We start from the raw sequence: 57,671 nt of genomic DNA on the forward strand, positions 1-57,671 counted from the left end.
ACCAGCTAAATATAGTTCACCATTTGCTCTATAATCCAATCGTAAATAACCGTAAGTCCCAACAGTGGCCACCAGAAACTCAATCGGATTTTTTATCTTTGGTAATCCTGATGCGATGATCGTATTAAACGTAGACTTAAATCCCCCATTAAGCTGAATTTCATCTCCTCCATTTTTAGTTCGGTACCGCAACGGGGATGCAGCGTCAGTTATTGCACCGTTTATTAAAGGAATTGCCGTCCACACACTCGCGATCTGCCCCACTTTTGTGTCTGTATATGCCTTCGCCTCTGTCAACGATTTATCCACCTTCGCCTGTGATCCTTCTACAGATTCAATTTCCCGCCAAGATGTCCATAAATCAGAACTAGCTACTTTATTTCTCATAAATTTCCTTCGACCAGATGATGTTGTGTCACTGCTACTATAGGACGTGTATTCTTGATACGCATACGTGCTGTAGTTATAGACCATTAAGTAACCATTGTTATTTACCGGCGCATTTAATGCTGTTGTTGCACCACTCATGTAATAGAATCCGGTATCTGTAACCGCATTAAAATCGATGCCTACCATATACTGTGCTGCACCGTTGTCCTGAGTCAATTTAAAAAGCTGTCCTGCATTCCATCTATCCTTATCAGCTTTTGATGTATGTCTTTCTCCGTTGTTATCGTGTTGTCGAAAAGCATAATAATCAGCTTGTTTTACATTATCAACTTTATCAAGTCCGAGCTGTGCAGCAGTTACCTTGTGGGGATTAGAGGTATCTGAGGTGTGTTTGTCAAAATCCGTTTTCTTTGCTTGAACGTCATTAGTGACGGCTGATAACCCTATTTGTGCTTTTGTTACACCATGTGGGTTTTTCTTGTCATTCAGATGATTATCAAGATTCGCTTGAACAGCATCTACCTTTTCTTGAGCACCCTGTTTTGTTTCGATGTTCTCCAAGTCTTCAAACTTTTTCTTTAAATCGTCAAGCGTTTGAATGGTTGAATCATAAATCTCAATAACCTTTGCTTTCAATGTCTCAAAATCATCAATGTAGTATTCACCTACTGGTGCAATATCTTGATCCATTAAGCTTTGTGTAACTTCAAAGCCAAACTTATGAGCAGACATAGCTTGTTTGTTGCTATAAACCAGGACTAACTCACATTGAAACAATCCATACATCTTGATTTCATCTTCATCAAGAACATATTCAGCAATTCCATTTACTTTATCAACTAATGTAACGTCCCGTACTCTTTTCTTACCATTGGCAGGAACAAGGATTACTTTCCCTGTCACCGCTGATAATGGTAATGGCGCATCGTCTTTACGCAAATTAAAAATCAGCTTTGCTGTTCCAACATCTTGAGTTGAAAACTTGAAAGCTGATCTGTATGTACCTTGTGAAACTGTATTAATGTCAAACGTATATGCTGATTTCTTATAAATCGTTACTACCTCCTTATCTAATAAATGCTATTGCTACACCATATCCCTTATTAGAATCATATGGCTGCTTAATTTTCATGACTGTTAATCCCGTGTTGTCATCTGATTTGGATCCTTTACCATTCTTAGCTATAATCTTATCACCTGCTTGAACAGTATCATCAATACGTACATGTATCTGTCCAATAAGACCAACAATATGCCACTCATCACGTTCCTGTCGTGAAGTGTAGTCTAATTCAGGATCATAGTCCGGATTGGGCTTAGGAAGGCTTTTCTTTTCAGTTTTTATGTTCCCATCCTTATCTGTGTATTCAACTTCAGTTTCTTCATAGATCAATCCACCGAAATCATTTCTAAGGTATCTGTCATTCCAATAAAACTCAGCACTACCTAATACAACACCTGCTGTCTCAGAAATAACTCCAAGAATCTCATCACCTTTTAAAGCCTTGCGAATCTTATCTCCTTCAAGGGTTACAAGGTATCCACTTTCAATCTTTTTGCCATCTGCAGATTCAAAATACTCAGCATAGTCTTTGAAGTTTGAAGCACTTTCAACACGACCAACGCCTAAGATATTGCCGTTTTGTGAGTCTATTTCCCATTTAGTATTAGCTGTAGATGCTTTACCTGTTCCATATCCTCCCCTAATGCTATAACTATTGTCATTAATAACACCTTGAGAAGCTAAAACAGCTCTTGATGAGCCGTCACCTTTAGTATGAGAGTCATTTGAGGCAATAACAGCTTGTCTTGAAGCTTCAGTTGAAGATCCACCAGAGGAAGCAATAACTGCATTACGTGGCCCTTTTGTTTTACAACCACCTGTTGTAGCAATGATAGCGCTCGTACTGTCTAACGGGTGTCCTGAAGTGGATGCAGCTCTAAAGCCACCTTTAACATTATTTGGTACAACAGAATACTTTTCACCACCTAAAATTGCAGCATCAGTGTATCCGTAAGCTCTGACAAATAACAAATTGGCTTGCGTATTCGGGGAAGTGATACCGGCTGTACCACCTTTTGTGTGTAGGAGAGCATTTGATAAGTTAATATTGTACACACCACCACCAAGAACCACGCCAACTGGAGCTGAATCATGAATCGTCAGATTACTAATCATTACATCATCAGTTCTTTGATCTCCACCTACTACATGTAAATCACAGTCTGCTTTCGCAAACCCTGTTATAGTCATACCATTGACTGTAATCTTACGGCTTTTAAATTGGAAGGACACAATAGGATTGTCTTTATAGTCATAATCAGGGTCTCCTTCTGCCCTGAATCCATGAATATCTACCCGTTGATATGCGGACACGTCCAATGCCCTTGGGGTAATTCCCTCATACAAACTATTGAATACAGGCTGAATTGCTGTACAGTCTATCAGCGCTACATCTCTTGCTGTATCACTCCACGGATCCTCTGCTTTGTGATGTCCAATATGTCTCAAATCATATGAACGCACGTCACGAACAGAAACATGACTGATAATATGGATGTTTCTTGATGCTGGCCATTCTGTATGAGCCTTAACTTCTACACCTCTAATGTTTCCAGATGTAAAGTTACCCGTTAACCATACGTTTTTAGAACCATCATCAACTTCAATCCCATTTGAGTTAGACGATCCCTTATCATGTGCTTCACCTGATGGATTGGTGCAGTGACAGTTATTAATGAAAATGTATTCGCTGTAGTGAGTCGTAATCCCATCGTCACCATAGTTAGAAGCTCTACAATTATCTATCCAGACGTATTTACATCCCTGTGCTGTGTAATCAGGCTCTTTGGCTGCGTCATGATTATAAGACGGAGCTGTAATATCAAAGCCATGTAAGCCCGCATTGATTGAATTACAATTCTTGATCCATAAGTATTTAGTATTGGCGAATGTTACACAGCTTGATTGTATTCCGCCTTGTGCTCTTAATCCGCCTTGTCGGTCTTTATTCCAGTCAAACGTAATCCCCTTTACATAAATACCCTCGTTCCCAGCTTGATGATCTCTATTTGTAAGCAATATTGCTCCTGCTGGAGCGTCATCAGGCATTTTGAGATATGTGATATCTTCTCCTTCGCCAATCAAACGACAGTTAGAAGGAACTTCAATTTGACCAACATATGTACCAGGAGAAAAATGGACTTCAACATTTCCCTCACCAATTGCATCTTTAAATGCTTGCGTACAGTCTGTAACACCATCAGGAACAGCCCCAAAATCATCAACATGGACAATTCTATCCAACTTTTTTTTATAATAATTGGCATCATAAACAAATCGTCCTGAAGCTGTAGCAAAAGTCTTTCCATCAATAGCCGAAACTCTCAAATCAATAAGCTCATTTATGTTATGGTTGTCACTATTTAGAATGAGGTTGTCAATTCTTGAAGTGTCATATTTTAGTTTATCAGCTAAAGTGAATGCACCGTATGTAATTTGGTCGGCTGCGTGGGCTCCCCTCGCCTTTGCGTGGACTTTTAAAGCGTTCAAGCTTTGATTAATTCCACTCTCAGTCAATCTTGCATTGCTATCTAAGATATTAAACAAATTCCCATTCGGGGTTACTTCGTGTTTTTTATTTAAGTAAACCAATAATTACTTCACCTCTATTTTGTTCCTATAATTAGGATTTTCACTCTCGCTCCATCCGGAACGGCTGTTGGGACAATTGTTTTTCCATCCTGGGTAAATGAAATCAAAACTTTATCTGTGTCTTGATAATCTGAAAATAAGCTAATCCCTTTATCTCTGAGAATTGCCGATGATTCACATGTCACATAAGAAAAATCAAAGTCATCATCAGTATTCAATACCAACGTACTGTTGTTTATAGTTGTAAACCCATCACCACTTACTACATTCCACTGTCCACCAGTGTATTCAATGGAATATGTGTATGTATTTGTTGTTTGATATGTTTCTGTGCTGCTTTGTTGCTTCATAATGTTTATCTCGGTTAACCCTGCTTTCAACTGTGCTTCATAGTTCTTTATTGCTTGCTCTTGATTCTTGGCACGTTTCTTTTCCTCAACCTCTAAATCTATTCGACTTTTAATATATCCACCATTTACGGTTAAGCTTTGCGGCTGACTTAAGTCTAATGGGTTGTAGGCATTACCGGTTATCCGGATTTTGTCTTCATATGTAATCCCATTTAATTTAGTTTTCGCTCTGACCTTTATTGTATCTCCTGCTTGGATAACGTCTTCTACACCTGCCATTACAGCATCCAATAATTCATTGTAATCAACGTCAAACGTTACTTCTGGATACGGATTCACCTTGGTTTTCAAGAGCTTCTCCATATCCTCTTTCGTTTTAATCGAATCGTCTGTTACAGTCTCAGCCCATGAAGGCTGACCATTAATCAAGAACTTACTTTCATCGGGATGCTTGTAGACAACCGGAGGGAAAACATACTTTTCATCTTCATTCTTGTATGTCCTGTAAACAGTAATGATATTTCCCCTCACTAGATACATTACTGGGTCAGTCTTCTTCGCTGTCTTTGTATTAGGGTTGTTAGAATCCCTGTTTTTAAATGTGGCTGTTACACTGTATTCTTTGCTTTCAAGCCCACGAATGATTTCGAATTCCTTTTCAGTTGGATTGGCATCCTTTTCATAGACTGAAATAGTTTTCTTCTTATCACCAATCTTGAACTCCCATTTGCCACCAAGCTTTGAAACTAACGTCTTAAACTTAAAGCCTGTACCCGTAAACGAAAATGTAAATGATGAGCCGATTTTCTTTGTGAAATCTGCTTTCAATGAATCATCATAAGACCATGAGCCGGATTTTGATTTATAGGATAATGTTTCGTCTCCTAACGTGTCTTTCTCTTCCTTTGCCTTCCCATATCCTTTAACACGAGTCGTTGTGTTGTCTTCCGTAATCGTAATTGTCAGCGACTTTAAATTAACAGTGCTATCCAGGGTCTTAACAATCTCTTTACCGGCCTTTTTATAAACATAAATCGTCGTATTATCAACAATGAATTCAACACCATAGTTCGTTATTATCTCATCCATGAGCTCTAGGGATTTCTTCGCTCCAAAGTTCTCTAATTTAACTGACTTTATGTTCTTTGCATCGTTCATGATTACATATTTAAATTCACTGCCTTTTAGAGCATGTGATAGGGCTTCATCTAACGTTTTATAGCCTTCGATAGTATCGTGAACCAGGTGTTTTGAAGCTCTGAATGCGTAAATGTGAGTGGCTGTAATGTCTTTTGAGAGCACGTCACCCTCTTGTTTTATTGTCGGGGTATTAATAAAGTATTGCTGTTCCTTAAATCTCACTTCATCTATTAAAATAAAGTTCCTACCTACCAAGGCATTAAATTCAAGTTGATTGGCTTCGTTTAAAATAATTGAAAACGACAAGTCCTTCTTACCATTTACATTGTCATTTACTTTTGGCTCAACAAATGGCAACCCATATTTTGTTTTTGTATTCCTATCCAACACGTACATCTGATTCAACTGAAATCACCACCTTACTTATAATAAAAATGGGTTATAAACTTAATATCACTATAGGTGGCACCTGTGATTTTAAACTTATTTTGACCTTTTTCTAATGTTGGAAAGCGTCCATTTCTTGTTTCAATTACTTTCGTTCCATTAACAATGTGATGGGAAAACAAGCTTAATTTGTTTGACTTAGATTGAGTACCTACTAGTGTTACAGTGTCGTTGTTAGTTAGGTTTGTAATTGTAATGTCTTTTCCTTCAAGGTACATTTCAACATTGTAATTGTGTCTGTAAGGATCTATTGTCACATTGCCTATATTCTCAACTGTGAACGTGGATCGGTTCTTGAAATGGTACACAGGATTAGAGTCTCTTCCAATATTCATCCCCAAGTGAAACATATTGTCTGCAAGGTTCATTGAAGCTGTACTATCATATACACTTTCCGCAGCACCCTGAATGGCTGTGAGAGTGACATCAAACTCTTTCCACTTCTTGCCGTTCTCTCGAAATACTGAATAGCTGTCATCACAGGTAACAAGCCATCTTTTTAAAGGTTGTGGTGAATATATGACGTAATAAGGATCCGGACGAGATAGATAATCGTATATCTCATCTCTTTTCATATCAAATTGCTGTGAATTACTGGCTATAATAGTAAAGGTTGCCGTAATCTTTTTGTCGTTGAGTCTCCCCTTATTTCCTTTTCGATAGGTCATTGTTCCATCCACTAACGAGTGAGTAAATGTTGTTTGCCTTTCATATGATGGTGACTCAGGACGAAATGAAGAAAGCGAGACACCTTTAAGATGCTCGCTTAAAAACATTCCATCAATAATCAAATCACTCTTTTTCAATTAATCACTCCCTATGTTAAAGATAAATTATTAATCATGTACTTTTGTCCTCGTTCTCTTTGATAAGCTTTATCTTGGGCTCTGTTTAGATCATGGATATTGAGAGAAACTTGAGGGTCTTTGGCTACTAGTTGCGTCAACAATGCGATCATTTGGTTGTTCTGATTTGACTGAGTTTGAAGAATGTCAATTTGCTGTTGCTGCTTTGCAACCATTTGTAAGAGAGCGTTATTGTCTGTGGCTTGTTGGGATTCTGGTTTATAACCAACCATGTTCCCAGCCTGACTAAGCACCTTGTGAGCTTGTTTCCTTCTAAACTTACGCAAAGGAAGAATTAACTCACCTCTGTGAACTTCAGCCGTATGGTCACGAGTAATTAGACCGCCTTTATCGTAGCCAATGTACCTGCCTCCTTTGGCCATTGCCTTTAAGCCAGGATGATTAAGAATGCCTCCATATCTGCTATTCAGATAATTAATGGAAGCTAGGACTTGGTGAACAGGATTCTTAATATTTCCATATCCAGGCTCCTTATGAGCATTAAAAGTACTTGGGATGAACTGCATTAACCCCTGTGACGGATGACCAGCTTTCCAGTTTGAATCCCATCTATTAACGACATTAGGATTACCACCAGATTCTCGCATTGCAATGGTTTCCAATGCACTTGAAAACTGTGAGCCCAATCCTTTAATTTTTAATGCTTCAGCTACCCATTTCTTAACTGCAGCTGTGCCACCTTCACCAAAGTTACTGGCTTCACCAAACATCTTCTTAATGAAACCAACAGATTTGTCTTTAACAAAGTTAAATGAACCTTTGACAAAATCTCCAGCAAAGCCTGCAAAATTAGGCATCTTCAAACCAATCTTTTCAATAACCTTGTTAATGAGCTTTGATGGATTACTGATGTAGCTAAACACATCTAAAGCAAAGTCTTTAACTTTCCCTGCCGCAGCTTTCGCCCCATTCCATACCCTGGAGATGATTCCTTCTTTCTTTTTAGTTCCATTTGAATATGCCGGGATACCAGATAAGAAGGCTTTAGTTTCTCTAGCTGAAAGGACTTCTGTTCCTCTTGGAAGGTTCATGAGCGTGTCTTTAGCAGGGCTTAAGCCCATGTGTCCTGAAGGTGTTATGAAGGCTTCTGAGCCCGCATTTGAACCTTTACCATCACCAAGGATTGCAAGTCCACCTGGATGAGCTCCAGTACCATTTGCATATTGAGGAACATCCCATTTTGGTATTCGCTTGTCTTCTGAGACGCCGATCTTTCCAAGGATCCAGTTAATACCGCCTTGAGTAAAACCATTGATGATTTTTCCGAAGCCACGGAGTGTTCTATTTCCAAACGCCTTGATACCGTCCCAGGCTTTACCGCCCATAGTCTTGATTCCATCACCCATTTTTTTAGGCAATGCTTTAGCAGCGTCAACAATATCCCAAAACTTTTTAGTGATACCTGATTTCATATCACTGACAATCTTAAATGCCTTGTCTTTCATAGAAATGAAGAACTTCCCGACGCTTGAAGCACCATCCTTGAACACACCTTTAATCCAACCCCACATTTTAGGGAAAATACCTTTAAGTCCAGCACCTAATGCTTTAGCACCGCCAAGTATCTTACCGAAGAATGTTAATTGGATACCATTCCAAATCATTTTAATTGCACCTGAGAAGATTTGTTTAATACCTTCCCACATCTTACCGAAGTCGCCCGTTAATAACCCTGAGAATACTTTGATAACACCCTGAATAACTGAGATAGCCCCAGTTATAACGCCTTTAATATTCCCCCAAACTGACTGTATGATTGCAAGAATAACAGGCATTACGAATTGAACGACTTTCCAAACATTTTGAAGTGCTTGAGAAATAACCGTTCCGTTCTCTTTCCAGAATGTCCCCCATTGTGCTGATAGCTGTCCTACAAACGACATGATACCGCCTAATGCTTGTTTAATTAATGGCCCAAGTGTGGCAAATACACTGGATGCAATTGTCCCTATTGTTGAAAAGACGGGTTGCATTGCAGCAAAGCCACTTTTCATACTGTCTATGATCGGTTGAGCCTGTGTTTTCAACCCATTAAACGAGTTCTTTATGCTATTAATGCCGTCAATTATGGACTGTACCGTTAAAACAGGAAAGAAATCCATGAGCTTGTCCGAACCTTTGTTAGAATCACCATTGAAAATATCAAAGATACCAGAGAACACCTTTTTAATGTTGTTCCCTGCGCTTGAAATACTTTTGAATACAGGATCAAGCCCCTTCATTCCTGATTCTAAGCCATTCATAGCAGGTTCTAATACATTCAGTAACCCATTTCCTAAAGGCATTAGTGCTGTCAAACCTGTTCGACCAATCTTCTTTAAACGAGCACCAAAATTATCTTGTAAAGCCTGTCCTGCTGCTTTAGTTTTGCCATCAATCTGACCAATTTTCCCATCAATGCCACCCAATGAATACATCGCTTTTGATTCTAAGTCTTCCCACTTAGTACCATACAAAGCGACACCAATGTTATTGGCATTGACCTGGTTTTTCATGCCTTTCAATTCACCTAGGACTTTATTTGAAACATCTTTAACCGTACTCTTCCCTTTTAAAAAGCTTTTCCATACCTTCTGAGTGCTTCCTGACAGTTGTCCCATAGCTCCTGATGTTGAATCAGAACCATCTTTTACCCTGATCTGGAATTCTTTCATTACATCGTTTATGTAATCAAGGTTATAAACGCCAGAGTCTGTTCCTTTCTTTAACAATTGGAAGTATTCTTGCGCTGAGAAACCCATTTTCGAAAATAACGGTGCATACTCAGAAAGGTTGTCAAACATTTCATTTGAGAAGTTCAGGCCATTTTGTGCTCCATAGGTCATTAAATCAAACGCTTTTTTGCTCGATTCTCCGAAGCCCTTCATAATGTTATTGCCAGCTCGTGTAACTTCGTTCACATCAGCATCGAAGGTGTCAGCTAATACAATAGAATCCTTTGCGACCTGTTTCAATTCATTTTCACTAAGACCCTTTATGTTCTGCCTGACTTGTCCAATAGAATTTTTAACAGATTCCATGTTTTCTCCGAAGCCGTCTCTCCATACTGCTGTTGCTGTAGTGGTTAATTTCTTAGCTTCAACCTCTGTCAGTCCTAGTTGCGCTCTAAATTCCCCTTGGGTTTTCTGTGTATCAAGCACCATTTTAGCGCCCATTCCACTTACTGCTGCTGTCAAAGCACCTACAGCTAACGTACCTTTAGCAAGCGCTCCTACAAGCCCACTTTTAACAAATGAAGAAAACTTGGATACATCTCCATGTGCCTCTTTTGAAGAGTCGCCGGTCTTTTTCAGATCAACCGAAAGTTTTTCTGTGCTATTACTTGCTTTTTCTTCGGCTTGTTCAAGTCGTTTAATTGTTGTTTCAGTACGCATAATCGAACCCTGTAAGGATTGATAAGTCTGTATTTGAGTGTTTAAACGTTGTGCATACTTTTGTGCTTGTTCTGAGCCTTTTCCATAAAGCTTAACTTGCTCTTGATATGACTTATTGTATTCTTCAACAATACTCTCTTGGATCTTTAACTGATTTGAATAACCTTCAAGCTGCTTCTTGTTTGCGCCAAGTTCATCACCAACCGACTTAAGTTCCTGAACCATAGCGTTTGTTGCTGTTTTAGCTGTTTTAAGGTTATTCTTTAGCCCCGTTATACCTCGGTTTACCCCAGCATCATTCATTGTGGCATTAATAACTAAACTGCCTATGGGTTTTCCTTCAGTAGCCATTGGTTTACCTCCTTTCCTCAAGAATTAAAATCAAAAAAGAGAGTCCAAAATCGGACTCCCTGTTTATCACCTCACGTTTACACCGAAAATTTTGTATGCTGGAACTATCTTGTTTTCTTCCTTATGCTCGTACTCCATGAGAGAGAAGAATCCATTGATATCCATTTGATCTATCTCATGATATTTATAACCCTCTTTCATCAGGTCTTTGTACAGCTGGTTAATCTTACCCACATAGTCCGCATACGTCATTTCTTCGCCTTCTATCCCTGAGCTTTCAACGCCTTCTCCTTCAGTTGTTTCTTTTTTTTCTCAGCACCAGTGATTTGATCCATTACATTTTGAATGACTTCATCGAGTTCATCAGAAGCTACACCGTCTAAAACATCATCTGCTGTAAATTGATTTTCGAAAACCTCAACAATATAGTCAATCATTTCATCATTAGCTTCTAAATTAGTCATTTCTTCAACATGAGAAGAGATTTCCAGAGCTCTTCGAAGCTTTCTTGCTGTAACAATTCCAACGACATATGTTTTCTCAGGTACTTCAATAATTTCTCCTACTTCATTTACTTTCGCTTGTGAGTAATCTTTCAATGTAATACGTGCCATATTATAAATTCCACCTTTATCTACTAGTTTTGTTTTTTATTCGAATAAAAAATAGACAGCTTATTAGGCTGTCTAACGTTCATTAATTTACTTGTCCAGTGCTACTGTAGTATCTTGTGTTGGATCTGTAACTGTGATTCCATAAGCCTTTTTATAAAATTTCTCTACTGTAAAATCAGCGTGTTGATCATCACCAATCAGGAATACCAACTCATCTTTTTGACGTGGCATGAATTGACCCTCAATGGAATCTGTTTGTGCACTAACCTTGTCTTCTTTTGTTTTACCTTCAGATGATGGGATTGCGAATTTCCCTTTCAAAAGAGCATAGTAAATGTACCCTTTGTTATGGTGCTTCTCTTTCCAAGTAACGCAAACGTATGGAGGATCAGTATCTTTGTGATACTCTTCAATTCCATCTACAACTTTAATTCCTAGAATTTTCGTTCTGTCTTCTTGTTTCAAATCTGCCAAACCTAACTCAAGTTTTGCATCACTAATACCTGAGCCAATTACAGCATATACACCATCATCGGCGTAAATTTTTTCGTTTTCGTTTGAGACATCAAGCTTTGCACTCTGAGCCCCTCTAATTCTTGTTACTGTTGTTACTTGCTCCGTTTCGCTGTCTACAACAGCATACCGAAGATCTGTTAAACCGATTTTAGCCATATGTTTATCATTCCATTCTTATAATTTTATAGTTAGAGATTTATGTATTTCGTTGCTCTATAACGTCTTGCATAGCGATATAGTTCAATATCAGGATCACGATCAAACGCTGATGCATATTGCTGATAATCGTTGTCCGCCATTATGTCATCAATAATTGATTGAATAACTCTTGCTTCCTCAATTTTCTTAGTCCATAAATCAATTTGGATATCTACACTAATCGTTTGTACTTCATCATCTGCATAGTCTTTACGATAGCTTTCTAATTCATTTATTCGTATCATTGGTGCATTCTCGACAACTTGATGCTCTTCCGGTACATAGACCATGTAGATGCGCTCATCAGGCACAAGGGAGGTAAGCTCGACATTATTACTCAATGATTGTTCAACTTCTTGAATTGGAAGCTTCATAGTCCCATCTCCCTTGAATAAATTTGAGCAATTACATTTAACACTTCTTGTGCATATTCATTTTCAGTACGCTCCATGAAATGCTGCGGAGGTTGTTTAATTGTTCCGAAGTTTGAAAAGTGTATACGTGAGGCAGTTTCTTTCCCATAGCCCACACTTACGAATAACTCACCGTCTTCCTTTGGCTTTGAGTAAACAACATTGTCTTTCATATGGGTTTTATGTTTACTATCTCTAGCCTTTGGTGTGTTCTTTTCTAACCCCTTGGCAAAAATCTTTCCCCCTTCAGCAAGAGCAATTTTCCCCGCCTTAGTGGATTTCCTAGCCATCTTATCTAAAGCCTTTTGTGTATCTTCATATCCTTGTAAGTCTTCTGCCATTAACTCACCTTCTTAACAACTATGTCTTTCATGTCTTTTTTCCGTGAGTTTGGTAACACGTCTTTGATTTCATAGAGTTCTTCATCATATAGAACCTTCATGTCATTTGTTATTTTCATTGGCTGATCATAGCGCACAATAAAAGTAATGGTGTCCTCAAGGACTGTGCCAAGAGTGGCAACCTTATCCCGCAGTTTCTGATCCTTAATTTCAGCAAAACACCAGAAAAGAGTTTCTTTCACTTCTGTGTTCTCACCGTTCTTGTCTTTACCATTCTTGATTTCGATAAATGAAATAGGTGTATCAAGCCTACTGAAGTCCATCAACATAAGCTCCTCTCATTTGTTGAATGAGATTAATAACACCAAATGGAACTTCATTTAGCTGTTTCTCTGCGGTTGCACTACCATTTTCATACCAATGACCAATTAACATGTAAGTTGCTAAATCAAATTTAGGGTTATCAATAAAGTAGGATTCACGATTTTTAGAAAGGGTTACAGCGTCTTTCACATAACTTTCTGCAGCTGCTTGAAGGAGCATTATTTGACTGTCGTGGAAATTGTGGTTAACCCTGAGATAGAGCTTCAAGTCTTCAAGTGTCATTGCATCACTCCTTTTTAAATAAGAAAAGAGAGCCTTAAACGACTCTCTAATCAATTACAATTAAGCACCTGTTGTGCCTTCTGTTGCTGGTGGCGCTGGTTTGATAGTTACATAGTATCCAGCCTTAGCATCAGCCTGTTGCACATCAAAACGAGTAGCTACTGAAAGAACTTGTCCATAAATTGAGTTCTCAACCCATTTAGCTGTAACATTGACACGATCCGCAAAGAATACAGCAGCTTTCAAATCACCGATAAACATTACCATGTCGCCAGCTTTAGCGCCCAATAAATCATCATCCACAACAGTAAATGAGTTGCTGAATAGAACACTTCCAGAAGGAGAAGTAATATTCGGTTGCAGAATATATTGACCGTTTTTGTCTTTCAATGTATCTAAATATTGAAAAGCAGAAGATGTCATAACAATATTTCGCTTATAAGCTTGTTTTAAATCGACATTAAGAATTTGTTTAATCCCATCAGTATCTGCAACTGTCTTCTTAGAGAAGGTTTTTAGGACATTAGCTACTGCTCTATTTGTAGTGATCCGTTTTGTTTGCTGTAAGAATTCTGCTACAAGAGATGTTAAATCTACTCCAGCGTCATCAATTGCCTCTTGTGAAATTGCTAGTTCGCCACGATATGTCTCAACATCGTATCGCACTTTGATGAACTCAGGTTTACCTAGTTCTGGGTTCTTTTCAAGCTCGGCTGTTGAAGCAAGACCAACTTTTGCGTTTGAAATGACTGGATATGTACCAGCAGCTGTTTTTACAGTTTTCTTGTTTACCATTGTTGCAAGATCTACCACATCTTCTGGTTCACGTTGTGGCGTTGTTAACACTTCAACTGGAATTACAGCTTCAGCACCTTCAGTTTTCAAACCATCACGAGTGAGTCCATAAGAACGGATATAATCGTTTACGCTCCGTTTCATTTCTTCAATCGGGTTATCAATAATTTCATATTGTTTCATTGACCGTTTTTCCTCATTTCCACCATTAGATTTTTGTTCTTCTGTTACAGGCTCTTCTTTTGCTAACCCAGCGATTTCTTCTAAATCAGCAAGCTTTGCTGTAAGATCAGCGAGCTCTTTTTGTAGGGCTTGAACCTGGTCTTTGATGTCTTTAGCTTCATCCAGATTACCTTCATCAGCTTTGGCTTTTGCTTCATCAATCTTCGCATTTACTTCATCACGCTTTGCAGCAACCATGGATCTTGTTTCTTCTAATTTTTCTTTTAACATATGTATTAGCTCCTTTTCCCAAATAAAATAAGCCTTTAAAGGCTTTGGGTTCTTAGTTTTAATAATTCAAGTTGGAATTTCAGTTTTTCAATTTCATTTACATTTGATTCTTTAATAGCCTCATCCAGATTGCGTGCAAACACGTCTGTATCATTGTAGGCTGGATATGTAACCACTGATATGTCAGTTAGCTTTGATATTTTTCTAATTCGTTGAAAATCTACACCGGTAGTTGGATTCTTTTGTCTCACAGCACCTTGTGGAGCTAAATGAAATCCAAAAGAACAATTCGTAATATTACCCAAACGAATATTCTCATAAAGATCATTGGCGTATTGTGTACTTGGTAATGTAACTTCAAAACGCAAACCAACATCATCAACGTTTAATTTCAGTGTTCCTGATGTTGTTCTTCCAATGATCTGACTAGGTACATGGTCAACAAGCGCTCTTACGTCACTCATATCCGTAGCATCTAAAGCCCCAGGTTCAATTGTTTCAACAAAATCACCTAACACATTTGATTTCGTGTTAAACTTCAAGGCGTATCCAGTAATAACCTTGGCTTTCTCCCCTTCTGACCGGGTTTCCAGACCGTCTTCATTAAATAATCTGATTTCAGTTTTACTCACTTCCCTCACCTCCTTCTGATGCTGAAGGTATAGGTAAACTCTTTGCTTTTGCTTTTTGAATCTCGTCCATGATTTCAATATCAACGTAATTCAGGCTCATGAATCGCTTATCTCCATTTGGAACTGATGCTACGCCGTATTGAGCCAGGGCATCATTAAGGGAGAATATGCCGTTCTGAAGTAAGGCAATAGTGTTTTCTCGCTTTGTTTTTGCATCTGTTTCCCTAAATCTTCTTGTATCAAATTCAAATGTATATTGGTTATACAGAGGGTAAAATAAAAGCTTATAGTTCAACTCAGCAGAGATTGCAGTAAAGTAATTTGAAAGGGTGTTGGTTAAGTAATCAAGGTTAGCTTGTTCAATTGAAGTGTTGGTTTGTTCAATTCCAAGTTTATGAGGGGGTAATCCAAACGCTTTAGCAATTTGTTTTGTTCCATGATTATAATTATTGACAATTTCAAGCACCTTTGTGTTAACTTCTAACTGCTTAAAATCCATCGTATCATCAAGTACTAAAATGCCTTGTTGATTTTGATCACCAGAATATGTGCTTTCAAAATTCTTCTTCATGTTTTTCCTTGCAGCTTCATCTAAATTGGCTTTGTTAACATTTAAAATCCCACTCAGATTAGCTCCACGTTTAAAGAAATCAACATAAAGTCGCTTACCAGCTTCTTGACCTTCTATCTCCCTTTTAAGGCTGCTCAACGGTGAAATACCTGTAATCCCATTTAATGAAAAGAACTTAATGTGTAACATGTTCTCTCTCTTAATGATCCGTTGTTTCCCATTACCAGGGGTATATGTGTAAATGATTTCATTCGTTCCATTTGGTTGATCATAAGATATCTCACTGTTACGCAAATGAACTAGGTCAAGAGGACTACCGTCTGAATCTCTAATGATTTCTGCATACGATTGACCGTTCAACAAAGCATTAGCCACGAGAATGAACTTCAGAAAATACCCTGAATAAAACTCATTCGGTCTTTCATTCAATAATTTATAGAGTATGTTCATTTCATCAGCAATGCCGTTATTCTTAACCATAATTGGAGAGGATGCTATATCTGAAGCAAGAGTATGAATTGCTGTAAAAATATCGCTATTCTTGATTGCATTGATTGTGGTGTATGTTTCACCATCTGCACCCATAATGATATCTATAAAAGCTTGATCATTTGCACTTACAGCATTTGATTCCCCTCCTGTATTCATTGATCTAAAGAATGCCAATTAATCACTTCCTTTCTTCTTTAGGATTAATGATCATTGCAATCAACACTAAGAGGACTCCCGTTGATAACAAACCCAGTAATTCTGAAAATTTATAGGCTGTGATATTAACGAATACTAACCCAGCTAAAAATAAAAGAGTGTGTAAGTTCATAAAGATAAACTTGAGCACACTCATTAATGTTGCGGTAACTTTTTCAAGCTTCATGTCTTCCTCCTTTATAAAGCAAAGTTGTAATTTGCATAGTAATCTTGATCCACATTGTCCGTGTAGTGATGCATTGCTTCGTAATGCGCCGTAATAGCAGCAGCTATTGGGTCAATCTTTTCTCTATTTTTATCCTTGTCAATCCTGATTAAATCGTTGATATGAACCGTTAAAGCGTTGTTTACAGCGATTGTTAATAATGGGTTATTAGCATGAAGCATTTTCTTATCATATACCAAGTATTGAAAGTTCTTTGTTGGTCTAGAAAGCTGAGTTGCTTTTTGTCCAACCTCAATCTGTGTAAAGTCTTCTAACTCGTTCAATAAGAGTTGGATGTTATGGGGATCAAATAGAATCGCCTTAACAATTAGATCATTTTCGTTAACATGATTCTGAATATATTCAATGATCTGTTTCTGGTTGATTGTCCCTGACTTCTTATCAGTAATCGTACAGAAACCTTCTTCTGCTAATTTACGATAATCAATTTTGTCTCGTTGAATTTTATTATCCAATCCATATTTTGTTCCCACAAATGAATGACTGTCTATGAAATACCTTTCTTCTTTATCATTTAAAGGGTAAATCCAACTAACAGCTGTTAAGTCATCAACTCTTGACATATCAATCCCAACATAAACCTCTTTCCCCCTTATATCTGGAGGTTCTTCAACAGCACACCTTTTCCAGTCCTCCCCATTGATTAGACTCTCAGATGATGCAGATTTCCAAATGTTAAAGTTCTTTACTAAAGTAGGATTGATGTCATTCTTATCTTGAGCTTCTTTTAATTTTCTCCGTAAATACTTATAGAACTTCCTACTTATTGAGTCCACTCCAAGTAATGGATTGCTCTTAATCCATAAGCTTTCGTCACTTACTTCTTCTTCATCGTCCATTTCATAAACAATGGCAAAGTAATTGTCGTTTTCCTTTCTCCCACTAAGAATATCTGTAACATACGGATACTCTACCGAATACATTGGGCCATTTAACTGAAATCCAGCTGTTGATATGATAATAATCAACCCTTGATCCTGCTGTCCCTGTGAAGATTCCAAGACCTCCATCATTTGAGTGTTTGAAGCTGTATGATACTCATCTAGAATTCCAATTAAAACGTTTAATGAATCGTGGTTCTTTGTATCTCTAGATAATGCTTTGATTAAACTATTAGAGCTTGTGTGAAGGATTTCATTATTCTTAACTTTAGTTATTTTTCTTATAGATGGTGAATGCTCTCTAATCTTATTCAATTGAGCTTTAATCATCTTTTCAAATACTGTACCAGCTTGCTCTCTTGAGTTAGCTGTGGCATAAATCTGTCTGTCAAACTTAGGAGCTTCACCAAATAACAATTCATAGAGCGCAATACCAGCGACAAGAATAGATTTACCGCCTTTTCTAGCCATACTTATGTACGCTTTAGTGAACCTTCTATAACCAGTTTCTTTATCTCGCCATCCATACAGAGAACCAACAATAAATTTCTGAAATAGCGCAAGCTTTGTTGGCTTACCTGTTGATACATCAGGGAGCATTTCTAGAAATTTAATAACCTTTTCTGTCTTCTGTGGTATATATTCATAAGGAAACTCATCACTTTTAGACCTTTGAAGATCATTTAAATGTCTTTCACATGCTTGTCTAACCTTTTTGCATGCAATTATTTCTCCATCTGTAACCTGTTTAGCATAAAGTGTTGCATAATCAATCATTCATCCACCAGCTCGGCAAATGCATCCTTTTTCTTAGAATCAGCACCATCTTTATAACCCATTAATCTCATCCTTGAATCTAGGGATAATCCTAACTGTCCAGCAATACCACGTATTTCCTTAGACGTACTGTTCATGATTTCTACAGATGGGTTCTTTTTCTTCACTTCGTTACCTTGACTGTTCAACTCAAACATAATCTGACCATTCTGTGCGACATCTTTTGCTGCTTCTCGGAATTGTGCAATGTAATTACAAAATATAGTGAATAGTGGTCTATCTAACTCACTTATAGGCAATGTTTTCAAATGCGGATATAGTCTAGTCCATTCATTCTTACCCATTGTAGACAGCCAGTGTGGTGGCTTTGCATGCAACGGTTCAAATTCATATAGACTTTCTTCTTGATCTTTTCGCTCTGCTCTTTCCTCGTTTGTGATTTGTCCTTTTAGTGCTTTCTCCAATTTCTTTCTTGGTGCCATTAAGCCACCACCTTTCATCTATAATGCTTTAGTTAATTAAAGAGTTGATTCCATAAAAAATAAGCTGCCGATAAATCCAAGTGTAATAATGGATTGACAACTTTTGTATGCGGATAATATTTGTGCTCATTTTAGCTCAAAAAGCAAAAATTCAAATTTTGATATCAACAAAAATCGTAAAGTTGAGGGGCATCCGATGTACAAATTTATTCAATACTACCCCATTATAAGTCGGGGGGACTTAATAAACCAAAGTTGTTATAATTTTTCCTTGTTTTTTAGTCTCAATGGTTTCAACAGTTGGTTGTCCAAGACTATCTTTAACCCCACGTTTAATTAAAATACTTGCTTTGCTCTCATCATAATATGTGGCAGTTTCCCAATTAAATGAAACCTTCACTCTTTCTGTAATCTTTTCACCTTTATAATAAACTTCTGGAATAGATGTCATATCATCTAATTTAATTTGCAATAGAGGTTGTGATTGTTCTTCTTCGCTAACCTTCTCCAATATCTCTTCACGAACATGTTCATCTTTAACTCTATCCCTCAGCATCTCTTCAAATGGAACGCTCTCCAAATAACGCTTGCTGTACTCTCTAAATTTCACATCATTATTATGAGGATTAAGGAACGATAGTCCATAGTATTCAACACCATCCCATCCCCACGGTATATATCCAAGATCCGATTTAGCATCTAAGTTAAACTTGATACGTAACCGTTTAAATAATTCAGCCTTCTCTTTACTTACCATTAAACCTTGATACTCAACTAACATTTATTGTTCCTCCCATTAAACAATACTGAATCTCCACCATCAATTGATGAAAGACCATGATACCCTCTAACTTCGTTTACTGTAAGTAGTCCTCTTTGCATAAGATTAACAAATTCATTTGGATTCACAGGTTCTTTTTTAGGAACCTTCGGAGCTTTAACAGTCGGCCTTGTAGCATATCCCATTACTTATTCCCTTTCACTACATCATAAGTTTTCTTGAAGATATCAGGCTCACATGAATACACTTCACCTTCAATTCCTTTAATAACATACTCACCTCTATATATCTTCACACTATTTTTTGGATAATGTATCAAAAGAGTATCAATGTATTGCTCATCAGAATACGTGGTATATCCAAATAATTCACATGTATCCTTAAACCATTTTGGAATAGGCTCATATCCAAACTGAAACGCCTCAACCTCAATTGGTTTCTTTCTATACTTAGTCAATACTCATTCCCCTTCTCCGAATGTAATCTGGTTATGATGTGTCTGACATAATACCTCTAGGTTATTCAAATCAACCCTAGCTTCATAGTTATGTAGTATATCCCTTAACTCTCTGTGCTTATGGTGAACAACTAATCTCTCACTTAAATTCTTTTTACCTTCAGCTGCACACATAGCACATCTATAGTTTGATTCACGTTTCTTCTCTTCCCTGAGCAATCTCCATTCCTTGCTCTGATAATAGGAATACAACTCTGTATTATCTTTGTTGTACCGGACATTCTTATTGTATTCCTTATCTGAGTGTCCCTTATGCTTATCACAATAAGACAATGACCAATCAATCAGAGATCGGCAGCCAGAAGCATTACAGCGTTTAAGAGGCATTAAATCTCCATGCCGAAAACTTCATAGGCGTATTGTTGTTTATTAGCATTTAACATTGCTGTCACATTCTTTACTGTTTCCTTATAGGTTTTACCAAGCATTGAAGCTGGAAAAGGTATGTGTCCATCAGCTTTAAATTCTGACTTATCATTATCCTTTAATGACGTTGTTGAGTATTCAATCTCATACCCTGCAATAAATGTTTGAAATATCTCTCCATCTTTATGAAGTGTTTCAAAAATAGGAAATACCTTGCCTAAAACAAATTCCCCGTTGCTCATTCACTTTTTCTCTCCTTTTTTTCATATTGACTGTTAATCCATTTAATGTTTTGCAGCATCATCTCAACTTGCTCAAATAATGTCTTTGGCTCACTTTTAGTACGATATCTTGGAGTTCGTTTTGTTCTTACCACTCACTTCTCCCCTTTTTGCACACGATAAATTTTGTCTAGCAGTGTCCATTGCCATTCATAAAAGTGCTTCCCATTTGCGATCTGACGGAATGAAATGTATTTCTCCTTATTACTCAAGAAAAACAATAAAACTAAGATAAATTTAAAAGGTGATTTTAGAGCCCTCATTCTGTTCACTCTCCTTTCAATCTCCTCCTAAAATAAAAAAAAGAGGATACCGACGTATCCCCATCCCACATGTTGTTTTCTGTCCTTATTTAGATATTTATAGTCGCTCGCGAATCGACTTTATTTAATACGTTGCTTATTCCGTTCATTCTTCTCACCATCACGCATTCCGTGGCAATAACCTAAAGATGAGCTTAATGATAGAGTGGCACAGAACACCCCAAGCCTTACGCCTCCTAATAGAAAACCACACATAAAGAACAATGTAGCTATAATAATACAAGCAAGTGATTCAGCAATTAACCTATTCATAGACTCATTCTCCCTCACTGTTTAAATGTAAGATGAACTTCTTTAAAGTTTCCAATATGCAAAAGTTCGCTTACTTGGTCTTGAAGCTGCTTGTTTTCTTTACCTAGCTCACGCTTCTCAGCACCATTCTTCCAGTTTTTGATTTTGTCTAAATCCTTGGCCACATGACGTAATAATTCTTCAATCTTATGTACAAATGCAATATCGCTTCCGTATGTATCCTTTTTATCTAATAATGTGCGTTCTACATGGTTTAAAGCCTTAATCTTATCTTCAGCAGTCCATTTGCTAATGTATTCTTTAATAGCCCCATACACAGCAAATACACTGTTTTCTCCATCAATAGTTGCTGACATTAATAGGTTTCTTCTCTTCTGAGGTGTTGCGAATCTAACAGCATGGTCAATTTCCTGATCTGTAGCTGTAGGATCAATATAGACTTTATTCTTTCTAATTGAAGGCAGCACATCACGCTTAACCCATCGTTTGAAATCCTTCGCTGTCTTTTTACGACTCGAAAAGATTAATTCATATAGTCCAGACTCATTTACAACTTGCATGAGAATTGTTTTTGAAGGCGATTGTGGGTGTGTCATTTCAAACGACATACTCTCATCATCATCAAGACGTGTCAGTGCATGACGGCTATTACTAATCTCCAATGCATCGCATACATCCTTAGCAACAAAATATACATCACCTTTAACACTAACTGTTCTTACTTCCTGTCCCTCAAAGTTAAAAATTTGTTCAATATGATTCAAATTCGTGTTCCTCCAATAATATTATTTGGGCGTACAAGCAGAAAAAGCCCTTCAACCTATAAAGGCGGGCTTAATCTCTCGCATCATCTCAACTAAAATTCAATTGGAGAGGTGTCATCACGACATGCTCATAGTTCCAATTTCCATTCACCCATTAAAAATTAATGAGTCAATGCAGATTAGAATTGTAAAAAAGATCATTATAGTTTATAATTTGATTTAAAGATGGCGTAAGTATGTTTTCTTGAGGATAAAAAGGATTAGCGTACCGATCTATTGACCAGTACGCTGTCATGAGGAGAAATTGTATTGAAAAATAACTGTAAAGAAGACTAACACTACTAACTATAAGAGTGTTCGTGTGGCAACATTTTTGACTAGCCTTTGCACTGTAGCCTTCTCTTCTATTAGGTAACTTTTAATCAAGTCCAAAAAACATTGATCTTATGCAGTTTTTGGGCTATTTGTGTTGTCAAAGTGTGACTTTTTGGATTTAAATGCTTCCAAGAATACTTCTTTTTGAGTCTTATGAAGGGTATTCATTAACTTGGTGGCATTCTTACTTTTATTTTTGATCATGTGAATCAGAATAGCGCACATTGTATCCGGCTTAACCGTCAACTTTTGAACCTTAAAATTATAATATTTAATGATTCTGTCTATTGCTTTATTTCTCTCCTCTTCTTCCATTGAAGTACAATAGAGAGCATTAATTTGGTTACATTTTTCCTCCACATAAGCAATCAACTTTTTCTCTTGCTTCCTATTCCCATTTGAAACATTTCTTTTTTCTAACAAAGATTCTAAGGGTATGTCTTCACGATGTTTAGCATTTTTTAAATTATCCATAGTTTTAAACAAGAAATCCATCGGACAGTTGTGCATATCATACTCTTTTTTCTTCTTGTTCTTCTTTTTCATTTTAGGATCACCGAGATACTTCCAAAACAATGGCTTATTGCGTTTTAACTCTGAAATTCTTTGTACATTTTTAATTTCTTCACTGGTGTTAATCTGATATATCTTTTTGGCCAAATCAATACAAATGCCTGAAAGGATGGTCATGACATCAATCTTTTTTAATAACTCCTTTAATTCTTGCTCCTTTGCTCCCTTTGAAATCATATCCCAATAAACTGACATGCAATATTGTCCTAAATTCACTACTTCACCTATATTCCTTTGACTTTCTGCAAGGATATCGTCAATTTTGTACATGTCAACATTGTTCAGAGTGTAGGGTGCTTCTCTAGGAATTATGCCATTAATGCAGACAAGATATTTCCCTTCACACTTCTTCCCTAACTCTAAAAGTTTTTCATTGTCAAAAATGACCATTGTATCGGAATCATAATCGCAGCCACTCAAAATATCTTGTATTGCGAAATTAATTGCATTAACACATACGATATTGTCAGTGAGATTAAACCACTTTTCAATCTCTGGAACATGTTTATTTTTCGCAACAAGAACATTGGAAGGTGATGTGTTTGGGTTTCTAAATGCTATCAACTCTTTACCTGATTCGAATAATGTTGTATGAATCTCAGATCCTATTAAAACTTGCTCTTCAGGTTTCTCTCTAATTGCGTGGTATAAATATTCTAATGGATTACCCAATAAAACACAGTAATCCCCGTTAAGTCTAACTTTACCCCTCTTAACATGATTCACATATTTATTTATTGTTGATTTTCTAAAATCTCTAAAGAGTTTGGTATGTACTATGTCATTATTTTGATGATACAAGTCAAAAAACATCTGATTACTGTTCAAATCATTCTTTTCATCGTATATGTGTTTGATAAACACTTCATCATTATTTTTCAGTTCACTTATGTAATTCCTTTCAAACACTGTTAACTCGTCCATGTGTTCAGGTGACATCGGCAAACAATTCAACATCTGATAAGAAGTTTGTTGAAGGACGTTACCTTCTGAATCCTTCCCCCTTTTGGATTCCTTTTCATGCTTACAGATTCCAAATATTGAACCTTCACTACTAACTAATTGCTTCCAGTGAGCCCACATTCCTTGTTTTCCATCAATCACTCCGCTAAACTTTAAAGCCTTTAATGAGGTTGGAGTAAAAATAAATTCAATATCTTTGGCTTTAATCATCTCATTGAACATATTAGGGATTTCCCAGGAATCAAAATCAATGTGCGGCGGGCATTTAGCCTTTAAGAACTCCTGGATATTGGTATTGAAAGCTGCTGATTTAAACATGTGATTTCGTAATAATAGCATAGACTGTTTCTCAGGGAAGTATTTCTTATCAAGCAGGGATTCACCGTCAAATAAACTGTTTTTAACATCAACTTCTTCTTTAAAACTGTCTAAAAATCCATTCTTTCCTGTTCTAACCACATTACACGTTTGTTTGAACTTACTCTCCAGATCTGAAATGATAAGCATATTCTTTGGTTCAATCTTCACAGTGGATTCAAGTGAGCTGCCAACGAGTGATTCATATGCCAACAGCCCAGCATAATCAATTTCCTTATTAGGTTCAAATGGCAAATGCATTCTAGACCAGTTTATCATTTCATCGTATAACTCTTCTTTGATAAACAAACATTGACCGGTTCGGCTTTTGCTGCTTGAGCGTTTATAGACCACATATTTAGTTTCGAGTATTTCACCTGTCTTTTCATCCACTGTTCTTATTGAAAAGCCATTTACATAAAGGTGTCGTCTTAAATCTGTATTCTTCACTGCTTTCCACTTGTCGTCATCTTTTTCATCTTCAATCAATTTTTTATAGCTGTTTAATTTCATTTTATAATCATCAGAGACAGTATTATCTAATTTCGCTAACTTCTTTTCGATACCTTTGACGATTTCTTCACCTGATCGCACCTTCATTTTAAATTTCACATTAATTATGTCATCACTGATGTACTTGATGTTATTCGTATCGTCCCTTTTGCTTTGACGTACCTCAGTTTCAGTAAACTTGTTCTCTCCCTCTAGTTTTCTTAATTTCATGAGTTCCAAACTATAAGGGATCATACCATGATATTTTTTTGTTAGCTCTCTGTCTCGCTCCATGTGTTCATAAATATCACTGGCTTCCAATGATTGAATGTATACCGGTTTATCTGTTTGCTTATTTGTCAATAAAATTCCTCCAATTGATTAAGAATAATGAAAAGAAACACAAAACTGGAAATTGCAAAACTTGTTTTTGCGATTTGCATATACTGTGTCTAAAATGTATCTAATATCTTAAATACTCTTTTATATACACTCCCCACAGTGCAGCACACTGAGGAGTTTAGCTCTGCATGTTCAGAAGCTATCTCTGCATGTTCAGGAGTTAGGTGAAAAGCCTAATATAGCGGGCTTAAAATATGGTAATGATTGTTCCATTTATCAAAGATCAGAGCATCATTTTCATCGTAATTTCCTGTATCCTCAAGCTTATGTTTTACGATTTTCAATAGCTTTGCTTTCCTCAATGCCTTATTAGCTTCAATGATTGTCGTGTTTCCCATTTTCAACCGACTTTTTAATACATCAAAACCAACATAGCAATAATCAATCCCTCTTTTGTCCTTTGGGTTAATGTGGCTCTTATAATAGAATGCCAATCGAACCCCATTTTCATCTATTTGATCATTTTTGAAGTATGTAAAGATGGATGGATTCATTTTGCAGAATCTACCCTCATTCTTTGCTTTTGAATTAAAGAATATTGATAGATACCCTTTGGTGGGGAGCTTCTCAATTTTGTTGTCAATTAACCCGTACTTATGTAATGCATTAAATCGCTTCTTTAATGTCCTCGTATCATTGATTTTAAGCTCATTCATCAGCTTCTTGTGATCTAATACTATTTCATCTTGGCCGCCGTTCCTAAAGTGTTTAAAACAAAGATTTGCGTACAAATTAAATTCTTGATTGGATATGTAAAAATTCTCGTTGCGTATGATACTGGAAGGTACTTTTACAAACAACTTGTTCAATAAGCATTCTCCTTGATTACAAAAAATTTGATTACAGTGGGTATTACTTGTTTAAAATTGAATCAACTAGTCTACTTTTCTCGTAAAGCCAAAAGGGCTTGTATTCAGAAGAATAAGCAAAGCAAATGAAAGGTGCCCCGGCTGCTTTTAATTCTTGATGCAATTCCTTTGTGTAACAGAAAAAATACTTTTGTTTTTTCATATTCCTTCTCCCTTTGATCTGTATAAAATTAAAGTTTTATCCAAACTCTCATATTTCAATCACGACGCTCATTCAACTTTGTCATTTCTCTTTTATCTAACTCCTTCATAAAATAAGATAATTCCATCAATGTTTTTCCACCTTTTCGCTTAAATATTTTCTGTGAAAAATACTCGGCCACTTCATCTTTTATAATAGTTGTATTTTTATTGTTCCCCATCATCATCCTCCACTTATTTTATTTTTATCCTAAAAATATGTAATGAGAAGGAGTGAACGAATCGCTCACCCCTTCAAATGGATATGTAATGCTTACGCACCACGTCCAAAACCTGCTACATGGAATGTTTCTTCCCCTGATGCGCTGTGAATTGTAGTTTGTTGACCTGCAACGAAACCAATAGACAATGAAGCTACGATAGTAAGACCGATAAATACTTTTTTCATATTATGTTCACCTCCTTTCAAGTGATATCGCGCGACGTCGCGCGATTTAAAGGGCAAGTAAATCCAAAATCTGCTCGTCCTCACCCATTTCCCTTAATTTATCTAAAGGTAATCGTACACTGTATAGATCGCCGGACAGCTTAAAGTGTTTTATAGACTCATAAAAGAATCTCTTATCTTCATAAGCTAGTCCTTTTAGATAAAAATGAATACCAAAGTCATTATGAATATTCGGTTGCTGCTCTAAGTTCTCCAATATTTCTTTAGCCTGTTGCAAGTTGTTTTTCTTGATGTGATAATGTGCAATTTCTTGGATATCTGTTACTTCATTTGAATCAGGGTTTAACCAAAAGTTCTCTTGATTCCAATGGTTTTCCAAGAAACAAAGGCTTCTAGTTAGCTGTAATTTTGCCAAGGGGTTATTCTCAGTATGTTTTAAACCGGCCAGGTAATATTCCTTTGCTTTTTCATAATCATCAAGCAAATAAGTATTTCCCAAAGTTAGATAGCTATAAGCGACAAGCCTATCAATATTCGTTACATTAATGCCGTATGAGCAATAAAAACGAGCTTGAGTCATTTTATTCTGACTGAATGCTGAAGCGCCCAACAAAGCCATCAGACGGTAATAAAACGAACTTTTAATCTGTTCATTGTTTTCAATAAAATCAAGATCTACAATCATCGACATTTCTGCAAGATTTGAGTATTCAGCCATTCTAAGGTAGTAATACAACGGGATTATGTAAGTGAATACACGCATTTCTTGAGACTTGGGATCAAGCTTTCCAATTGCTTTAAGCGCCTGATGTGCGTTTATTTCGCCTCTGTCTTGCTTACGTTTGATCTGATACATTGCTGCCCATTCACGTTCAATCGAACAGGTACTATTAATTAATTGATCAATTAATGCGTCAGTTAGTTCATACTGTTCATTAATATCTGACATTTCAAGACGTACCTTTGCATCTACTTTTGATTTCTTAGCTTCTCTCTCTTTTGCTATCATCCGAATAACCCCCTGTGGTGTGTCACTAATTCAGAGCAACAGACAGTGGCGATGTCACCACTAACCCGAATCTGAATATAGGATCTCTTTTAGTTCATATAGAACATATGATCTCATTATAGTTCATCCTCCAGTTTTATGGAACAAGTTATGTATTGCGGTGTTGCTGTTATGTAATATGAATCTATTAGACTTACTGACCGTTGAACCAACGCATAAATCCGTTCGTTGGGATTTTAATACGTCTACCGATCTTTACTGTGTGGAACTTTCCACTTTTACAAAGTGCGTATGCCTGATCACGTCCAATACCCAGCCAGTTCTGCACGTCTTCAACGTCAAGTGCCGGTTTATTCATGATGTCCTCGTACATCTGGTTCCCCCTTTCTGTTACTTATTTATCCTCCCCTGTCGTTTGGGATTAATTAAAGTATACTTTCATTCATTTAATTAGTCAATAATAAATCATTAATTATTTAATCAGTTTTGTATTTGTTTTTAATCTTATCTAATTGTGCTATTATTAATTGTATTGTTAATGATCTTGGAGGGTATAAAAATGACCGAGAATGAACGGATTGGAAAATTAATTAGAAACTACAGATTAAAAGAGAAAATGTCCTCAGCAGACTTTGCTCTATTTGTAGGAGTTAGTCAAGGGACTGTATCCAACATTGAAAACGGAAAGTTTGGACAAAGAAAAAACAGTTTACAAACAGTGAAATCAATAATTGAGATGTGCGGTATTGATTTGCCTCCCGACATCGCTGAATTTTTAAATATTGAGCCATCGAATGTAGATGACGAAGAAAATGAGAGAATTTTAGTTGCGAGCAGAGATATGTGGGATGTAACTAAATCTACTTCAGTTGCCATTCAACTCAGAACTTTTGTTAATGCTGAATCTCGTTCAGATAAGGAACTGGATTCTCTTGAAAGATCTTATCTCTATGAAACCGACGTCGTCGTTAACACTTTAATGGAGTTCATAGACGACAATAAAAAAGAAATCAGAAAAAAGATTTTGGAAAACTTGAGAGAAAAGAGCTTAAAATTTCTTGAGCAATACAAAGATATTAAGGAGGACGATTAATGGCATCAATACACCCTTACAAAACAAGTAAAGGGAAACAAAAATATTTTGTGGCTTATGATGTATATGATGAGAACGGTGAACGCCATCAAAAAAAGAAAAGAGGATTCGATAAGAAGAAAGATGCTAAAGAATTCATTGCCGAAGTCGAATCTGCTATTAACAAAGGGATGTATATTCAAACCCCTAAAATAACTGTCAATGACTATTTAGAGAGATGGTTAGAAGTTAAATCAATCAATATTGGATCTCAGACTGTAACACTTTATAAAAACAGCTTAAAGAATTACATCTATCCCTATATAGGAGACATTTTACTGGCCAATCTTAAAACAGAGCACATCAATAATTTTATTCATGCTCTCTATACAAAAGATAGAGGTAAAGGGAAAATTGGCTATGCCTACAAAACCATAAAAAGAAGTCATGAAATTGTCAGTGCAGCGCTTGATTATGGAGTAGATAATAAGCTGATCAAAACCAATGTAGCCAAAAAAGCAATACTCCCTAAAGAACCCAAACGAAAGAGAATTGATGTTTGGGATTTAGAACAAGCTAATCAATTCCTAGAAACATCTAAAGAGGATGAACAAAACAGATATCACTTGGCTTATGCTATTGCTATTATCTGTGGAATGCGTCAGGGAGAAATACTGGGGCTTACCTGGAAAGATGTCGACCTAGAAGACAACCTTCTTTATGTTGAACAAACATTGTCCCATGATGGCAAAGAAATTCTCGATGATACCAAGACTAAGAAAAGTAGACGAACAATTGAATTCAGTGAATCATTGGCAGATCAATTCAGACAACAAAAAAAGATCATTGAGAGCGAAAAAGAAAAGTTCGGGGACGATTACCAAGATCAAGACTTAGTAATATGCACAGAGCTTGGTAATCCAATAAACGCACGAAACGTTCTTAGGAAGCAAGCTAAGCTGATGAAGAAGGCTGGAGTACCAAAGATAACCTTTCATGATCTAAGACACGTACACGCCTCCTTAATGCTTTATTTTGGACACGATATTAAAGAGATATCCGAAAGACTTGGACATGCAAAATCGAGCTTTACTTATGACACCTATGTACACATTATGTCTAAAACTAAGAAGAAACTTATAGACAACCTGCAGCGATCAATAAAACTGTGACCTCCTATGATGGGGGTTATTTTTTTTGTTTTCTTTTCTTAAAATGAGACACCCTGTTGCCACTTTTAAAACTCAAACACAAATGTTGCCGTTTTGTTGCCAATAGAGATTAGAGCAAATAAAAAACCACTCTTGAAAGTCTCAAGAATGGCTTTAGATCAAGCTTTATTAGTATGGAGCCAAGGGGGCTCGAACCCCTGACCTCTACGCTGCCAGCGTAGCGCTCTCCCAGCTGAGCTATGGCCCCGTGCTGTAACGTCATGTTTTATTATAGACGAGTCTTCTTTGAATTTCAAGCAGAAAATTCAGTTTGCTCATATTTTCCTGAGACGCTTTTCGAACATAAAAAGAAGACCCTCCGGGGGCCTCTTCGTTTATCGCACGAGCATGATTAAAATGATGCCGAGGATGACACGGTAAATGGCGAACGGGACAAGCTTAATTCGGTTAATGAGCCGAAGAAAAAATTTGACGACTAAGAGGGCGACGACAAAGGCGCAGATAAAGCCGACAAGAAAAAACGGAATCATGTCATAAGAAAGACTGCTCCAGTATTTCACCAGCTTCAGAAGGCTTGCGCCCGCCATAATCGGAATAGCCATAATAAATGTGAAGTCTGCGGCTGCCCGGTGATTCAAGCCGACAATGACACCTCCGGCAATCGTTGAGCCTGAGCGGGAAAATCCGGGCCATAAGGCGAGACACTGGAATAATCCGACACAGAAAGCCTGTTTGTAGGTGATTCTGTCCACCGTATCGATCGTTTCTTTCCTTTTATTGATCCAGTCCGCTATAAGCATAAGCACGGCTCCGGCAATTAATCCGTAAGCGACCGTTCTGACGGAGAATAAATAGCGGTCAATGAAATCCTCAAATAAAAAGCCGAGCACCGCCGCCGGAACAAGACCGACGGCGATTTGCGCGATGGTCAGCCTGTATCCCTTCTGCTGATCGCGCGTGACGTTTTTTTTGAGGCCGAGTAAATGTAATATCCGATCCTTAAACACAATGGCCACCGCCAGAATCGAACCGAGCTGAATCACCACTTTGAAGGAATTGGCGGCTTCCGGATTCATCAGGCTTCCGGATTTCAGCCAGATGTCATCCGCTATGATCATATGTCCCGTGGAAGAAACCGGCGCGTACTCCGTCAGCCCTTCCACGATTCCCAAAACGGCTGCTGTGAACATCTCCCATAGTGTCATCCCATTCTTCCCTTCATTCATCATTTACAAAAGAGAAGCTCTCCTCTGAAGGAAAGCCTGTCTTATAATAAATATCATGTCCGTTCCGATTTTATGACTTCGATCCAGCATCATTTTTTTCTTCTTCATATAAATGCGAACGCATTTTGAACCAATCAAACAGATGGGTCGTGACCACTTTGATGACCGCATACCCCGGGATGGCTAAAATAATGCCGACAACCCCGAACAGCTTTCCGGCGGTTAAAAGAACAAAGATGATGGTAATCGGGTGAATGTGAAGATTTTTCCCCATGATCTGCGGCGAAATTAATTTCCCTTCCACGAGCTGGACAACGGTCCATACAATCGCAAGCTTCAGCAGCATAAGGGGCGAAGTGACCAACGCGATAATAATCGCCGGCGTGATAGCAATGGTCGGCCCTAAATACGGAACAACGCTCGTACAAGCGGCAATGACCGCAAGCAGTGACGCATAATCAAGTCCGATAATCAGATAGCCGATAAATAATAAAAACCCGATGCAGAAGCTGACGATGACCTGTCCTCTGATATAGGAACTTAATCTGTGGTTCATTTCACTAAGCATCGTATACGTTTGTTCTTTCAGACGGGTGGGCACAAACTTTAAGATATAAATCGGCAGTTTTTTGCCGTCTTTCAGCAAATAGAACAGAATAAACGGCACGGTCACAATTGAAATAATCACTTCCGTCAGCGCGCCGATAAAATTCCCGACTCCGGTAAATGTGCTGTTTGCAATTGTCGCCGCCTGCGCCGATACTTTATTAGCAAGATCGGAAATGTTGATATTCATCGTCTTTTGCGCCTGATTTACAAAATCGCTTCCGATCAGGCTTTTCGTCTGATCTTCAACGATATCCACATATTTCGGCAGATTGTCGATCAGGCTCATGATCTGTTCCTTTAAAAACGGAATAATTGAAACGACCGTAATCGAAATCAGCCCTATAATAATGAGGTAAAGGAGCAGGATGGAATAGACTCTTTTCACTCTTATTTTTTCCAATATATCTACGATCGGATTAAGCAGATAATAAACAATTCCTGTCAAAATGACGGGGAGCGCAATCGTTTTGAGCAGGACGATAATAGGTGTGAAAATAAATGATGTCTTCATAAAGACAAGGATATTGAGACCGATGAGCAGCAATACAAGCAAAAACAAGACAAATTTATTGTCTAAGAAAAACTGTTTAAATCTGCCGCCCCATGTTTGCAATGTTTCCACTATTGTTCCTCCATCATATGTATTTTACTTAAATTGTACACTATCGTTCCTGTAATGAAAAATAATAACCGGTCTCTATGGGAATTTTTCCTATCCCTTTAGCTGGCAGCCTTTTTTCCATTTATGTTTCTCAGAAAAAAAGCTATAATGTAAGCCAATACATAGAAGGAGCGATAGCAATGATTCGATTTGCAACAGTCGGAACGAATTGGATTACAGAACGATTTCTGGAGGCGGCTTCTGCTATTGATGATTTTCAATTAACGGCGGTTTATTCCAGAACTGAGGAACGCGCGGCGGAATTCGCCGGCAAACACGGCGCTGCTCATTATTTTACCAGCCTGAAAGAAATGGCGGAAAGCAAAGCCTATGACGCGGTGTATCTCGCCAGTCCGAATGCATTTCACAAAGAGCAGGCGGTCCTTTTTATGGAACACGGCAAGCATGTACTGTGCGAAAAACCGTTTGCGTCTAACGCAAGGGAAACGGATGAAATGATTCACGCAGCCAAAACGAACGGCGTTCTCTTGATGGAAGCCATGAAAACAACGTTCCTGCCGAACTTCAGCATGCTTCAAAACCACTTACATAAAATCGGACCCGTCAGGAGATTCACGGCAAGCTACTGCCAATATTCATCACGATATGATGCATATAAAAACGGTACGGTGCTAAACGCGTTTAAGCCTGAATTATCGAACGGTTCGTTAATGGACATCGGCGTGTACTGCATTTATCCGGCCGTCGTCCTGTTCGGCAAACCGAAAAACGTCATTGCGACCGGTCATAAACTCTCATCCGGCGTTGACGGCGAAGGCACGGTCATTCTGTCATACGACGGATTTGAAGCGGTGCTGATGCATTCGAAAATCTCAAATTCGTTTGCCCCGGCGGAAATTCAGGGTGAAGACGGCACGATCGTTCTGGACAGCATTCACGGACCGGAACGGGCGGAAATCCGCTATCGTGACGGCCGGACGGAAGACATTTCAGTCCCTGATCTGAAACCGTCGATGTACTACGAAACGGCTGAATTCATCAATCTTCTTCGAAACGGACAGCGGGAGTCTTCCGAAAATACATTTGAACGTTCTTTCATTACGGCAAGCATTATGGAAGAAGCGAGAAAACAAATCGGAATTGTCTTTCCCGCCGATCAAAACTAAAAACATCCGCCCGGATTTGGGCGGATGTTTTTTATTTGGACGCTAACAGGTCAGCAAACGCTTTTGCATACTGCGGAAGGTCGGGCGGGCGGCGGCTTGATACAATGTGTCCGTCAGTTACGACAGCTTCATCCAGCCACTGTGCCCCTGCATTTGTCATGTCGTCTTTGATGCCGGGCGTGCTCGTTACTTTTTTTCCTGCGAGAATTCCGGCAGATATGAGCACCCAGCCCGCATGGCAGATCTGGCCGATCGGCTTTTTCTGCTCGTTCATCGTACGAATGATGTCCAAAACTTCGGGATATCTTCGCAGTTTGTCAGGTGCCCAGCCGCCGGGCACGAGCACGGCATCATACTCCTGAATAATCAGGCTCTTAAAATCGTAATCCGCCGTCGCGGGCACGCCGTATTTTCCTTTGTATGAACGGCCCGCTTCTTCTCCTATTAAATGAACGATCGCGCCTTCCTCTCTCAGCCGGTAGACGGGATACCAAAGCTCTAAGTCTTCAAAATCGTCACTGACAAGCGCTATGACTTTTTTGCCTTCTAATCTCATCACTGCCACTCCCTTCTTTTATACTAGTGTATCGCTTTTTTTAAATGAGGAAAAGAAACAGTTCGCTACAGCTGTTCTTCGTCTTCAGACTGAATCGTAAATTTCCGTGTGACCTGCTGCAGTTCTTCAGCCATATGCGCAAGCGTTTCGGCGGATGAACTGATTTCTTCCATGGAGGCCAGCTGCTCTTCAGCTGAGGCGGCGATGTCTTGAATGCCGGCGGACCCTTCTTTGGCGACTGAGGTAATGTCCTCCACCGCGTTTGTCACATTTTGCGACCCGGCTGCAAGCTTCTCAAGCGTTCCGTTCATATGCTGCAAGGCGCCTGAAATCTGAGTCGTCATTTCTGAGATTTTTTTGAAGCTTTCGGCCGTCTGATCCGTAATATCGAGGCCTTCCTTCACATCTTGATTCACCGCTTGGAATACGGAAAGCGATGTGGCGATTTCTTTGACGATTTCCTGAATCAGCGTTTCGATTTCCTTCGCGGAGCCGGCTGATTGTACGGCAAGCTTTCTCACTTCTTCCGCAACGACGGAGAAGCCCCGCCCGTATTCGCCTGCTCTGGCCGCTTCAATGGCAGCGTTTAAGGCAAGCAGATTTGTTTGATCGGCAATGCCGTTAATGACGTTGAGAATGCTCTTAATGTCGTGCGACTTCGTTTCCAGCCCTTTTACAACCGCTTCCGCCTGCTGTACGGAACGATCAATTGTTTTCATCTGGCCGACCGTTTTCGCCACTAATTCTTCTCCACTTCCGGCCGTTTCAGAGGTTTGGATGGCGGATTCAGTGATTTCCGCCGATACATTCGCCGTCTCGGCAATGCCCGCATTCATTTTGGAAAGGTGATCAGCACTTTCTTCCAATTTCTCGCTTTGTGATTCGTTTCCGTTTGAGAATTGTTCAATCGCCAGTGTAATATGCTCTGTCGCCTTGCTTGTCTGTCCGGCGGATGCCGTCAGCTCTTCGGATGAAGAAGCGACATGTTCGACGGATGACTGGATGACGCCGATGACAGACCGGAGTGATGCCGACATCTCATTGAAGCTTTGGCTGAGCTGCCCGAATTCATTTTTTGACTTGATGTCAATGACTTCCGTTAAATCGCCATCACTGATTTTAGCTGATGTCGAAACAAGTTTTTTGAGCGGTTTTGCAATCGAGCGAATGATAAAAACGATTAAAATACCGCCGACGATAAGAGAAACCGCCAGGATGATCAGCGCCATTTTCATGACAGGCGAGGCTGCGTCATGGATCTCACTGACAAAAAATGTGCCGGCGATTTTCCAGCCCGTCAGTTTGTTTGTCGTGAAGGCCATTTTCTTCTGCTGTCCTTCAAACATGTATTCAAACGATCCGCTTGATTTGGAAAATACTTCTTCCGCCCACTCTCCGGAGCCTTCCGTTCCCGCTTTTATAGTCGGATGGGCGATGTATTTTTTATCTCCCGTTGTAATGAAGGCAAAACCTTTATGACCGATCTGGACGCGTTGGGAGGCATTCAGCAGGTCGCCCAGATTAATATCAAGCGCCACAACGCCTGATCCGTCTTTTGTCTGCTGGGCAATCGTAACGACCGTCTGTCCGGTTGCAGCGTCTTTATAAGGCTCGGTAAACACCGGCTGTCCGCTTTTTTCAACCGCTTTTGTATACCACTCGCGCGTGAGCGGATTATAATCGGACGGCATGTCAACGGACGGATATTTCACGAACGCTTTGTCGCGAGACGCGGCGTAAATTGACGCGACATCGTCATTTACGGTGACATACTGCTTCATTTTGTCAAGCAGTACCGATTTATTTTTCGTCTCCAGTTTTTCCTTTGTGATTGATTCGCTGTAGTAGTCAATCGCTTTCAGCTTGCCTTCGAGCATGTTTTCCAGCACGCTGTTCAGTTCACTGACATTTCCCTGGGCGCTGTGGGTCAGTTCGCTTTCTAATGTACTCCCCGCCGTTTGGTAGCTGAAGTAGGCGAGTATGCCGACCGGAAGCACCAATACGGCTAAAAATGCCGCGATCAGCGGTTTGCTGATGGATGGCTGTTTGATCCAATGTATCAGTTGTTTCATTTTTTCAGTCTCCTTCTTTGAAAAGCTAAATCTAATATCGTCAGATAGGACAAAAGATTTATTAAAAAAACTAAAAAAAACACCCAAACAGCACATTTGGGTGTTCTATGACCTATTAATCTATTTTAAATCGTTTCGTCATATCACGTAATTCTTCCGCCATTTGGGATAACGTTTCCGAAGACGAACTGATTTCTTCCATTGAAGCCAGTTGTTCTTCGGCGGAGGCCGCAATATCCTGAATGCTGGCGGAGCTTTCTTTTGCGATGGACGCGATTTGCTCAGAAGCTCCTGAAATCTGCTGAGATCCTGCTGTCAGCTGTTCTACCGTCGCATTCATATTTTGAATTTCTCCGGCGATCTGGTTCGTCATTTCAGAAATCCGTTTGAAGCTCGTTTCGGTCTGATTCGTAATATCCAGTCCGCTTTCCACCTCTTTGTTGACGGATTGGAACATGCCGAGAGATGTATTGATTTCGTTGACGATTTCTATAATTAAGCTTTCGATTTCTTTCGCTGAATCGGCAGACTGGACCGCAAGTTTTCTGACCTCTTCGGCGACGACTGAGAAGCCCCGGCCGTATTCACCCGCACGCGCGGCTTCAATTGCCGCGTTCAGCGCAAGAAGGTTTGTCTGATCAGCGATTCCGTTAATGACACGGAGAATGTTTGTAATGTCTTTTGATTTTGTTTCAAGTCCGCGCACCACTTGTTCAGCTTCTTTCACTGACCGGTCAATGACGTTCATTTGGCCGACCGTCTGGTGGACGAGCTTTCCGCCTGAATTGGCGACTTCCGCTGATGTGGCGGAGGATTCGGTAATGACGGCAGATGCTTTCGCCATATCTTTAAGCCCGCTGTTCATTTGGTAAATATGTTCCGCCGCGCTTTCAATGTTTTCACTTTGGCTTTCATTTCCGTTAGAAAATTGTTCGATCGCCAGTGTGATATGTTCGGTTGCCTTGCTTGTCTGCTCCGCTGAAGCCGTCAGCTCCTCTGAGGAAGATGCGACGTTATTCACGGAATCCTGGATGGCATGGATGAGAGACCTGAGCGAAGCGGCCATATTGTTAAAGCTTTTGCCAAGCTCGCCTAATTCATCTTTTGACTGAATCTCGATCGTTTCTGTTAAGTCGCCTTCACTGATCTGTTTCGATGATGTCACAAGCTGCTTGAGCGGTTTTGTGATTGAACGGATAATCAGCACCATGACGATGGTTCCGATCACAATCGCTAATACGAGAACGAGCAGGGACAGATGAAGGATCGGCAGGGCCGCTTCATGAATTTCGTCCAGATACATTGTTCCGGTAATCTTCCAGCCTGTCAGCCCGTTTGTATCATAAGCCATTTTCTTTTCCTGGCCGTCGTATTTGTATTGAAAATCACCTTTTTTGCTGGTGAACAGCTGTTCAGCCCACTCCCCGTTTAATACTGTGCCTGACGTGCGGTTCGGGTGGGCGACCACTTTTTTGTCTTTCGTCAGGATAAAAGCATAGCCGGATTTCCCGATGTTCACTTTCTTTGTCGTTTTCAGAAGCTCATCGATTTTCATATTGATGGCGACGACTCCTGAGCCGTCTTTTGTCTGCTGAACGACCGTCACGACCATCGTATTGGTGGAAGCCGTGCGGTAAGGATCTGTTACAACAACCTTCCCCTTATTTTCCACGGCCTTTTTATACCAGTCTCTTTCAAGCGGATTATATCCTTTAGGCATCTGCAGATCCGGATACCGTGTGAAATGTCCTTCCGTGTCACTCGTATAAATGGATTCCACGTCTTTATTGATCTTCATGTACTCTGTGAATTTATCGGTAATTTGCGATTGGTTTTTCGGCTTGTACCGATCCTTTGTGAGCCAATCGCTGAAATATGCCGTTCCGTCTTCCTTTTGGCTGATGCTTGTGTTGATCATATCGTTAATCTGCTGCACATTATCTAGTGCGCTTCCCATCATCTGTCTGTCAAGCGTGCTTACCGCCGATTGATAGGCGATAAAAGCCAGCGTTGAAATAGGAAGAATGAGAATGGCCAAAAAAGAAATGAGCAGTTTTCTTGTAAGCGATCTCTGCTTGATGATTTGCACAATTTTTTTCATCTGCTATATCTCCTCTTGCGTGTTTACCCTTCATATCGGCAATTATGGGTAAATATACACATCCAAAAAGAAGAAATATAACGAAACATACTTTTTACCTATCGTAAAATTAGTCTTTTAGACTTAATTAAGAGTTTATCTTAAAACGCTTTGTCAGTTCGCGTAATTCTTCCGCCATTTTTTCCAGCGTGACGGCGGAGGAACTGATTTCCTCCATGGACGCAAGCTGCTCTTCAGCTGAAGCCGCGATGTCCTGAATGCCGGCCGCGCTTTGTCTGGAGACGGCCGCGATATCCTCTGAAGCGTTTGATACTTCCTGAGATCCGGCAGAAAGCTGTTCCACGGTTGCATTCATATTTTGCAGTTCACCGGCAATCTGATTTGTTTTAACGGAAATGTCCCGGAAGCTTTTTTCCGTTTCGTCCGTTAACTGAAGTCCGCTTTTCACCTCGTGATTGACGGATTCCAGCATTCCGAGCGAAGTATGAATTTCTTTGACGATTTCATGAATTAAGGATTCGATTTCTTTCGCTGAATCGGCGGATTGGACGGCAAGCTTTCTCACTTCTTCGGCAACGACTGAAAAACCGCGTCCGTATTCTCCCGCTCTTGCCGCTTCAATGGCTGCATTTAAAGCAAGGAGATTCGTTTGATCGGCAATGCCGTTAATGACGCGCAAAATGCTGGTGATGTCCTGCGATTTGAGTTCAAGCCCTTGTACGACTTGCTCCGCTTTACTTACGGATTGGTCAATGGCGCCCATCTGGCCGGCTGTTTTCTTGACAAGCCGCTCACCGGCGCCGGATATCTCCGCCGATTCAATTGACGTTTCCGTCACCACGGCTGCCGCTTCCGCCAGATCACTGAGCCCGTCTTTCATCTCATTCACTTGGGCTGTCGCTTTATCAATACTCTCACTTTGGTCTTCCGTTCCATTAGAAAACTGTTCAATCGCAAGGGTGATATGTTCCGTTGCTTTGCTCGTCTGCTCAGCCGAAGCCGTCAGCTCCTCTGAGGAAGAAGCGACATGTTCAACAGAGTCCTGAATTCCCTGAATAAGCGAACGGAGTGAATCTGTCATATGATTAAAACTTTTACCGAGCACGCCCAGCTCATCTTGAGAGCTGACATCAATGGTTTCCGTCAGATCTCCGCTGCTGATTTTTTCAGCTGAAGCTACGAGACGTTTTAACGGTTTTGTAATTGAGCGGATGACAAAATAAATGAAAATCATCCCTGCGGCAATGGCTATCGCCAATATGATAACGGCCAGAGTCAGAACCGGTCTTGCCGCATCCTTGATTTCATCCACGGACATGGTTCCGCTGATCTTCCAGCCCGTCGCTTCATTGGTCACGTACGCCATTTTTTTCGCTTTCCCGTTCAGCGTATATTCAAAGTCGCCTTTTTGCCCGCTGAATAATGTATCAACCCATTTTCCCGATACCGCCGCGCCGGCTTTTTCATCACTGTAGGCAACGGCTTTTTTATTTTTGCTGAGGATAAAGGCGTATCCTTCTTTTCCGATGTTCACTTCTTTTGTCATCGTGATGAGATCGTCGATTTTTATATCAATGGCGACGACGCCTGATCCGTCTTGCGCCGCGCGGGCCATGGTGACGACCATCTTTTTGTTTGAGATGGACTCATAAGGGTCTGTGATGATGGTTTGGCCTTTATTCTCCATGGCTTCCTGATACCAGCTTCTTTCAAGCGGATTGAAATCGGGCGGCATATCGGCATGCGGATAACGGGTAAACGTTCCTTCCTTGCTGCTTGAAAATACGGCGGATGCTTTATCATTGCTTTCAATAAACTGCTTGAACCTTTCTTGCATTTCCGTTTGGTTTTTTTCTTTAAATTTAGCGCTTGTCGCCCATTCGCTGAAATACGCTGAGCTTTTTGTAAACATTCCGATCCGGTCATCAATCATATTGTTTAAGATTTGCACATTTCCTTCGGCGCTTTCCATCATTTGCTTTTCAACGGATGAAGCCGCCGAACGGTAGGCGCCGGCGGCCAATACTGCTACCGGAATAATTAAGATCAGTAAAAATGAAATGATCAGTTTTTTGGCTATTGATTTTCTGGCGATTTTTTTTGCTGTTTTTTTCAATTTTGTAAACCTCTTTCAATCATTTACTGTTTATATCGGCCGACTCCCTTTTTATTACATTGAAAATTAAGTCATAAATGAAAAATAGTTCTATGTACTCCCTTTGCATGCAAGACTTTTTATTCAATTATCCGGCTGTCACTATAAAAAAGGACGCCTTCCATCCGGAAAGCGTCCTTTTTTACTAGTTGATTTTAAATTGTTTCGTTAATTCCCGCAGTTCTTCGGCCATTTGCGCCAAAGTATCGGCGGATGTGCTGATTTCTTCCATTGATGCAAGCTGTTCTTCTGCGGATGCGGCAATATCCTGAATGCTTGCTGCGCTTTCCCGTGATACGTCCGCAATATCCGTCACCGCGGCTGAAACGTGCTGAGAGCTGTCTGACAGCTGTTCAACCGTGCCGTTCATCGATTGAAGCTTCTCGGCGATATCGTTTGTCATGCCGAAGATATTCTGGAAGCTTTCTTTCGTGCGGTCCGTCACGGCAAGTCCTGATTGAACTTCTTCATTAACGGATGTGAACATGTGAAGTGATGTATTAATCTCAGCCGTGATTTCCTGAATGAGTTTTTCAATCTCTTTGGCAGAACCGGCGGATTGGACGGCAAGCTTGCGCACTTCTTCGGCTACCACTGAGAAGCCCCGCCCGTATTCACCGGCTCTTGCCGCTTCAATGGCTGCATTTAATGCAAGCAGGTTTGTCTGATCGGCAATGCCGTTGATGACTCTTAAAATATGAGTGATGTCTTTTGATTTGGCTTCAAGGCCTTTTACAACCGCTTCCGCCTGCTGGACCGATTGATTGATGAGATTCATCTGCCCGACGGTTTGCTGCACATATTCTTCCCCGGTGCCGGCAGCTTCCTTCGATTGTTTAGATGCTTCCGTAATGGATGATGATGTGCGGGAAACGGCGGTGAGTCCGTCATTTATATGATTCAGCTTGGCTGAGCTTGAATCGACTTTTTCGCTTTGCTCTTCGTTTCCGTTTGAAAACTGCTCAATGGCCATTGTAATATGTTCCGTCGCTTTGCTTGTCTGCGAAGCTGAAGCGGTCAGCTCTTCCGATGACGCGGCCACGTTGTCGACAGAGTTTTGGATCGCGCTGATCAGTCCGCGCAGAGATTCTCCCATTTCATTAAAGCTCGCGCCGAGTTCGCCCAATTCATCTTTCGAGCGGATATCAATGGTTTCAGTCAAGTCTCCGCCGCTGATTTGTTTAGAAGAGCGGACAAGCCGTTTCAGCGGTGACGTAATGGATCTGACAATCAACAGAATTAAAATTCCCCCGATGATAATGGATGCTGCAAGGACGATCATTCCCATCGTCAGCACCGGTTGTGAGGCGTCTTTAATTTCGTTGAGCTCCATGCTCCCTTCTATTTTCCATCCGGTCAGTTTATTTGTCGTAAACGCCATTTTTTTATTTTGATCATCGAGCTTGTATGAAATAATGCCGCTGTCTTTGCTGTATACCTCATTCAGCCACGGGGTTGAAACTTTATCGCCCGGTTTGTGGTCTTTATGCGCGACATAGGTTTTATTTTTAGACGTGATAAACACGAATCCTTTTTGCCCGATTTTGATTCCCTGCATCTGCTTCAGCAGCTGGTCAATCGTAATATCCATGGCCACTACGCCTGTTCCGTCCTGCATCTGCTTTGCCACGGTGACGACCATGCTGCCGTCGCTTGCCGCGGTGTAAGGGTCGGTGACAACGAGCGTGCCGCCGGCCTTCACAGCGTCTTTATACCAAGTGCGTGTTCTCGGATCGTAATCGGCCGGAGTATTCTCCTTCGGCGCCTGTGCGTAGCCGCCGTCTTCCGTTCCTCCGTAAATGCGGGCTACGTCCTTATGAATAGACGTGTATTGCCCGAACTTTTCTTCTAGAGCAGACATGTTTTTCTTTGAGAAGGATGACCCTTTTAACGTTTCACTGAAAAATTCAATCGCCTTTGCTTTTGCGCCGATATCATTTGTAATGGTTGTGTTAAAAGATTCGATGTTATTTTTCGCGTTGCCTGAAATCTGATCATCCAGCGAATTGCTCGCCGTATGGTATGAACTGAATTCTAACACGAGAATCGGTATGATTAAGATCACGATAAATGAAATGATTAATTTACGTGAAATCGATGCCTTTGTGCACCAATTGATGAATTTTTTCATATTAAGCTGCTCCCTCAAGTGTGATACCTTATATATCGGCTCAGCCTTCACATTTTGTTAACATTTCCTCCTTTTTTATGACTTGATTTTCATTGCCCAAGCTTCCTGCATATCTTATAAAAAAAGAGAAGGGGGGCGCGAAGATGATTATCATATCCGGCCAAGTGCTTCGGCCTCAGGATATCGCGAACTGGCAGACGGAAGAAAGCCTTGTTCCGTATATAAATGAACTGCTCAATTCTCCCGTACAATTCGATTACGGGTCGATTGCTGAACTGATGTTCGAGGTGCGGCTGCGCCGCCATATTGTGGAAGCCGCAAGAGAACTGCACGGATCAGGTGTGAAATTTGCAACTTTCGCCAAAACATACGGAAATACGGCTTATTGGAGAGTGACGCCGGAAGGAGCCTTGGAGCTGAAGTACAGAATCCCCGCTTCAAAAGCGATTCGGGACATTATTGAAAACGGGGCGTTTTACGCATTTGAATGCGCTACCGCCATTGTTGTGATTTATTATCTGGCCGTCTTAAAGACAATCGGTGAAGAACGGTTTAACCGGCGTTTCCGGGATATCACTTTGTATGACTGGCACTATGAGCATCTGCCGATCTACACGGAAACCGGCAGCCACTTTTTACGGGGAGATTGTTTATATTTTAAAAATCCTGATTTTAATCCTGCAAAGGCTCAGTGGCGGGGAGAGAATGTCATTGTGATGGGGAATGATCAATATTTCGCCCACGGTCTCGGGATTCTGACCGCTGAACAAATCATCCAGAGATTGAATTCTTTAAGAAAAAAAAATGCCATGCAGCCGGCTTATCTGCTTAACCAGGCAACAAGGCTTGATGCACCCGCGCTTTATCAGATCATGCATTAAAACAATCCCATCGTCTGTCATTGTGACGATGGGATGCGGAATGCTTTTCTTTTCCGGTAAAAAGCCGTCGTGCCGAGCGCTTGATTTGCAGCCCATTCAAACTTCTCTAAATCATGGCGGGTGACGGCTCTGTCCCGTCGGCTCCATTTAATGGCGCGGACAAAGTAATACCCTTTAATCGGCGCCATGGTGACTTTGGAATGCGGAAAATCTTCAAAGACAAACTCAATAGTCCCTCTTTTTTTGTAGGACATTTGAAGAATCTTCATCATCCATCACCTCACGATTTCTGAATTATGATTCGCACAATCTGTCCAAAACGGTTTTCACGTCTGTCGGCCCTTCAAGTTTCGCGGCGGACTGGCCGGCCCATAAAGACATATACTCCGCGTCTCCTGATTGAGCCGCGTGCCCGCGCATCGGCTTTGTCAGCGTATTATGCAGCGGATAAGGCAGCGTATTTCCCTCGTCAGCCTCATATGTTTTCATGAACTGATTCACGATTCCCCGCGCCTGTTTTCCCGAAAACAGGGTGGTCAGCCGCGTGTCGGCTCCTTTTGATTCGGCAATGGCTTTTTGATATGCCGGTGAGGCGCTGCTTTCTTCACAAAGGAGAAACGGTGTTCCTACTTGAACGCCGTCCGCACCCAAACAGCGGGCGGCCTGCACGCCGCGGCGGTCAAAAATGCCGCCTGCCGCAATCACCGGGATATTCAGCGCGTCTTTAGCCTGCGGAATCAGCGCCATAAGGCCGAGAGCCGGTTCTCCTTTAACCGGCAGAAACGACCCGCGATGCCCGCCGGCTTCTATTCCCTGAAGAATAACGGCGTCCATCCCCCGTTCTTCAAAGACCTTCGCTTCCTCCGGCGTTGTCGCCGTGCCGAAAAGGAAACATCCGCTTTTCTTCAGCTTTTCCGCCGTTTCTTCCGGCGGCAGGCCGAAGGTGAATGAACACGCTTTGACTCCGTAACGGATCAGAAGCTCCGCTTTTTCCTCGAAATCATTCCATTCTTCTTTCAGATCAGAGAACGGCTTGGCGTCTTTTGCCCTCGGGATGCGGGCTTTCCATTTTTCAACAAGTTCCGCCTCAGGCATCTGCCTTTCTTCCGGAACGAAAAGATTTACTTGATAGGAGCGGTTCGTCAGCTCTTTCATCTCGATAAGCTGTTTTTCAAGCGCTTGCGGGCTGACGTATCCTGAAGCGAGGCTTCCGAGCGCCCCTTCATTTGATACCGCCGAAGCCAGACGCGGCGTGACCAGCCCGCCGGCCATCGGCGCCTGAATGACGGGCTTTGTTAATGATAATGCACTCATCCACTCACTCATTTGTGTTTTCCTCCGTTTCAGCCTGTATTTTGATATAACAGGTTCTGTTTCGCGGACCGTCAAATTCGCAAAAATAAACGCCCTGCCATGTTCCGAGTATCAGGCGGCCGTCTTCTATGATGACATGCTGGGAGGCGCCGGTTGTACTCGCTTTCATATGTGCCGCCGTATTTCCCTCCATATGCCGGTCCAGTTCGTGCTCCCACGGATACATTTCATCAAACCTTCTGAGCATATCCCTCTTCACATCCGGATCGGCATTTTCATTTATGGTAATGCCGGCGGTTGTATGGGGACAGTATATGAGCGCCAAACCGTTTTTCACGCCTGTTTTGCGGAGAAACGCTTCAGCTTCATGTGTGATGTCGATCATTTCATCCCGTCTGTTTGTTTGAATCTGCAATTTTTTCAGCATATAGATGCCTCCTTTCTTTTTCTCTTCCTTTCCCATATTCGTTTCTGTATTTGTCTTTTCCTGTCGGATCGCGATGATAAACGCAGATCACAAAAAACTTCAGCCTCGGGACTGAAGTTTTTCACCATATATATACGCGGGCCTCATAAGGCTTTAAAAGAAAGGATGTCACATGCCGATGCGGTGGTGTTTCCATGCTTGCGAGCACGAGCGTATCGGAGTCAAGCGGATAACCGGGATGCCTGTATAAAGCGGGGGTCCGGGACAGATTTGTGATGATCAGGGCGGTTTTTGTTCCGTTTTTTCTTAGATAGGCATAAATCTGCCGGTCATTCGGAAGCAGCAATTCATATGTGCCGCTGATCAATACGCCGTGTTCTTTTCTGAGGGCGAGCAGCCGTCTGTAGAAATGGTATACGGATGTTTCATCCTGCATTTGTGATGCAGCATTCAGCCATGTGTGGTTCGGATTCACTCCGAGCCACGGAGAAGCATCAGAAAACCCGCCGTTCGCCTCACCGCTCCATTGCATCGGTGTCCGTGAATTATCCCGGCCCTTCTTCCAGATGATCTTCATCACTTTTTCATGCGGAACGCCGCGGGACGTCTCTTTTTCATACAGATATTTCATTGCGGCGTCATCATAATCTTCAATGGACGGAAACGAAACATTCGTCATCCCGAGCTCCTGCCCCTGGTAAATAAACGGCGTGCCTTTCATCAGCATATACATCGCGGCGAGTGCCTTGGCGCTTTCTGTCAAAAACCGTTCGTCACCCCATACCGAGACGGAACGGGGCTGATCGTGGTTCTCCATAAATAACGCGTTCCAGCCCTTTCCTTCAAGACTGTTCTGCCAGCCGGACAAGACGCGCTTAAGCGCCGGAATGGAGATGCTTTGATCATCTTCCGTATCCCAGAGGCCGAGATGTTCAAATTGAAAAATCATTTGAAAGACGCCGTTTTCTTCACCGGCCCAATCAGCCGCCTCCCAAGCCGCCACTCCGTTCGCCTCGCCGACCGTCATGATCGGATAGCGTGAAAATGTTTCCCGTTTCAGCTCTTTTAAGAGATCCATTATGCCTTCCCCATTCATATGGTACGGGAAAGACGGGACGTACGGGAGACCGTCCGGATTCGGCATGTCAGGGAGCCCTTCTTTTTTCTTAATGTGAGAAATGGCATCCACCCGGAAGCCGTCTATGCCTTTATCAAGCCACCAGCGGACCATCTCATAAACGGACTGCCTCATCGCTTCGTTTTCCCAATTTAAATCAGGCTGTTTTTTGTCAAACAGGTGCAGGTAATACTGGCCGGTCTCTTGGTCATATTCCCACGCCGATCCGCCGAAAATGCTTTCCCAATTGTTCGGCTCTTTGCCGTTTTTTCCGTCTCTCCAGATGTACCAGTCCCGTTTTTCGGAATCTTTCCCTGAGCGTGATTCGATAAACCAAGGGTGCTCATCGCTTGTATGGTTGATGACGAGGTCTATAATCAGCTTCATGCCGAGCGCATGGACATCCGCAAGGAGCCGGTCAAAATCCTCCATCGTCCCGAATTCGCCGGCAATTTGTTTATAATTCCGAATATCGTAGCCGTTGTCCGCGCCCGGCGAGTCAAAAACGGGACAAAGCCAGATCACATCCGCCCCCAACTCTTTTATGTAATGAAGCTTTGCTCTGATGCCGTTCATGTCGCCGATTCCGTCCCCGTTCGAATCCATAAAGCTTCGGGGATAAATTTGATAGACGGCCGCCGTTTTCCACCAATCCGTTTTCATACCGACACTCCTTTCTTTACATCATATGAAGGAGCGGGACGAAGAAGCATTTTTTCCATAAAAAAAGCCTCATTGCAAAAGCAGGAGGCTCAGAAATCAGTTTTTTTAATTTCAACGAAGCGGATATGATGGTCTTCCGCTTCCAGCACCTTAAATTCACACCCTTCGGCATGAAACACATCACCATTTTTCAGCTCCATTTTTTGTGTTAAGAGCCAGCCGGCAATCGTGTCAATGTCTTCATTTTCGATGGCGATATCAAGGAGATCATTCACCTCTTCTATGAGCGCCTTGCCGTCCATCACATAATGGTGTTCGCCTTTTTTGACGATGTGGGGCATTTCATCCTGGTCATATTCATCACGGATTTCCCCGACGATTTCCTCCAATATGTCTTCGACGGTCACAAGTCCCGCCGTGCCGCCGTATTCGTCAACGAGAATCGCCATATGAATCCGCTCCTTCTGCATGCGGATCAAAAGCTCCTGAACGGGGATGCTTTCAATGACTCTGATGACCGGACGCATAATTTCTTTTAATTCAATGGAGCGGCCGAGAAAATACGCCTTAAATAAATCCTTATTGTTAATAATGCCGAGAATGTGATCTTTGTCTTCCTTAATAACCGGATATCGCGTATACCGTTCGTTGATGATCAAATGTATGGCTTCATCAACTGACTGTTCAAGCGAGATGGCGGCGATTTCGGTGCGCGGCACCATGATTTCTCTGGCGACCCGGTTATCGAATTCAAATATTTTATTGACGTAACGGAATTCAGATTGATTGATTTGACCTTTTTTATAGCTTTCGGACAAAATCAGCCGCAATTCCTCTTCACTGACCACGACCTCATGTTCTTTCACCGAATGAAAACCGAACAGCTTGACCAAAAATCCGGCTGAACCGTTTAACAGCTTAATAAACGGATACATCACTTTATAAAACAGAATGAGCGGTTTCGCCGTCCACAGACTGACGGCTTCAGCTTTTTGAATGGATATCGTTTTCGGCGCAAGCTCTCCGATAACAACGTGCAGATACGTGACGGCGATAAACGCCGCAATAAACGTGACGACGTGCGTAATGGATGACGGCATTCCGATCAGGCTGAAAACAGGATGAAGAAGCCGCTGAATCGTCGGTTCACCGAGCCAGCCGAGTCCGAGCGCCGTAATCGTAATACCGAGCTGGCACGCTGATAAATATTCATCGAGATTTGAAATCACCCTGTGCGCCGCGAGCGCCCGGCTGTCTCCGGTTTCAACCAGCTCCGCGATTTTTGAACCGCGGATTTTGACAATCGCAAATTCCGCAGCGACAAAGATGGCCGTTAATCCGATTAACAGCATAATGAGAATCAGTTTTAATATAAGCAAAAAAACCCCTACCGCAAACGGTAAGGGGCCACCTCCTTCGTGTTAATTCTCATCACGACCATTTAAGAAAATCATCACAAAACGAAGCAGCTCGAATAATGAAACGAGCGCCGCAGCCACATACGTCAGCGCGGCGGCGTTCAGCACTTTATTCACGCCGTGTTCTTCACTGTTGCGAATGAATCCTTCCGACACGATAATCCGCTTCGCCCTCGCGCTGGCATTAAACTCGACAGGCAGTGTGACAAGCTGGAAAAAAACAGCGGCCGAAAACAAAATAATGCCGAGTCCGATTAAGTTCAAGCTGCCCAGGAGCATCCCGCCCAAGAAAAGCAGAGGGGCAACCCCGGAGGCAAAATTGACGACCGGAAAAATTTTGTGCCTCAGCACAAGCGCGCCGTATGATTCCTGATGCTGCAAAGCATGTCCGACTTCATGGGAAGCGACGGAAATGGCGGAAATGGAGCGGCCGTAATATACCGGCTCAGATAAACGCACCACCCGCTCCGTCGGGTCGTAATGGTCTGTTAAAGTGCCTCTTACCGGTTCTACCGGCACATCATATAAACCGTTAATATCAAGAATCCGTCTTGCCGTTTCCGCCCCCGTCCGCTGACTGGAAGCTTCTACGTCTGAGTATTTCTGAAAATTGCTTTTCACTTTAAATTGTGCCCAAAACGACAATCCCAATGCAGCAATTGTTAAAAAGATAAACAGCATATTATCCTCTTCCTTTTTCTCTTATATCGTACGATCTGCTTATATATTATTTTAATGATTGTCCGTTTTCCTGTACAGAAATCCGCTTCTTTTTTCTGACAGGAATCAATCCTCCGAGCATGATGAGGATACACCCGGCCAATCCGATGTAAAACGGAAACGTGCCTGCGGTCTCTTTTGCAAAAACAAGCCATGAAAATCCGCCGGACATATGATTGTATCCATTCAAACTGAAAATAAGCAATACGGCCGCCGAAGCGAGCAGCTGCGCTCCGGCCAGCGCCGCCAGCAGTTTTTGAATGACTGTCATTTTGACTCACCCTTTTTCGGTCCGCTTTCTTTATCATATGAAAAAATGAGGGTGAATATGTTTTCGGCGATTTTTGAAAGACATCAAACGAACTGGGACATACTGTATAAAAAAAGATACAGGTGTGATCGACATGAAAGTGACAAATGGCGAGAAAGAACAGCTGAGCAATGCGATAGACAGAATGAACGAGGGGCTTGACGCCTTTATCCAGCTCTATAATGAGGCGGAAAACGACGAACCTCTCATACAGTTTGAAGATGAGACGGCCGATTTAATCAGACATGCGCGTAACTCATACGGCCAGGAACAGCTGGACGAAAAACTAAACACCATTATTAAGCAGATTTTATCCATCTCTCTGACGAAAGAAGAGGCGGACGAATGAAATCAAACCGTATTTTTATTTCCTGGCTGAGATGGCCGTTATATGTTCGGATCGGACTGATCATTATCGCTTTGATTTTATTGTTCGGCCAACTCATTTACATGCTTGAGCCGAAGCAATTCACGTGTGTTTGAAGGGGTTTGGTGGGCGGTTATTACGGTGGCCACAGTCGGCTACGGCGATTACGTTCCCCAGACACCGCTCGGGCAGATTGCCGGCATGGTGCTTGTATTAAGCGGAGCGAGTTTTGTGACCGCCTATTTCGCCACGCTTTCTTCAGCCGTGTTCAGCAAACACCCGCTATGTCGAAGGGAAGGTCGCCTTTAAAGGCAAGGGGCACGTCATTCTTATCGGATGGAATGAGAAGTCGCATATGCTGCTGAAAGAACTGCAGCACATCGCGCCGTCAAAAACTGTCGTCCTGATTGATGATTCATTAAGGGAAGGGCCGCTTATTGAAAACGTCCATTTCATCCGCGGACATGCCGCTGATGACAGTACGCTCAATAAGGCGAATATTACGGAAGCCGATACCGTCATTTTGACAGCAGACCAGCAGAAAAATGAATCCGAAGCTGATATGCTGTCGGTATTAACGCTTCTCGCCATCAAAGGGCTGCATCCGTCCGTTTATTGTATCGTGGAAATTTTAACGGAACGGTATGTCAAAAACGCCGAGCGCGCAGGAGCCAATAAGATTTCTGTGCACATCACGCCTGTCGAGCCGGGTGATGTTTGAGCATTACCGGGTCAAGCTGCAGCTTGCCAAACCGCAAACGCTGTCAGATCTGACGCTGGAGAAAAAGGTGCGCATCATTCCCGTCCCCGAGGAATTAAAGGGCTCATCTTATCATGACTGTGCGCTCTATTATCTCAAACGGAATACCACGATCATCGGCATACAAAAAGAAGAGGGGCCGATGCTGACCCCTCCCCTGTCATACCAGGTGCTCGATACTGATCTGTTTTTGGCTCTTTAATGCAGCAGGACGTCTTCCAGCTCTTTCACAAGCGAGATGCCGATATCTGTATATGAGCGGTCAATTGCTGCATCCCGCCGTTTCGGCTCGGAGAATTGGTTGAATAATGACTCAAAAACACCGCCGCCTGCGTGATCATCCGTTTCCTCCTGATAGACGTGCCTCAGCAAAAAGGGTGTGCCGATTGTAACGGCGGCCCCCCGTTCATCCAGGTGTCCCTTATTTGCTTCAACAGGGATGCGGAGAAATAAATAGCCGTCCTGATCGGAAATTTTGTAATCAAAGAACCCGCGGTCATACTCCCAGCCGCCTCCGATGGTATAACCGATCGGTTTCAGCACCTGTTCCAATTCGCGGAGTAAAAACGATTGCCCCTCAAGTGAAGATGGTATGCTGATCATGTGCATATGCTCCTTTTTGTCTTTAGCGTCCCCGCTCTGCGGCATCTTCATACGGCGCCCGGGAAGAATCGGGAGCGGCAGACAGACGCCGGAAAGAGGTAACGGCGCATTCAATCAGAACATACGTCACAATTGCGGAGAGAACGGCTTCCGTTGAAATATAGAAAACAGCGGAATAGAGACAGCACTTCGTGATCAGCGACTGCATCCGGCCAATCTTCAGTTTCAGCCGGACCATGTCCGTAAACAAGCCGAGAGGGAAAGCGAAAAACAGGATGGTTTGTAAGAGGGATTCAGGAGACAGTTTTAGTGCCGAATAGACAATAGCGGCGGAACAGACGGAAATGACGGCATGCTTACATAAGAGCCGTATCATTCATCATCACACCTTTCACAGTTTAAAAAAGGCTGACCCGTCATGCTGAGGGCCAGCCCTTCTTTTTATTTTTCAAGGCGTTTTTCAAGCTCTGCTTTTTTCTCTTCAAAGCCCGGTTTGCCGAGAAGCGCGAACATATTCACCTTATAGGCTTCAACACCCGGCTGATCAAACGGGTTGACTCCGAGCAGATAACCGCTCATCGCCACCGCTTTTTCAAAGAAATAGACGAGATATCCAAATGTATATGCATTAAGCTCCGGAATATTGACAATTAAGTTCGGCACTTTTCCGTCTGTATGGGCAAGCATCGTGCCTTCGAACGCTTTTTTGTTGACGAAATCGACCGTTTTGCCGGCTAAGTAATTTAAGCCGTCGAGATCATTTTCCGCTTCTTCAATTGTCAGCTCATGCTTCGGTTTTTCAACGTTTAATACAGTTTCAAACAGATCGCGTCTGCCTTCCTGCACGTATTGACCGAGAGAGTGAAGGTCTGTTGAGAAGTTAGCGGAAGAAGGATAGATGCCTTTTTCATCTTTTCCTTCACTTTCGCCGAAGAGCTGCTTCCACCATTCCGCAAAGTATTGCAGCGCAGGCTCATAGTTGATAAGCATTTCAATGGTTCTGCCTTTATTATACAGAACGTTGCGGACGACGGCGTATTGGTAAGCCGCGTTCTCTTCTAATTCCGAGCTGGAAAAGTCTTTGCTTGCATCAAGAGCGCCTTTCATCATTTCATCGATATCAGCCCCGCTTACCGCAATCGGCAGAAGGCCTACCGCAGTCAGAACGGAGAAACGTCCGCCGACATCATCAGGAATAACGAATGATTCGAAGCCCTCTTCATTAGAAAGCGTTTTTAAAGCGCCGCGCTCTTTATCTGTCGTCGCGTAAATCCGCGCTTTCGCTTCTTCTTTTCCGTATTTTTCTTCAAGAAGTTTGCGGAAAATCCGGAAAGCGATTGCAGGTTCCGTCGTCGTGCCTGATTTAGAAATGACATTGATAGAGAAATCAGCGTCTTCCAAAAGATCCATAACATCTTTCATATAAGTTGAGCTGATATTGTTGCCGATAAAGATAACTTGAGGGTTTTTGCGCTTGTCTTTCGGCAGAACGTTATAGAAAGAATGATTGAGCGCTTCAATCGCCGCGCGGGCGCCTAAGTATGAACCGCCGATACCCACGACGAGAAGCACGTCTGAATCTGATTTGATTTTTTCAGCGCTTTTTTTAATGCGCGCGAATTCTTCTTTATCGTAGTTTTCAGGGAGGTCCACCCATCCTAAAAAGTCGCTTCCGGCGCCTGTTTTTTCATGGATATTATGGTGTGCCGTTTTTACGAAATCACGTGCGTATGTAAGTTCATGTTCATTGAAAAAAGGTAACGCTCTTGAGTAATCAAAGCGTACATGCGTCATTTGCTTGTCCCTCCATCACGGTGAATTGTTTTCTCTTTCACTTTATATGAACTCACCCGCTAAATCAAGTCATGAAGAAGGCATGATGAATACGGGATTTGCGCTAAAGATGCGTTCATTTTTTATACAATATCCCGGATTCGATATGGTTATATTTGTAATAATTGTGAGAGGGGTAACGAATCGAATGTTGGTGATCCAGGAACGTATCACCTTTACTTTGGAGCAGGATGGCATCCATCGCCAATCCCGATGGGCCGGTTCTTTTTATATAGTACTCCTCTTGAGAGGCTGCCACGAAGGAATATTAAGGCATAAATGTCCATTTTTAAAAATAGTGTCTATATTTGGGGTATCGTGTTAAGATGAAAGTGATTTTAAACCGGGAGGTGATTTTATGACTAAAACCATTGGTCTTATTTGTGGAAGTTCACGAAAAAACTCGTATAATTGAGCAATTGCTCAATCATTGATTGACTTCGATAATGCGGCTCAATTTCGTTGGGTTGAAATAGACAGTCTTCCTTTTTTTAACGAAGATTTAGAAATTGCCGGAGCACCAGACTCCGTAACATCCTTTAGAGCTGATATACAAGACGTTGACGGCGTCATCATTGTAAGTCCAGAGTATAATTCCGGAATTCCGGGGGTATTAAAAAATGCATTGGACTGGGCATCGAGACCGCGGACCTCTTCTGTTTTAAACAGAAAACCGGTTGGCTTAATCGGAGCAACCCCCGGAGGGTTCGGTACTGCCTTTGGTCAAACGCAAATGAGGGAAGTACTCGAAGCTATGCAAGTCAATGTTTTGCCCTTTCAAAAAATGCTGGTTTCGCAAGTCCATGAGAAAATTGATTCCGCTCAAAACATACTTACGGATGAACAAACAAAACGTTATCTTCAACGCTATTTACAACAGTTTATCCATTGGATTGATCATGCTCCGGTTCCCATTCCAGATTAATTGAAGGATCATCCCCCTCACGAAAAGTCACCTCAGAAATAACTTTCTTTCTATACAGCATATGAATAGATTTACCGTTTTCAATTGACAAACTTACTTGCCTTAATTCAAGGAGGATGATAAAATGTCTGATCTTTATTCCCGTCTTTCAAAAGATGATGCTGCCGTGCTTTTAGTTGACCATCAAACCGGCCTTATTTCCGGTCTCGTGCGTGACTATGGTGTTGATGAATTTAAAAACAATGTACTGGCTCTCGGTGATACGGCTAAATTCTTTGATTTACCGGTTATTTTAACAACGAGTTTTGAAAATGGGCCCAACGGACCGCTCATGCAAGAACTCGTTGATCTCTTTCCCGATGCGCCAAAAATAGCCCGTCCCGGACAAATTAATGCATGGGACAATGAAGACTTTGTTAAAGCCATTGAAGCGACTGGCAAAAAACAGCTGATTATCGCGGGGGTAGTAACAGACGTCTGCGTCGCTTTTCCTGCGCTTTCTGCCATTAAAGCAGGCTACGAAGTGTTTGTTGTGACAGATGCTTCGGGGACGTTTAATAAGCAAGTAGCAGATGCATCATTAACGCGTATGGCTCATGGCGGCGCGCAGCTTATGAACTGGTTCAGCGTAGCATGCGAGTTACAGCGTGATTGGCGCAACGACGTTGAAGGTTTTGGCGCATTAATCTCCAGTCATCTTCCCGGTTATCAAAACTTAATGGGAAGCTATATGGCGGCGCAGCGGGACCTTAGTACACAAAATGCATAAAAGGAGCGCTGATTGAATCAGCGCCCCTTTTTTAAATTCGAAGTATAGCAAGGCTCTTCATCTTCATGATTTAGATTTTGCGAAAATAGATGATCGGCAATCGCAAAGTCAATTGATCCTTTTCTGCTAAATGTACAGAAACAGGGAGTCAAATCCGCATCATGTGAGATTTCCATAGTTGTCTCATGGCAAGGGGTGTTTCACTTGCTCTTGATGCACTAATAGAAAATCTGGAAAGAGGGACTCCCAAAACGGTTACATCTGCAGCTTGAAAATCTATTTCATCTTCACCCCGGCCGGGAATGTATCTTACAGTGACGCCTTTAAGATGGCAAGTACGTCATCTTTGTTCAGTTTTTGGAAATTGCCGAATCCGCCGTATTCCATTTCTTTTGCGGCGATGTCTGCGATCAGCTCAAGCTTGTCTTCACCGATGTCATAATCCGCAAGGCGGGACGGTGCGCCGAGGCTTGTCCAGAACGCGGACAATTTATCGATCCCTTCAAGCGCAATTTCTTTATCCGTTTTGCCTTCAGTATCAATGTCAAACATGTTGAGCATCAGGTTTTTAAAACGGTCTACATTTGTATCCAGCGTGTATCTCATCCAGTTCGGGAACAGAATCGCAAGTCCTCCCGCGTGAGGGATGTCATAAACCGCTGATACGGCGTGCTCCATCGTATGGGAAGCCCAATCGCCGAAATAGCCCATTTGCAGCGTGCCGTTTAATGCGATCGTACCCGCGTATAAAATCGTTTCACGATGCTTATAGTTCTCAAGGTCTTCCAAAAGTTTCGGCGCTGTTTCAATTACCGTCTGAAGGACCGCAAAACACATTCTGTCCTGAAGCGGCGTGTTTTCAACATTGTGGAAGTATTGTTCAAATACGTGGCTCATCATATCCACCATGCCGTATACGGTTTGGTTTTCCGGAACGCTGAAAGTATTCTCAGGATCTAAAATGGAGAAACGCGGATGAGTGACATTGCTGCCCCATACGAATTTTTCGTTTGTTTCCCAATTTGTGATAACGGAATCAGGGTTCATTTCAGAGCCTGTCGCCGCAAGCGTCAGCACCGTGCCGAACGGGAGCGCGTCCTGCGCCGTTACTTTTTTGCTGTAAATGTCCCATGCGTCGCCGTCATATTTCGCACCGGCCGCAATCGCTTTTGTACAGTCGATGACACTTCCGCCGCCGACTGCGAGAAGGAAATCTATCTCATGCTTTCTGCACAGCTCAATTCCTTTATTTACCGTTTCCAGACGCGGGTTCGGTTCAACGCCCGCAAGCTCATGAACGGTTGCGCCTTCTTCTTTTAAGATGCCTGTTACTTGGTCATACAGGCCGTTACGCTTAATGCTGCCGCCTCCGTATACAAGCAGCACGTTTTTCCCGTATTGCTTCAGCTCTTTTTTCAATTGGTCGATTTGACCTTTTCCGAAAATCAGTTTCGTCGGATTGTAGTACGTAAAGTTCTCCATTTATCATGACCTCCAAAAAAATCGTAAGGGAATTACTATAACACAGAAAAAAAGGAGCTGCCAATCCGGCCGCCCCCTTTATGTTATTACAATGATGCTTTCAGTATCGCAAGCACGTCTTCTTTCTGCAGTGACTTGAACTGTCCGAATGCTCCGTTTGCCATCGCTTTATCTGCAATCGTATCCAGCTTCTCATCAGAAATATCATAATCAGCGAGTCTGTTCGGAGCACCGAGGCTCGTCCAGAAATCAGACAGCCTGCTGATTCCTTCAAGTGCGATCTCTTCATCTGATTTGCCTGTCTCGTCAATATCGAAGACACGGACGGCAAGCTGTTTAAAGCGGGCCGGATTTTCTTTGAGCACATGTCTCATCCAGTTCGGGAACAGAATCGCTAAACCTCCGGCGTGCGGTATATCGTAAACCGCTGATACCGCATGCTCGATGTTGTGTGTGGCCCAATCCCCTCTTGCGCCCATTGACAGCATTCCGTTTAATGCGATCGTGCCTGTATATAAAATCGTCTCACGAAGCTCGTAGTTCTCCAGATCATTGATCAGCTTCGGCGCTGTTTCAATCACCGTGCGCAGAAGCGATTCACACATCCGGTCCTGATACGGCGTGTTTGACGTGTGGTGGAAATATTGTTCAAACACATGGCTCATCATATCGACCATGCCGTAAATGGTGTGGTCTTTCGGAACGGTAAATGTGTTTACCGGATCGAGAATAGAGAATTTAGGGTAAACGAGCGGGCTCCCCCATCCGTATTTCTCTTGTGTCTCCCAGTTTGTGATGACTGATCCGGAGTTCATCTCTGAACCGGTCGCCGCAAGTGTCAGCACTGTTCCGAAAGGCAGCGCTTCTTTCGGCTGGTGTTTTTTCGTGACGATATCCCACGCGTCGCCGTCATATTTAGCGCCCGCCGCGATGGCTTTCGTGCAGTCAATGACACTTCCGCCGCCAACGGCCAATAAGAAATCGATGCTGTTTTCTTTACAGAGCGCAACACCTTTGTTCACCGTTGAGACACGCGGATTCGGCTCTACGCCTGCCAATTCATGTACGGTAACTTCCGCTTTTTTCAGCAGTTCGGTTACTTGATCATAAAGACCGCTGCGCTTAATGCTGCCTCCTCCGTATACGAGCAGCACGTTTTTTCCGTACGGTTTGATTTCTTCAGGAAGTTTTTCAACCTCTCCCTTTCCGAAAATCAATTTGGTCGGATTCCAATATGTAAAGTTTTGCATGACATCTCCTCCTTTGGATTTATATTATGCAGAAAGATGACGTTCAATGTAAAGCAATCCGCTTTTTTGACGGCGCATCACATGGTTTACAGACAGCGGCTTCCCGGGAAAGGCACTTGTACAGCTTGAAACAGTGTGTGATTTTCACGGCGGAGAATGTAGTATGCATAGATTCTTTGCTTTGTCACAATCTATAACTGTTTCACGAATTCATAGAGGAGGTTGTTTACATGAGTGTTATTCAGCGTATC

At 41.6% G+C, this 57,671-nt stretch carries 57 protein-coding genes, 1 tRNA gene and 2 pseudogenes (2 of these 60 cut by a window edge); 9 read left to right on the plus strand and 51 right to left on the minus strand.

The features are described from left to right. The 30 genes from JNUCC21_RS16175 to JNUCC21_RS16320 all read right to left on the minus strand — a co-directional run. Positions 1-1,443 carry the 5' portion of a BppU family phage baseplate upper protein gene (locus JNUCC21_RS16175; RefSeq protein ID WP_369878831.1) on the minus strand. The gene continues 66 nt to the left of window position 1, outside the view, so only the first 1,443 of its 1,509 coding nucleotides appear in the window; its start codon is at positions 1,441-1,443; its stop codon lies beyond the left edge, outside the window. 13 nt (positions 1,444-1,456) lie between these two features. Continuing rightward, positions 1,457-4,045, minus strand: a complete 2,589-nt coding sequence (locus JNUCC21_RS16180; RefSeq protein WP_369878321.1) for a peptidase G2 autoproteolytic cleavage domain-containing protein — start codon at positions 4,043-4,045, stop codon at positions 1,457-1,459. A 14-nt stretch (positions 4,046-4,059) separates the two neighbouring features. Next, on the minus strand, positions 4,060-5,931 hold the full coding sequence (locus JNUCC21_RS16185; protein ID WP_369878832.1) for a prophage endopeptidase tail family protein: 1,872 nt from the start codon (positions 5,929-5,931) through the stop codon (positions 4,060-4,062). A 23-nt stretch (positions 5,932-5,954) separates the two neighbouring features. Beyond that, a complete protein-coding gene (locus tag JNUCC21_RS16190; protein WP_013353323.1) occupies positions 5,955-6,788 on the minus strand; it encodes a phage tail domain-containing protein in 834 nt (277 codons plus the stop codon). Positions 6,789-6,799: 11 nt separating this feature from the next. Next, positions 6,800-10,573 carry a phage tail tape measure protein gene (locus JNUCC21_RS16195; protein WP_369878322.1) on the minus strand — a complete coding sequence of 1,258 codons (3,774 nt, stop codon included), beginning with the start codon at positions 10,571-10,573 and terminating at the stop codon, positions 6,800-6,802. A gap of 66 nt (positions 10,574-10,639) precedes the next feature. Continuing rightward, complete coding sequence (locus tag JNUCC21_RS16200) at positions 10,640-10,825, minus strand: hypothetical protein (RefSeq protein ID WP_013353325.1); 186 nt, start codon at positions 10,823-10,825, stop codon at positions 10,640-10,642. 11 nt (positions 10,826-10,836) lie between these two features. After that, complete coding sequence (gene gpG / locus JNUCC21_RS16205) at positions 10,837-11,187, minus strand: phage tail assembly chaperone G (RefSeq protein ID WP_013353326.1); 351 nt, start codon at positions 11,185-11,187, stop codon at positions 10,837-10,839. Between the two features lie 87 nt (positions 11,188-11,274). Further along, the gene (locus tag JNUCC21_RS16210) at positions 11,275-11,859 is read right to left on the minus strand and encodes a major tail protein (RefSeq protein ID WP_013353327.1); all 585 of its coding nucleotides are present in this window, start codon (positions 11,857-11,859) and stop codon (positions 11,275-11,277) included. Between the two features lie 32 nt (positions 11,860-11,891). Continuing rightward, on the minus strand, positions 11,892-12,275 hold the full coding sequence (locus JNUCC21_RS16215) for a DUF3168 domain-containing protein (protein ID WP_013353328.1): 384 nt from the start codon (positions 12,273-12,275) through the stop codon (positions 11,892-11,894). Further along, positions 12,272-12,655: an HK97-gp10 family putative phage morphogenesis protein gene (locus tag JNUCC21_RS16220; protein ID WP_014470873.1), complete on the minus strand. Its 384-nt coding sequence runs from the start codon at positions 12,653-12,655 to the stop codon at positions 12,272-12,274. Before JNUCC21_RS16220 ends, JNUCC21_RS16215 begins: the two co-directional genes overlap by 4 nt. After that, positions 12,655-12,978, minus strand: coding sequence for a phage head closure protein (locus JNUCC21_RS16225; RefSeq protein WP_147801376.1), 324 nt, complete (start codon positions 12,976-12,978; stop codon positions 12,655-12,657). Before JNUCC21_RS16225 ends, JNUCC21_RS16220 begins: the two co-directional genes overlap by 1 nt. Further along, positions 12,965-13,261 (minus strand): head-tail connector protein, encoded by a 297-nt coding sequence (locus tag JNUCC21_RS16230; protein WP_047477070.1) that lies wholly within the window; start codon positions 13,259-13,261, stop codon positions 12,965-12,967. The genes JNUCC21_RS16225 and JNUCC21_RS16230 overlap by 14 nt, the downstream gene beginning before the upstream one ends. Before the next feature lie 60 nt (positions 13,262-13,321). After that, on the minus strand, positions 13,322-14,509 hold the full coding sequence (locus JNUCC21_RS16235) for a phage major capsid protein (RefSeq protein WP_369878323.1): 1,188 nt from the start codon (positions 14,507-14,509) through the stop codon (positions 13,322-13,324). Positions 14,510-14,544: 35 nt separating this feature from the next. After that, positions 14,545-15,141 carry an HK97 family phage prohead protease gene (locus JNUCC21_RS16240; RefSeq protein ID WP_369878324.1) on the minus strand — a complete coding sequence of 199 codons (597 nt, stop codon included), beginning with the start codon at positions 15,139-15,141 and terminating at the stop codon, positions 14,545-14,547. After that, positions 15,134-16,378: a phage portal protein gene (locus JNUCC21_RS16245; RefSeq protein ID WP_369878325.1), complete on the minus strand. Its 1,245-nt coding sequence runs from the start codon at positions 16,376-16,378 to the stop codon at positions 15,134-15,136. The genes JNUCC21_RS16240 and JNUCC21_RS16245 overlap by 8 nt, the downstream gene beginning before the upstream one ends. Positions 16,379-16,382: 4 nt before the next feature. Then, positions 16,383-16,586, minus strand: coding sequence for a hypothetical protein (locus JNUCC21_RS16250; protein WP_065521134.1), 204 nt, complete (start codon positions 16,584-16,586; stop codon positions 16,383-16,385). An 11-nt stretch (positions 16,587-16,597) separates the two neighbouring features. Next, on the minus strand, positions 16,598-18,304 hold the full coding sequence (locus JNUCC21_RS16255) for a terminase large subunit (protein ID WP_065521133.1): 1,707 nt from the start codon (positions 18,302-18,304) through the stop codon (positions 16,598-16,600). After that, positions 18,301-18,786, minus strand: a complete 486-nt coding sequence (locus JNUCC21_RS16260) for a phage terminase small subunit P27 family (RefSeq protein ID WP_369878326.1) — start codon at positions 18,784-18,786, stop codon at positions 18,301-18,303. The genes JNUCC21_RS16255 and JNUCC21_RS16260 overlap by 4 nt, the downstream gene beginning before the upstream one ends. 241 nt (positions 18,787-19,027) lie before the next feature. Then, positions 19,028-19,567 (minus strand): hypothetical protein, encoded by a 540-nt coding sequence (locus JNUCC21_RS16265; protein ID WP_369878327.1) that lies wholly within the window; start codon positions 19,565-19,567, stop codon positions 19,028-19,030. After that, positions 19,561-19,752, minus strand: coding sequence for a hypothetical protein (locus tag JNUCC21_RS16270; protein WP_369878328.1), 192 nt, complete (start codon positions 19,750-19,752; stop codon positions 19,561-19,563). Before JNUCC21_RS16270 ends, JNUCC21_RS16265 begins: the two co-directional genes overlap by 7 nt. Next, positions 19,752-20,024, minus strand: a complete 273-nt coding sequence (locus JNUCC21_RS16275) for a hypothetical protein (protein ID WP_369878329.1) — start codon at positions 20,022-20,024, stop codon at positions 19,752-19,754. The genes JNUCC21_RS16270 and JNUCC21_RS16275 overlap by 1 nt, the downstream gene beginning before the upstream one ends. Before the next feature lie 386 nt (positions 20,025-20,410). Beyond that, positions 20,411-20,692: a hypothetical protein gene (locus tag JNUCC21_RS16280; protein ID WP_065521126.1), complete on the minus strand. Its 282-nt coding sequence runs from the start codon at positions 20,690-20,692 to the stop codon at positions 20,411-20,413. A gap of 422 nt (positions 20,693-21,114) precedes the next feature. Beyond that, a complete protein-coding gene (locus JNUCC21_RS16285) occupies positions 21,115-21,306 on the minus strand; it encodes a hypothetical protein (RefSeq protein WP_311379306.1) in 192 nt (63 codons plus the stop codon). A gap of 14 nt (positions 21,307-21,320) precedes the next feature. Then, positions 21,321-22,070 carry a Bro-N domain-containing protein gene (locus JNUCC21_RS16290; RefSeq protein ID WP_013353339.1) on the minus strand — a complete coding sequence of 250 codons (750 nt, stop codon included), beginning with the start codon at positions 22,068-22,070 and terminating at the stop codon, positions 21,321-21,323. Positions 22,071-22,514: 444 nt separating this feature from the next. Beyond that, the gene (locus JNUCC21_RS16295; protein WP_369878330.1) at positions 22,515-25,193 is read right to left on the minus strand and encodes a hypothetical protein; all 2,679 of its coding nucleotides are present in this window, start codon (positions 25,191-25,193) and stop codon (positions 22,515-22,517) included. 212 nt (positions 25,194-25,405) lie between these two features. Further along, on the minus strand, positions 25,406-26,041 hold the full coding sequence (locus tag JNUCC21_RS16300) for a hypothetical protein (protein ID WP_106503091.1): 636 nt from the start codon (positions 26,039-26,041) through the stop codon (positions 25,406-25,408). Between the two features lie 257 nt (positions 26,042-26,298). Beyond that, the gene (locus JNUCC21_RS16305; RefSeq protein ID WP_369878331.1) at positions 26,299-26,463 is read right to left on the minus strand and encodes a hypothetical protein; all 165 of its coding nucleotides are present in this window, start codon (positions 26,461-26,463) and stop codon (positions 26,299-26,301) included. A gap of 92 nt (positions 26,464-26,555) precedes the next feature. After that, complete coding sequence (locus JNUCC21_RS16310) at positions 26,556-26,690, minus strand: lysogeny pheromone AimP family peptide (protein ID WP_139068158.1); 135 nt, start codon at positions 26,688-26,690, stop codon at positions 26,556-26,558. 46 nt (positions 26,691-26,736) lie between these two features. Then, positions 26,737-27,699, minus strand: a complete 963-nt coding sequence (locus JNUCC21_RS16315) for an AimR family lysis-lysogeny pheromone receptor (protein WP_369878332.1) — start codon at positions 27,697-27,699, stop codon at positions 26,737-26,739. A 193-nt stretch (positions 27,700-27,892) separates the two neighbouring features. Beyond that, positions 27,893-28,072: a helix-turn-helix domain-containing protein gene (locus tag JNUCC21_RS16320; RefSeq protein WP_014470886.1), complete on the minus strand. Its 180-nt coding sequence runs from the start codon at positions 28,070-28,072 to the stop codon at positions 27,893-27,895. Between the two features lie 186 nt (positions 28,073-28,258). Here JNUCC21_RS16320 and JNUCC21_RS16325 point away from each other — a divergent pair, with 186 nt between their 5' ends. Beyond that, positions 28,259-28,792 carry a helix-turn-helix transcriptional regulator gene (locus JNUCC21_RS16325; RefSeq protein WP_013353341.1) on the plus strand — a complete coding sequence of 178 codons (534 nt, stop codon included), beginning with the start codon at positions 28,259-28,261 and terminating at the stop codon, positions 28,790-28,792. Next, positions 28,792-29,943: a tyrosine recombinase XerC gene (xerC, locus tag JNUCC21_RS16330; RefSeq protein WP_013353342.1), complete on the plus strand. Its 1,152-nt coding sequence runs from the start codon at positions 28,792-28,794 to the stop codon at positions 29,941-29,943. Before JNUCC21_RS16325 ends, xerC begins: the two co-directional genes overlap by 1 nt. Positions 29,944-30,117: 174 nt before the next feature. Here xerC and JNUCC21_RS16335 read toward each other — a convergent pair. From JNUCC21_RS16335 to JNUCC21_RS16345, 3 genes are all read right to left on the minus strand, one after another. Further along, positions 30,118-30,190 (minus strand) — tRNA-Ala (locus JNUCC21_RS16335). A 127-nt stretch (positions 30,191-30,317) separates the two neighbouring features. Then, entirely contained in the window at positions 30,318-31,148 is an 831-nt protein-coding gene (locus JNUCC21_RS16340) for an undecaprenyl-diphosphate phosphatase (RefSeq protein WP_007613337.1), read from the minus strand. Between the two features lie 91 nt (positions 31,149-31,239). Further along, positions 31,240-32,400, minus strand: a complete 1,161-nt coding sequence (locus JNUCC21_RS16345; protein ID WP_259424441.1) for an AI-2E family transporter — start codon at positions 32,398-32,400, stop codon at positions 31,240-31,242. Between the two features lie 179 nt (positions 32,401-32,579). On the opposite strand from JNUCC21_RS16345, the gene JNUCC21_RS16350 reads away from it, so the two are divergent. Continuing rightward, positions 32,580-33,566 (plus strand): Gfo/Idh/MocA family protein, encoded by a 987-nt coding sequence (locus JNUCC21_RS16350; protein ID WP_040238957.1) that lies wholly within the window; start codon positions 32,580-32,582, stop codon positions 33,564-33,566. Positions 33,567-33,597: 31 nt separating this feature from the next. Here JNUCC21_RS16350 and JNUCC21_RS16355 read toward each other — a convergent pair whose 3' ends face one another. From JNUCC21_RS16355 to JNUCC21_RS16380, 6 genes and pseudogenes are all read right to left on the minus strand, one after another. After that, positions 33,598-34,122: a type 1 glutamine amidotransferase domain-containing protein gene (locus JNUCC21_RS16355; protein ID WP_003152143.1), complete on the minus strand. Its 525-nt coding sequence runs from the start codon at positions 34,120-34,122 to the stop codon at positions 33,598-33,600. Positions 34,123-34,187: 65 nt separating this feature from the next. Beyond that, entirely contained in the window at positions 34,188-36,194 is a 2,007-nt protein-coding gene (locus tag JNUCC21_RS16360; protein ID WP_072589497.1) for a methyl-accepting chemotaxis protein, read from the minus strand. A gap of 115 nt (positions 36,195-36,309) precedes the next feature. Then, positions 36,310-38,295 (minus strand): methyl-accepting chemotaxis protein, encoded by a 1,986-nt coding sequence (locus JNUCC21_RS16365; protein ID WP_007408632.1) that lies wholly within the window; start codon positions 38,293-38,295, stop codon positions 36,310-36,312. 127 nt (positions 38,296-38,422) lie between these two features. Continuing rightward, on the minus strand, positions 38,423-40,411 hold the full coding sequence (locus JNUCC21_RS16370) for a methyl-accepting chemotaxis protein (RefSeq protein ID WP_369878334.1): 1,989 nt from the start codon (positions 40,409-40,411) through the stop codon (positions 38,423-38,425). 184 nt (positions 40,412-40,595) lie between these two features. Beyond that, the gene (locus tag JNUCC21_RS16375; protein ID WP_369878833.1) at positions 40,596-41,546 is read right to left on the minus strand and encodes a methyl-accepting chemotaxis protein; all 951 of its coding nucleotides are present in this window, start codon (positions 41,544-41,546) and stop codon (positions 40,596-40,598) included. Continuing rightward, a pseudogene (locus tag JNUCC21_RS16380) lies at positions 41,541-42,581 on the minus strand (cache domain-containing protein); the annotation flags it as partial. The pseudogene JNUCC21_RS16380 and the gene JNUCC21_RS16375, both read right to left, overlap by 6 nt. A gap of 143 nt (positions 42,582-42,724) precedes the next feature. Here JNUCC21_RS16380 and JNUCC21_RS16385 point away from each other — a divergent pair. Further along, positions 42,725-43,462 carry a protein-glutamine gamma-glutamyltransferase gene (locus JNUCC21_RS16385; RefSeq protein WP_052827775.1) on the plus strand — a complete coding sequence of 246 codons (738 nt, stop codon included), beginning with the start codon at positions 42,725-42,727 and terminating at the stop codon, positions 43,460-43,462. 17 nt (positions 43,463-43,479) lie between these two features. Here the strand turns inward: JNUCC21_RS16385 and JNUCC21_RS16390 are convergent, their stop codons facing one another. The 7 genes from JNUCC21_RS16390 to JNUCC21_RS16420 form a co-directional block, all read right to left on the minus strand. Beyond that, complete coding sequence (locus JNUCC21_RS16390) at positions 43,480-43,731, minus strand: hypothetical protein (protein WP_007408636.1); 252 nt, start codon at positions 43,729-43,731, stop codon at positions 43,480-43,482. A 25-nt stretch (positions 43,732-43,756) separates the two neighbouring features. Continuing rightward, positions 43,757-44,788: a nitronate monooxygenase family protein gene (locus JNUCC21_RS16395; protein WP_099567043.1), complete on the minus strand. Its 1,032-nt coding sequence runs from the start codon at positions 44,786-44,788 to the stop codon at positions 43,757-43,759. Next, positions 44,781-45,203, minus strand: coding sequence for a secondary thiamine-phosphate synthase enzyme YjbQ (locus JNUCC21_RS16400; RefSeq protein WP_017419405.1), 423 nt, complete (start codon positions 45,201-45,203; stop codon positions 44,781-44,783). Before JNUCC21_RS16400 ends, JNUCC21_RS16395 begins: the two co-directional genes overlap by 8 nt. A 121-nt stretch (positions 45,204-45,324) precedes the next feature. Beyond that, positions 45,325-46,983 carry an alpha-glucosidase gene (locus JNUCC21_RS16405; RefSeq protein WP_369878335.1) on the minus strand — a complete coding sequence of 553 codons (1,659 nt, stop codon included), beginning with the start codon at positions 46,981-46,983 and terminating at the stop codon, positions 45,325-45,327. Positions 46,984-47,072: 89 nt separating this feature from the next. Beyond that, a complete protein-coding gene (locus JNUCC21_RS16410) occupies positions 47,073-48,362 on the minus strand; it encodes a hemolysin family protein (protein ID WP_007408640.1) in 1,290 nt (429 codons plus the stop codon). A gap of 42 nt (positions 48,363-48,404) precedes the next feature. Continuing rightward, a complete protein-coding gene (locus tag JNUCC21_RS16415) occupies positions 48,405-49,082 on the minus strand; it encodes a zinc metallopeptidase (RefSeq protein WP_003152125.1) in 678 nt (225 codons plus the stop codon). A 46-nt stretch (positions 49,083-49,128) separates the two neighbouring features. Next, positions 49,129-49,392, minus strand: a complete 264-nt coding sequence (locus JNUCC21_RS16420; protein ID WP_029326024.1) for a hypothetical protein — start codon at positions 49,390-49,392, stop codon at positions 49,129-49,131. Between the two features lie 133 nt (positions 49,393-49,525). On the opposite strand from JNUCC21_RS16420, the gene JNUCC21_RS16425 reads away from it, so the two are divergent. Further along, on the plus strand, positions 49,526-49,780 hold the full coding sequence (locus tag JNUCC21_RS16425; protein ID WP_015240464.1) for a hypothetical protein: 255 nt from the start codon (positions 49,526-49,528) through the stop codon (positions 49,778-49,780). Further along, positions 49,777-50,760 (plus strand): annotated as a pseudogene (locus JNUCC21_RS16430) (TrkA family potassium uptake protein). The gene JNUCC21_RS16425 and the pseudogene JNUCC21_RS16430 overlap by 4 nt, the downstream one beginning before the upstream one ends. On the opposite strand, the gene JNUCC21_RS16435 reads toward JNUCC21_RS16430, so the two are convergent. The 3 genes from JNUCC21_RS16435 to JNUCC21_RS16445 form a co-directional block, all read right to left on the minus strand. Beyond that, on the minus strand, positions 50,757-51,161 hold the full coding sequence (locus JNUCC21_RS16435; protein WP_012118292.1) for a YugN-like family protein: 405 nt from the start codon (positions 51,159-51,161) through the stop codon (positions 50,757-50,759). The pseudogene JNUCC21_RS16430 and the gene JNUCC21_RS16435 sit on opposite strands and share 4 nt — an antisense overlap. A 22-nt stretch (positions 51,162-51,183) precedes the next feature. After that, positions 51,184-51,537, minus strand: coding sequence for a transporter (locus JNUCC21_RS16440; protein WP_257229167.1), 354 nt, complete (start codon positions 51,535-51,537; stop codon positions 51,184-51,186). Positions 51,538-51,602: 65 nt separating this feature from the next. After that, positions 51,603-52,955, minus strand: coding sequence for a glucose-6-phosphate isomerase (locus JNUCC21_RS16445; protein WP_007408647.1), 1,353 nt, complete (start codon positions 52,953-52,955; stop codon positions 51,603-51,605). Between the two features lie 457 nt (positions 52,956-53,412). On the opposite strand from JNUCC21_RS16445, the gene JNUCC21_RS16450 reads away from it, so the two are divergent. Continuing rightward, entirely contained in the window at positions 53,413-53,919 is a 507-nt protein-coding gene (locus JNUCC21_RS16450) for an NADPH-dependent FMN reductase (protein ID WP_251248245.1), read from the plus strand. Positions 53,920-54,043: 124 nt separating this feature from the next. Further along, positions 54,044-54,688, plus strand: coding sequence for an isochorismate family cysteine hydrolase YcaC (gene ycaC, locus JNUCC21_RS16455; RefSeq protein ID WP_076424446.1), 645 nt, complete (start codon positions 54,044-54,046; stop codon positions 54,686-54,688). 309 nt (positions 54,689-54,997) lie between these two features. Here the strand turns inward: ycaC and JNUCC21_RS16460 are convergent, their stop codons facing one another. Together JNUCC21_RS16460 and JNUCC21_RS16465 are read right to left on the minus strand one after the other, a co-directional pair. Then, positions 54,998-56,170 carry an iron-containing alcohol dehydrogenase gene (locus JNUCC21_RS16460; protein ID WP_007408651.1) on the minus strand — a complete coding sequence of 391 codons (1,173 nt, stop codon included), beginning with the start codon at positions 56,168-56,170 and terminating at the stop codon, positions 54,998-55,000. 86 nt (positions 56,171-56,256) lie between these two features. Then, positions 56,257-57,420, minus strand: coding sequence for an iron-containing alcohol dehydrogenase (locus JNUCC21_RS16465; protein ID WP_052827779.1), 1,164 nt, complete (start codon positions 57,418-57,420; stop codon positions 56,257-56,259). 230 nt (positions 57,421-57,650) lie between these two features. Here JNUCC21_RS16465 and JNUCC21_RS16470 point away from each other — a divergent pair, with 230 nt between their 5' ends. Continuing rightward, positions 57,651-57,671, plus strand: the 5' portion of a protein-coding gene (locus JNUCC21_RS16470; RefSeq protein WP_003152104.1) for a DUF378 domain-containing protein. The gene runs 216 nt beyond the window's last position; only the first 21 of its 237 coding nucleotides appear in the window; its start codon is at positions 57,651-57,653; the stop codon falls past the right edge of the window.

It is taken from the genome of Bacillus sp. JNUCC-21 (assembly GCF_041222765.1).
Classification (GTDB): domain Bacteria; phylum Bacillota; class Bacilli; order Bacillales; family Bacillaceae; genus Bacillus; species Bacillus velezensis.

Bases quoted from the DNA above. Each gene is read 5' to 3' on its own strand.
- JNUCC21_RS16425 (WP_015240464.1), top strand. From the start codon at position 49,526: ATGAAAGTGACAAATGGCGAGAAAGAACAGCTGAGCAATGCGATAGAC.
- JNUCC21_RS16210 (WP_013353327.1), bottom strand. From the start codon at position 11,859: ATGGCTAAAATCGGTTTAACAGATCTTCGGTATGCTGTTGTAGACAGC.
- JNUCC21_RS16405 (WP_369878335.1), bottom strand. From the start codon at position 46,983: ATGAAAACGGATTGGTGGAAAACGGCGGCCGTCTATCAAATTTATCCC.
- JNUCC21_RS16270 (WP_369878328.1), bottom strand. From the start codon at position 19,752: ATGGGATATGCTACAAGGCCGACTGTTAAAGCTCCGAAGGTTCCTAAA.
- JNUCC21_RS16340 (WP_007613337.1), bottom strand. From the start codon at position 31,148: ATGACACTATGGGAGATGTTCACAGCAGCCGTTTTGGGAATCGTGGAA.
- JNUCC21_RS16195 (WP_369878322.1), bottom strand. From the start codon at position 10,573: ATGGCTACTGAAGGAAAACCCATAGGCAGTTTAGTTATTAATGCCACA.
- JNUCC21_RS16400 (WP_017419405.1), bottom strand. From the start codon at position 45,203: ATGCTGAAAAAATTGCAGATTCAAACAAACAGACGGGATGAAATGATC.
- JNUCC21_RS16230 (WP_047477070.1), bottom strand. From the start codon at position 13,261: ATGACACTTGAAGACTTGAAGCTCTATCTCAGGGTTAACCACAATTTC.
- JNUCC21_RS16365 (WP_007408632.1), bottom strand. From the start codon at position 38,295: ATGAAAAAAATTGTGCAAATCATCAAGCAGAGATCGCTTACAAGAAAA.
- JNUCC21_RS16445 (WP_007408647.1), bottom strand. From the start codon at position 52,955: ATGACGCATGTACGCTTTGATTACTCAAGAGCGTTACCTTTTTTCAAT.
- JNUCC21_RS16310 (WP_139068158.1), bottom strand. From the start codon at position 26,690: ATGAAAAAAGTATTTATCGGTCTTACTATCGTAGCTTCATTGTCTATT.
- ycaC (WP_076424446.1), top strand. From the start codon at position 54,044: ATGTCTGATCTTTATTCCCGTCTTTCAAAAGATGATGCTGCCGTGCTT.
- JNUCC21_RS16440 (WP_257229167.1), bottom strand. From the start codon at position 51,537: ATGATACGGCTCTTATGTAAGCATGCCGTCATTTCCGTCTGTTCCGCC.
- JNUCC21_RS16435 (WP_012118292.1), bottom strand. From the start codon at position 51,161: ATGATCAGCATACCATCTTCACTTGAGGGGCAATCGTTTTTACTCCGC.
- JNUCC21_RS16260 (WP_369878326.1), bottom strand. From the start codon at position 18,786: ATGGCACCAAGAAAGAAATTGGAGAAAGCACTAAAAGGACAAATCACA.
- JNUCC21_RS16320 (WP_014470886.1), bottom strand. From the start codon at position 28,072: ATGTACGAGGACATCATGAATAAACCGGCACTTGACGTTGAAGACGTG.
- xerC (WP_013353342.1), top strand. From the start codon at position 28,792: ATGGCATCAATACACCCTTACAAAACAAGTAAAGGGAAACAAAAATAT.
- JNUCC21_RS16280 (WP_065521126.1), bottom strand. From the start codon at position 20,692: ATGAGCAACGGGGAATTTGTTTTAGGCAAGGTATTTCCTATTTTTGAA.
- JNUCC21_RS16360 (WP_072589497.1), bottom strand. From the start codon at position 36,194: ATGAAACAACTGATACATTGGATCAAACAGCCATCCATCAGCAAACCG.
- JNUCC21_RS16250 (WP_065521134.1), bottom strand. From the start codon at position 16,586: ATGAAGCTTGAAAAAGTTACCGCAACATTAATGAGTGTGCTCAAGTTT.
- JNUCC21_RS16420 (WP_029326024.1), bottom strand. From the start codon at position 49,392: ATGACAGTCATTCAAAAACTGCTGGCGGCGCTGGCCGGAGCGCAGCTG.
- JNUCC21_RS16235 (WP_369878323.1), bottom strand. From the start codon at position 14,509: ATGTTAAAAGAAAAATTAGAAGAAACAAGATCCATGGTTGCTGCAAAG.
- JNUCC21_RS16220 (WP_014470873.1), bottom strand. From the start codon at position 12,655: ATGGCAGAAGACTTACAAGGATATGAAGATACACAAAAGGCTTTAGAT.
- JNUCC21_RS16355 (WP_003152143.1), bottom strand. From the start codon at position 34,122: ATGAGATTAGAAGGCAAAAAAGTCATAGCGCTTGTCAGTGACGATTTT.
- JNUCC21_RS16255 (WP_065521133.1), bottom strand. From the start codon at position 18,304: ATGATTGATTATGCAACACTTTATGCTAAACAGGTTACAGATGGAGAA.
- JNUCC21_RS16390 (WP_007408636.1), bottom strand. From the start codon at position 43,731: ATGAAGATTCTTCAAATGTCCTACAAAAAAAGAGGGACTATTGAGTTT.
- JNUCC21_RS16185 (WP_369878832.1), bottom strand. From the start codon at position 5,931: ATGTACGTGTTGGATAGGAATACAAAAACAAAATATGGGTTGCCATTT.
- JNUCC21_RS16385 (WP_052827775.1), top strand. From the start codon at position 42,725: ATGATTATCATATCCGGCCAAGTGCTTCGGCCTCAGGATATCGCGAAC.
- JNUCC21_RS16225 (WP_147801376.1), bottom strand. From the start codon at position 12,978: ATGGACTTCAGTAGGCTTGATACACCTATTTCATTTATCGAAATCAAG.
- JNUCC21_RS16350 (WP_040238957.1), top strand. From the start codon at position 32,580: ATGATTCGATTTGCAACAGTCGGAACGAATTGGATTACAGAACGATTT.
- gpG (WP_013353326.1), bottom strand. From the start codon at position 11,187: ATGGCACGTATTACATTGAAAGATTACTCACAAGCGAAAGTAAATGAA.
- JNUCC21_RS16395 (WP_099567043.1), bottom strand. From the start codon at position 44,788: ATGAGTGAGTGGATGAGTGCATTATCATTAACAAAGCCCGTCATTCAG.
- JNUCC21_RS16415 (WP_003152125.1), bottom strand. From the start codon at position 49,082: ATGCTGTTTATCTTTTTAACAATTGCTGCATTGGGATTGTCGTTTTGG.
- JNUCC21_RS16465 (WP_052827779.1), bottom strand. From the start codon at position 57,420: ATGCAAAACTTTACATATTGGAATCCGACCAAATTGATTTTCGGAAAG.
- JNUCC21_RS16200 (WP_013353325.1), bottom strand. From the start codon at position 10,825: ATGACGTATGCGGACTATGTGGGTAAGATTAACCAGCTGTACAAAGAC.
- JNUCC21_RS16265 (WP_369878327.1), bottom strand. From the start codon at position 19,567: ATGTTAGTTGAGTATCAAGGTTTAATGGTAAGTAAAGAGAAGGCTGAA.
- JNUCC21_RS16460 (WP_007408651.1), bottom strand. From the start codon at position 56,170: ATGGAGAACTTTACGTACTACAATCCGACGAAACTGATTTTCGGAAAA.
- JNUCC21_RS16285 (WP_311379306.1), bottom strand. From the start codon at position 21,306: ATGAATAGGTTAATTGCTGAATCACTTGCTTGTATTATTATAGCTACA.
- JNUCC21_RS16315 (WP_369878332.1), bottom strand. From the start codon at position 27,699: ATGATAGCAAAAGAGAGAGAAGCTAAGAAATCAAAAGTAGATGCAAAG.
- JNUCC21_RS16375 (WP_369878833.1), bottom strand. From the start codon at position 41,546: ATGGGAGAATCTCTGCGCGGACTGATCAGCGCGATCCAAAACTCTGTC.
- JNUCC21_RS16305 (WP_369878331.1), bottom strand. From the start codon at position 26,463: ATGGGGAACAATAAAAATACAACTATTATAAAAGATGAAGTGGCCGAG.
- JNUCC21_RS16215 (WP_013353328.1), bottom strand. From the start codon at position 12,275: ATGAAGCTTCCAATTCAAGAAGTTGAACAATCATTGAGTAATAATGTC.
- JNUCC21_RS16325 (WP_013353341.1), top strand. From the start codon at position 28,259: ATGACCGAGAATGAACGGATTGGAAAATTAATTAGAAACTACAGATTA.